This is a genomic window from Aeromonas rivipollensis, assembly GCF_037811135.1.
Taxonomy (GTDB): domain Bacteria; phylum Pseudomonadota; class Gammaproteobacteria; order Enterobacterales; family Aeromonadaceae; genus Aeromonas; species Aeromonas rivipollensis.
Window position 1 is genome coordinate 2,871,095 of sequence record NZ_CP149130.1, and the last position, 57,671, is coordinate 2,928,765.

The window sequence follows — 57,671 nt, forward strand, 5'->3', positions numbered from 1 at the left end:
GGGTGTAAGCAATCTGGCGACGAACATTGGCTTCACAACCGACCGGGTGAGTGGTGGTGCAGATAAAGCCGCGAACCTTGGGTTTGATAATCATAGGGGTCTCGGATCCGTTAAATGGATGAAATCGGGGCATAAGATACCTCATTGTGGCCCGCTATGGTGCTCTGATGTGTTGAACTGCGGGGAAAACCGGCCAAAATCCCGCCGTTTGTCACCTCAATCCACACCCCACATGCCAATCGCCAGATACCGGTGGAGGAACCAGGGCGCCCGGGGAGTGGCGACACGACAGGGGAAAGGGCCGGATCCATGCTGGCGGCGTCGATGCCGTGGCCGATTGTCTGGCCGGGGCCCATGTACTACTGTGCAAAGAGAGGATTCAAGGAGGAGTCTATGACACGCATGCTGATCATCTCGCTTGGCTGTCTGGTTGCCGTCACCGCCCCGGTCGCCCGTGCCGATGTCTATCAATGCACCCGCAACGGCCAGATCACCTTCAGCGACATCCCCTGCAGCAGTGACGCCAAGCCGCTGCCGCTCAATATCTACACCCCCTCCCCCGAGGAGGTCGAGAGGGCCACCAGACAGATCCGGGAGATCGAAGAGAACCTGGCCAGCGGCCAGAAGCAGCGCCAGATAGACGCGCTTCGCGCCGAGATGGAGGCAAAGAAGCAGCAGATGAACCGTGAGATAGCCGGTGAGCGCAATGAACAGACGGCGACGACGACCGAGACGAGCGATCTCGAGGGCAGAATACGCTCTCCCGGGGTGCAGGCCGTGACCCGCCAATACCAGAACGAGATGGAGGCGCTGAACAAGAAGATAAACACCCTCCAGCAGTCAAAATAATCCCCTCCTCCTGCCCTGTGCACAGACCCGTTTTTCACAAAATGGATCCACTGCCCGCACAGTGACACCAAAGGGTCACACAACCATCAGTGCCAATGAGGTCGCCTTCATGCCAATATCAGACTTGGCCGGCTGCGCGCCTGTATCCGGCCAGGATCAACCTCCGTTAGATACCTGATTGCAGGAGGGAAATTCATCAGGATTGAAATTAAATATTCAAAAAGTTGATTCGGAGTCGATGAAGCTTCATCAGGCAGCAATGCTATTGTTAATCCACTCAGATTACTGTCGGTCTGTCATTCAAGGGTCTCATGGAGGAGCTCCGTATGTTCTGGAATCACAAAGCAAGCAAGGAAGCGAATGAACAGGTAGCGAGGATGGCGGAGCTGGGTGCTTTCGAGCAGGCCATCCAGTCCCAGGTGCCTTTCATCCAGTTTACCCCGGCGGGCATGGTCACCTTCGTCAACGACCTCTTCCTGAAGATCGTGGGCTTCCAGCGTGAGGAGGTGATTGGCAAGCACCACAGCACGCTCTGCTTCCCGGAGGACGTCAAGACCCGTGATTACGAGAGCCTGTGGCAGGATCTGCGCAGCGGCATCTCCCGCAACGGCCGCTTCATCCGCCAGTCGAAGTCGGGCAAGGCTATCTGGCTGGAGGCCACCTATTTTCCCATCATGATCGATGGCAAGGTGGCACGCATCGCCAAGGTCGCCTCGGACGTGACCCAGCAGCAGTCCTCCCTGGAGCGCACCCAGGCCCTGCTGGCGGCGCTGGACAAGTCGCTGGCGGTGATCGATTTCCAGCCGGACGGCACCGTCATCACCGCCAACCAGAACTTCCTCCACTGCTTCGGCTACCGGCTGGAAGAGGTGGTCGGCAAACACCACCGCCAGTTCTGCGATCCGGAGTTTTATCAGAAAAACCCCAACTTCTGGCACGATCTCGGCTCGGGGGACATCAAGTCCGGGCTCTTCATGCGCCTTGGCCACCGCGGGGAGAAGATCTGGCTGGAGGCGACCTACAACCCCATCTTCAACCACGAGGGCAAGGTGGTCAAAATCATCAAGCTGGCGAGCGACATCACGGAGCGGGTGGAAAAATCCATCTCCACCCGGGAAGCGGCCCAGAAAGCCTGTGCCATCGCCAGCGAAACAGTCGCCAGTGCCGCCAAGGGGCGCGAGGTGATCGACAAGGTGCTGGAGACCTCCTCCCACATCAACACCTCGGTCAACGAGGTGAGCAAACAGATAGATCTGCTCAATCAGCAATCCAAGAGCATAGAGTCCATCATCTCCACCATCAGCGGCATCGCGGATCAGACCAACCTGCTGGCCCTCAATGCCGCCATAGAGGCGGCCAGGGCCGGCGAGCAGGGCCGGGGGTTTGCGGTGGTCGCCGACGAGGTGAGGCAGCTGGCGGCCAGAACCTCGACCTCCACCAACGAGATCGTCTCCGTCATCAAGCACAACTCCGACATCACCTCCAAGATCACCCAGACCGTTTCCGTCGTCTCAGGCAAGGCGGTGGCGGGGCAGGATCAGGCCAACATCATCGCCGACGTCATCAAGGAGATCATCGAAGACGCCAACTCCGTCTCGGACACCGTCAAGAGTCTCTCCATCTGAGCCAGGGGTGCGCCATCCAATAACAACGCGGGGCCAGGCCCCGCGTTGTTATTTGTCATCCAAGAGGCGTCAATCTTCCCCCTGCAGATAGCGCCTCGCCTCCTCGTCGGCCTGATCCAGGGCAAGATCCCACAACTCGGCAATGCACAGCCCCTCCTCCCCCACCGCCGCTTCCTCCAGGGCCTCCAGGGCCCTGGCATCGGTCAGGGTAAAAGGGTGGTGGCTCAACAAGGTCTTGGCCTCGGCCAGCAACTTCATGTCGCTCATGGTGTGGCTCCTTCATGGCCAGCATAGGTCCCTGTCCAGACTGTAGCCGATCGGGGGGAGATCAACTCTGGGCGGCGGCGCTGCGCACCCGGTTTTTGCCCCCGGGCAACTGACCGACCCCGATGCCGGCCAGCACGGCGACGCAGGCCACCCATTGCAAGGCGCCCAGCGTCTCCCCCAGCAGCAGATAGGCGAGCAGCAGGGTAAAGACAGGGATGAGGTTCACATAGGCGGCCGCCAGGGTCACCTTCACCTGAGTTACCGACCAGTTGTAGAGCAGGTAGGCGCCAAGCGTCACGAAGGCACCGAGAAAGAAGATGACCCCCATGTCCTGCCAGTTCCAGTCCGCGGGCCAGGGGGCACTGAAGGCGAAGGGGGCGAAGAAGAGGGTGCCGACGAAGGCTTGCAGGGCGGTCAGGGTCATGACGCCATAACGGCTGGAGAGCTTCTTGAACACCACTGAGTAAGTGGCGGCGCAGAGCATGGCCCCCATCTCCAGGCTGTTGCCGAGCAGGGCGTTGGGGGCAAACTCATCCGCCCCCTCGGCCAGCCCAAGCAGGGCGATGCCGCAGATGGCGATGGCGAAACCCAGCAGCTGGCGGCGGCTCACCCGCTCCCTCAACAGCACGAAGGCCACCAGGGCCACCATCAGGGGCAGCAGCGCACAGACCATGCCCGCCTGGCCGGCACTGGTGTAGCGCAGGGCGTTGACCTCCAGCAGGAAATAGAGACAGGGCTCCAGGGCGCCCATCAGGGCCAGCCAGCGCCAATCCCCCTTCTGGTAGCTGAACCGGCCAAGCTGACGATAGCAGAGCAGCCAGCAGCAGGAGGCCACCAACATCCGCATGAAGAGCACCTGGCCGAAGGACCAGACCTCCAGCACATGTTTGAGGGCGATGAAGGAGCTGGACCAAAGCAGCATGGCCAGGGTGAGGGTCAATATGGGTAGCGGGCGCACAATGCCTCCATGAATTGGGCACCCGAATAATAACCATACGGCCTTGCGGTTGTCTAAAGGCACCTAACATCAGATAATACTGCCGCCTTCACACCGGAAAACCCATCGTCAATGACTGAGTACCTGCTTTTACTGGTCAGTACCGTGCTGATCAACAACTTCGTGCTGGTGAAGTTTCTCGGCCTCTGCCCCTTCATGGGCGTCTCTGGCAAGCTGGAAACCGCCATCGGCATGGGACTGGCCACCACCTTCGTGATGACGCTCGCCAGCGCCTGCTCCTATCTGATGGAGCACTACATCCTGATCCCGCTGGACATCGCCTATCTGCGCACCCTGGGCTTCATCCTGGTGATCGCCGTGGTGGTGCAGTTCACCGAGATGGTGATCCGCAAGAGCAGCCCGACCCTCTATCGCCTGCTCGGCATCTTCCTGCCCCTCATCACCACCAACTGTGCCGTGCTGGGCGTCGCGCTGCTGAGCATCAACGAGCGCCACAACTTCATCCAGAGCATCATTTACGGCTTCGGGGCTGCCTGCGGTTTCTCGCTGGTGCTGATCCTCTTTGCCGCCATGCGTGAGCGTCTGGTGGCCGCCGATGTGCCAGCCCCCTTCCGCGGCGTCTCCATCGCCATGGTCACCGCCGGCCTGATGTCGCTGGCCTTCATGGGCTTTACCGGCCTCATCAAGATATAACCATGATCCATATACTCTTTGCCATCCTGGTGCTGGCCCTGCTGGCCCTGGCCTTCGGCATCATTCTGGGCTATGCCGCCGTCAAGTTTCATGTGCAGGCCGACCCCATCGTCGACCAGCTCGATGCCCTGTTGCCCCAGACCCAGTGCGGCCAGTGCGGCTACCCGGGCTGCAAGCCCTACGCCGAGGCGCTGGCCAACGGCGATCAGATCAACAAGTGCGTGCCCGGTGGCGACGCCACCATGCGCAAGATAGCGGATCTGATGGGAGTCGAGCCCCAGCCGCTGGACGGTGGCGACGAAGCGGCCGCCCCCGTCAAGAAGGTCGCCTTCATTCACGAGGACATGTGCATAGGTTGCACCAAGTGCATCCAGGCCTGCCCGGTCGATGCCATCCTGGGCGCCACCAAGGCGATGCACACCGTCATCGCGGCAGAGTGCACGGGGTGTGATCTCTGCGTCGACCCCTGCCCGACCGATTGTATCGAGATGATCCCGGTGCCGACCACGGTCGACAACTGGAAATGGGATCTGGCCAAGGTCGCCATTCCGGTCAAGATAGTGGAATAAACAGCGGAGTAACCATGCAGCATCTGCTAGAACGCATCAAAGCCGGCACCCTCTGGGATTTTCACGGTGGCATTCATCCTCCCGAGAACAAGCACCAGTCCAGCCTGACCCCCGTCGTGGACGCGGGTCTGCCCCCCCAACTCATCATACCGGTGCGCCAGCACGCGGGCCCGGCCGGCGAACTGCTGGTGCGGGTGGGCGACAGGGTCAAGAAAGGCCAGCCGCTCACTCGCCACGACAAGGGGCGCATAGTGCCGGTGCACGCCTCCACCTCGGGCACTGTCACCGCCATCGAACAACATACTGTGGCGCACCCCTCGGGCCTGGACGATCTCTGCGTCATTCTGACCCCGGACGGGGAAGATGCCTGGGGGACGCGCAACCCCCAACCCGACTACTGGAATCTGGAGCGGGGCGAACTGCTCGAACGCATCCAGCAGGCAGGCGTCGCGGGGCTCGGCGGCGCCGTCTTCCCGACCCACAGCAAGCTCGATGGTCGCGGCCAGCTCACCGAGATCCTGATCGTCAACGGCCTGGAGTGCGAACCCTACATCACCACAGATGATCGCCTGATGCAGGAGTATGCCGACGAGATCATGGACGGTATCCGGGTACTCAAGCACCTGCTCAAGCCGAAGCTCACCCTGATCGGGGTGGAAGACAACAAGCCGGCAGCCATCGACGCCCTGACCCGCCATGCCACAGACCCGGATGTGCTGGTCAAGTCGGTGCCGACCAAGTACCCCTCCGGCGGCGCCAAGCAGACCATAGAGCTGCTCACCGGACGCCAGGTACCCAAGGGGGGCCGGGCCGTCGACATGGGCATCATGGTGCTCAACGTCGCCACCGTCTTTGCCATCAAGCGCGCCATCATAGACGGCGAGCCGCTCATCTCCCGCATCGTCACCCTCACAGGGGATGCCTTCAAGCAGCCGGGCAATGCCTGGGTGCGCCTCGGCACGCCGGTGCGCTGGCTGCTGCAACGCTTCGAACTGCAACCGGAGGCGGATCAGCGGGTCATCATGGGGGGCCCCATGATGGGCTTCACCCTGCCCCATGCCATGGTGCCCGTGGTCAAGGCCACCAACTGCCTGCTCTCCCCCACCCGCGCCGAGCTGCCGCCCCCCGGCCCCGAACAGGCCTGCATCCGTTGCAGCGCCTGTGCCGATGCCTGCCCCGCCAACCTGCTGCCCCAGGAGCTCTACTGGTACAGCCGGGTCAAGGAGTATGACAAGGCCGAGAAGCTCAACCTGTTTGACTGCATAGAGTGCGGGGCCTGCGCCTGGGTCTGCCCGAGCGAGATCCCCCTGGTGCAGTACTACAAGATTGCCAAGGATGACATCCGCGAAGTCCGTGCCGAGGCCGAGAAAGCGGAGCGCGCCAAGCAGCGCTTCGAGGCCAAGCAGGCCCGCTTCGAGCGGGACAAGGCCGCGCGGGAGGCTCGCCACGCCGAGGCCGCAGCCCAGCGTCGCCAGGCCATGGCCGCGGCAGGGGGGGATGATCCCGTCGCCGCCGCCCTGGCTCGTCTCAAGGCCAAGCAGGACGCCGCCAGCGCAGAAACCCAGCCGGACAACGCCGCCATGATGGCCGCCCGCGAGGCGCGTAAGCAGGAGGCGCTGGCGCGCCGCGCCGCCAAGGCGGCCGAGACCGCACAGACGGATGATGCCGGCACAGCTGTCGTTGCCGAAGCCGATCCCAAGAAGGCCGCCATTGCCGCCGCTCTGGCTCGCGCCAAGGCCAAGAAAGCCGCCCAGGCTGCCGATGACGAGGCCAGCAACACGGCTGCCACTCCGGACGAGCCGGTGACTGAGCCCGCTGCCGAGATCGACCCCAAGAAGGCTGCCATCGCCGCCGCCCTGGCCCGTGCCAAGGCCAAGAAAGCCGCCCAGGCCGCCGGTGACGAGGTCACAACCGACTCGCCTAGCGCCCCGAGCGAGCCGGCGGCTGAGCCTGTCCCCGAGGTCGATCCCAAGAAGGCAGCCATTGCCGCCGCCATCGCACGCGCCAAGGCCAAGAAGGCTGCCCAGACCGCCGGTGACGAGGTCACAACCGACTCGCCTACCGCCCCGAGCGAGCCGGTGGCTGGGCCCGCCCCCGAGGTCGATCCCAAGAAGGCAGCCATCGCCGCCGCCATCGCACGCGCCAAGGCCAAGAAAGCCGCCCAGACCGCCGGTGACGAGGTCGCGCCCGACGCACCAGTCTCCTCAAGTGACGCTGTGAGCGACACGCAGGCCGCCCCGAGCGAGCCGGTGGCTGAGCCCGCCCCCGAGGTCGATCCCAAGAAAGCTGCCATCGCCGCCGCCATCGCACGTGCCAAGGCCAAGAAAGCTGCCCAGACCGCCGGTGACGAGGTTGCGTCCGACGCACCAGTCTCCTCAAGTGACGCTGGGAGCGACACGCAGGCCGCCCCGAGCGAGCCGGTGGCTGAGCCCGCCCCCGAGGTCGATCCCAAAAAGGCAGCCATTGCCGCCGCCATAGCACGCGCCAAGGCCAAGAAGCTGGCGGCCGACGCCGCGGCGCACACTCCTTCCCCTTCGACCGACAAGAGCCACTGATCCATGTTCAATCTCGCGAGTGCGCCCTTCGCCCATAACCGCAAGCAGACCCAGACCCTGATGCTGCTGGTGATCCTGGCCTGTCTGCCCGGCTTCCTGGCCCAGACCTGGTTCTTCGGCTGGGGAACCCTGATCCAGACCCTGCTGGCTCTGGTGACGGCGCTGGGCTGTGAGGCCCTGGTCCTGCGCCTGCGCGGCCGCCCCGTCAAACCGGCCCTGCTGGACGGCAGCGCGGCCCTCACCGCCGTGCTGATCGGCCTCTCCCTGCCCCCCCTGCTGCCCTGGTGGATGCTGGTACTCGGCACCGCCTTTGCCATCATCATCGCCAAGCACCTCTATGGCGGGCTCGGTCAGAACCTGTTCAACCCGGCCATGGTGGCCTATGTGCTGCTGCTGGTCTCCTTCCCGGTCCAGATGACCAGCTGGCTGCCCCCCTCCAGCATCGCCGCCTACGGGGTCGACTTTGGGGACGCCGTCTCGGTGATCTTCACCGGCTTCAGCCTGGACGGTTACAGCCTGGCGCAGCTCAAGCAGGGGGTGGATGGCCTGACCATGGCCACCCCCCTCGACACCCTGAAGACGGGCCTGACCCAGGGGCTCACCGCCAGCGAGGTGATGACCCACGCTGTGTTCGAGGGCTGGGGCGGCATCGGCTGGAGCTGGGTCAACCTCGGTTACCTGCTGGGCGGCCTCTTCCTGCTGCAACAGAAGGTGATCAACTGGCGCATTCCCACCGCCGTGCTGGGGGCCCTGCTGCTGTCGGCCACCCTGGGCTATCTGGCCACGCCGGACGCCACCGCCACCCCCATGCTGCATCTGTTCAGCGGCGCCACCATGCTGGGGGCCTTCTTCATCGCCACCGATCCGGTGAGCGCGAGCACCACGGCCAGGGGGCGCCTCATCTACGGCGTGCTGATCGGCGTGCTGGTCTATCTCATCCGCCGCTTCGGCGGCTACCCGGACGCCTTCGCCTTTGCCGTGTTGCTGGCCAACCTTTGCGTGCCGCTCATCGACAGTCTGACTCGTCCCAAGGTCTATGGAGATCGCCGCAAATGAGTCATCCTCTTGCCGACAGCCAACCTCTGCATAGCCACTGCCATCGACAGCCTGACTCGTCCCAAGGTCTATGGGGATCGCCGCAAATGATCACCGCGCACATCTCACTCTCAGGAGCCTTCCCATGTTAAAGAGCATGCGCAAAAACGGCGTCACCCTGGCCCTGTTCGCCCTGGCCTGCACCGCCATGGTGGTGCTGACCAACGAACTGACCCGGGATCGCATCGCCCACCAGCAACAGCTGGAGAAGCTGCGTACCCTGGAGGCCCTGCTGCCGGCGGGGAGCTATGACAACAATCTGGTGGCCAGTTGCAAGCTGGTCAGGAGTCGGGAATACCTGGGCAGCGATCAGCCCATGCCGCTCTACACCGCGACCCTCAAGGGAGAGCACACCGGCTATGCGCTGGAAACCGTGGCCCCCGACGGCTACAGTGGTGCCATTCGCATGGTGGTCGGCACCGATGCCAAAGGGGCCGTCAGCGCTGTGCGGGTGCTGGCCCACAAGGAAACCCCGGGTCTTGGGGACAAGATAGAGCTGAAAAAATCGAGCTGGATAGAGAGCTTCGTCGGCAAGTTCCTCACCAAGGAGAACGCGGCCAGCTGGGCGGTGAAGAAGGATGGCGGCGAATTTGACGCCTTCACCGGCGCCACCATCACCCCCCGCGCCGTGGTCAAGGCGGTGAAAAACCTGCTGCTGCTGCAACAGGAACACCCCGAGCTGCTGCAAGAGGCCCCCTCCTGTGACGCCACCCCCTAACACCGGAGCCCCGTATGGCACATACAACGGAACAAGCCATGGAACAAGTTGATGTGATTGACGGCCAGAGCCCGGCCGAGGAAGGCAACAGCCGCCGCGAAGAGCTCAAGGAGCTGATGCTCCAGGGGCTGTGGAAGAACAACCCCTCCCTGGTGCAGGTGCTGGGGCTCTGCCCGACCCTGGCGGTCTCCTCCACCTTCACCAATGCCCTGGGGCTGGGTCTTGCGACCATGGTGGTGCTGATAAGCTCCAACCTGGCCATCTCCCTGGTACGCAACTGGGTGCCCAAGGACATTCGCATCCCGGTCTACGTGATGATCATCGCGGCCCTGGTGACCAGCGTGCAGCTGTTGATGAACGCCTACACCTATGGCCTCTATCAGGCGCTCGGCATCTTCATCGCGCTGATCGTCACCAACTGCGTCATCATAGGCCGGGCCGAGGCCTATGCCTCCAAGAACCCGCCCCTGCTGGCGGCCATTGACGGCTTCATGATGGGGCTGGGCTTCACTCTGGTGCTGCTGGTGCTGGGGGGGCTTAGGGAGATCATCGGCATGGGTACCCTGTTCGACGGCGCCGATCTGCTGCTGGGGGACTGGGCCAAATCCCTGCGCATCGAGCTGTTCCATGCCGATGCCAGCCTGCTGCTGGCCATTTTGCCGCCGGGGGGCTTCATCGGCCTGGGCCTGCTCATCGCCGGCAAGAATGCCATCAACGACTGGATGGGCCGCAAACAGCGTGCCGACAAGGCGCACTGCAGCCTGCCCGCAGCCGGTGCCCGCGCCACCCAGCTCTGAGGGCTGGCACCAAGACAGACATGAGACTCGATGAATAACCAAAAACGCAGAGAGATACTGGAGCGGTTGCGGGAGAACAACCCGCATCCCACCACTGAGCTCAACTTCACCACGCCGTTCGAGCTGCTGATCGCCGTGCTGCTGTCGGCCCAGGCGACCGATGTCAGCGTCAACAAGGCCACCGACAAGCTCTATCCGGTGGCCAATACCCCAGCCGCCATGCTGGCTCTCGGGGTGGACGGCGTGAAGGAGTACATCAAGACCATAGGCCTGTTCAACACCAAGGCCGAGAACGTCATCAAGACCTGCGCCATCTTGCTGGAGCGCCACGGCGGCGAGGTGCCGGAGGACCGCGAGGCACTGGAAGCCCTGCCGGGGGTGGGACGCAAGACCGCCAACGTGGTGCTCAACACGGCGTTTGGCTGGCCCACCATCGCCGTCGATACCCATATCTTCCGGGTGTCGAATCGCACCGGTTTCGCGGTGGGCAAGAACGTGGATCAGGTGGAGGAGAAGCTGCTGAAGGTGGTGCCCGCCGAGTTCAAGCTGGATGTGCACCACTGGCTCATCCTGCACGGGCGCTACACCTGCCTGGCGCGCAAGCCACGCTGCGGCTCCTGTATCATCGAAGACCTGTGCGAGTACAAAGAAAAGGTCTACCCGGAGAGCTGATCGACCTCCTGTCCGTTCACAGCCTGATCTCAAGACCTAGATTGAAAGCAGTACCAATCACCAACCCGGAGAATTGAGCAATGAGAATTCTGCATACCATGCTGCGCGTCGGCGACCTGCAACGCTCCATCGACTTCTACACCCGCGTGCTGGGCATGACACTGCTGCGCAAGAGCGAGAACAGCGAATACAAGTACACCCTGGCCTTCGTCGGCTACGGTGACGAGAAGGATGAGGCCGTCATCGAGCTCACCTACAACTGGGGCGTGAGCGAGTACGAGCTGGGCTCTGCCTACGGTCACATCGCCCTGGAAGCGGACGACATCTATGGCACCTGCGACGCCCTGCGCGCCGCCGGCGCCAAGATCACCCGCGAGCCGGGCCCGGTCAAGGGTGGCACCACCGTCATCGCCTTCGTGGAAGATCCGGACGGTTACAAGATTGAGCTGATCGCCAAGAAAGACACAGGAACCGGCCTCGGCGTCTGAGCCAGACCGGCACCCTGGTGGTGACATAGCAAACGGGGCCCTGGGGCCCCGTTTTTGTTGGTACTCTGCCCGCCGCCCAGCATCAGGCGAGGCGGAAGCGGCCTATGGTCTGGCGCAGGCTCGCCGCCAGCTGGCTCAGCTCCAGACAGGCGCGGGCGGTGTGATCGGCGCCGGTCGCCACCTCGTTGGAGGACTCGTTGATCCGCTCCACGTTGCGGCCCAGCTCATCGGAGACCGCATCCTGCTCACCGCAGGCGCTGGCGATCTGGATCGCCATGTCGGCAATCTGGCCGACCGCCTCCTCGATCTGCTGGATCCCCGAGCTGGTCTGCTCGCTCTGGCTCACGCACTGGCGGATCATCTCGCAGCTCTGGCTGGTCACCGCCTTCGCCTGGTTGGCGCGGGCCTGCAGGGTTTCGATGATGGCGACTATCTCGCCGGTCGAGGCCTGGGTGCGGCCCGCCAGGGTGCGCACCTCATCGGCCACCACCGCAAAGCCGCGGCCCTGCTCGCCGGCGCGGGCCGCCTCTATGGCGGCATTGAGCGCCAGCAGGTTGGTCTGATCGGCGATGCCGCGAATGACGTCCACCACCAGGTTGATCTGGGCGGATTCCCGCTCCAGCTCCGCCACCAGGGTGCCCGCCTGCTCCATCTCCTCGGCAACCCGGGTGATGGCCACCAGGGCGCCCTGCACATCCTGATTGCCGCGACGGGCCAGGGCATTGGCCGAGCTGGCGGATTCCGAGGCGACCTCGGTGTTGCCCGCCACATCGGCCACCGTCGCCTTCATCTGGGCCATGGCGGTCGCCACCAGGGAGATCTCCTGCTGCTGGCTCTGGATCCCCTGGGCCGACTGCTCGGAGACGGCGCTCACCTCCTCGATGGCGGCCCCCAGCTGGGTCACGGCGGCGACCACCTCCTCGATGAGACCGCGCAGGTTGTCCTGCATCTTGAGGGAGGCACTGGCCAGCATGCCCAGTTCATCCTGCCCTATGTGCTGGCGATCCAGCCTGTGAGTCAAGTTCCCCTGCGCTATGGCGTTGGCCTGGGCGACCACGGCCTGCAGCGGCAGGCAGATCTGGCGCGTGAGGAACCAGGTCATCACCCCCATGAACAGCAGCAGGGCGCCGATGCTCAGAGTGGCGAAGGTCGTCACCATGTTGACGCTGCCAAGCAGGCTGCCGCGGTTCTCCTTGACGAAGCCGAGGTTCACCTCCACCAGGGCGTTGACCCCCTGCTCCAGCTCGGTGTAGCTACCGTTGGATTGGAACAGCGCGTCCCTGGCCTGCTCCTTGAGCCCCTGCACCAGCAGGCTGTCGACCCGGTTGACCGCGCTCAGATACTGCAGCCACTGCTGCTTGGCCCGGTTGAACACCTGGCGCTCGTGCTCGGCCCCGACGGTGGCCTCATAGGCACTCAGGGCGCGCTCCACCTTGGCCACGCTCTCCTGGATGCGGCCGCGACGGGCCTGCTGATCGGCGGCGTCCTCGACCATCAGCAGGGCAAACTGGGCGCGGCGCACATAGGAGACGTCGTAGAGCAGGGTTTCCACCGAGATCACGCTCGGCAGGGTGGAATCGGTGAAGTTGAGCACCCGATCCCGAACTCCGCGCAGCTCGCTGGCGAGAAAAAGACCGAATATCACGTTGATGGCGGCGATTACCGCAAAGACCACGGCAATCTTCTTGCCGATGGAGAGGTTCTTGTAAGACATGTTGGCTGGTGATCCTCGACTGCTGATAAGCAGGTGCACAGTGGCGATCACATCCGTGTAAGCGGTGACCCGAGACTCCTGACGGGAAAATGAAACAACGCGAACGAGCGGGGAAGAGCGTTCGCAGGCGCGCACCCTATCACAGCTGCCGCCCTCGCTCATCCCTCTCTTGTTGCACAGGGCCATGTCGTTCGGCATGGGCCCGGGATACAAGAGCGACCGGATGAGCACAAACTTGAGTCGATTGCCCCAATCGCCCCGCCATCATGGACAAACGGGAGGCCAGGTTATGTAATGGCCCTCTCGTCTCTCCCAACCACAGTCCCCCGAGGCCCCATGGATAACGCGTCGACCCTCAGCCCCTCCTGGTCAGTCCAACTGCGCGAGCAGATACAGGAACGCCCCCTCATCGCCCTGGGACTGCTGCTCGCCCTGGCAACCGTCATGCTGCTCCTGTTGCAGAGCCTCATCATGCTGGCGGCCGGTGACATCAGTCCCGGGGTGCGTTATGGCCTCATCGGCGGTGTCGCGGGGTTTGCCGCTACGGCGCTCGGCGCCCTGCCCGCCCTGTTCCTGCGATCTGTCCCCCAGCGGGTGGAAGACGCCATGCTGGGCTTTGCCGCCGGCATGATGCTGGCGGCCAGCGCCTTCTCCCTGCTGCTGCCGGGGCTGGAGGCGGCCGAGGGGATCACCGGGGACGGCTTTCTCGCCGCCGCCGTGGTGGTGGCCGGCATGACCCTGGGGGTCTTGCTGATGCTGGGGCTGGATCAGTTCACCCCCCACGAGCACGACAAGACGGGCCCCTGCGGCCCCGGCCACGAGAGCTGCTCCCGGGTCTGGCTGTTCGTGTTCGCCATAGCCCTGCACAACCTGCCGGAAGGCATGGCCATCGGGGTCAGCTTCTCCCAGGGGGACATGGCGGTGGGGTTGCCGCTCACCACCGCCATCGCCCTGCAGGACATCCCCGAGGGGCTGGCGGTGGCGCTCGCCATGTCCGCCGCCGGCTTTCGCCCCTCGGTCGCCGTGCTGGTGGCCATCGGCAGCGGCCTGCTGGAACCGCTCGGCGCCCTGCTCGGGGTCGGGCTCGCCAGCGGCATGGCCATCGCCTACCCCATAGGTCTGGGGCTCGCGGCCGGTGCCATGTTGTTCGTGGTCTCCCACGAAGTGATCCCCGAAACCCACCGCAACGGTCACCAGACCCATGCCACCCTGGGCCTGATGGCCGGCTTTGCTTTGATGATGACGCTGGATACGGCCTTGGGTTGATATGGGCGCGAGAGGCCGGGGCTGGATGCAAGCCGTCTTTTCCCACGCGGTGATCCCCGAGCCAATCGCTTCGGCCATCAGACCCATCTCCTCCCGGGGCCGATGGCCGGCTTTGCTTTGATGATGACGCTGGATACGGCCTTGGGTTGATATGGGCGCGGGAGGCGGGGGCTGGATGCAAGCCGTCTTTTCCCACCCAGAGATCCCCGGGCCTGATGGTCGGTTCGCCCTGATGATGAAGCAAGATACGGCCTTGGATTGATAACACGCTGATAAATAGCCTAATGTCTAGTTCCTTGCGTTCCTGATCCGGCTGATGATGGGTGCGCGTCGCCCCTATCGAGACCCTGCATGAGATGATCGTCCGGATGGCTCTGCTGCTTTGCCTACTTGCCCCAGCCAGTGGGGCCGTCGGTGCCACCGAGGTGTACCACACGGCGGCGCAAGCCAAGTCGGCCCCCAAGTACCTGACCCTGGCGGGAGGGAAAACAGGCGGGATCTGCGTCGATCTGTTCAGACGGATGGAAGCGCGGGAGCCGGCCCTGCGCATCGAGGGGGATCAGACCACCCTGCCCCTCAAGCGCCTGGAGAAGAAGGTGCGGCACGGCCAGCTGGATTTCATCTGCGGCGTGGGGGACAGCCCGGAGCGCCGCAGCCAGTTCGTCTATCTGCAACCCGCCATCTTCACGGTGCGCTACCACCTGGCGGTGCGCCACGACGATCCGGTCGAGATACACCGCTGGGAGGACGTCAGGGCACTCGGTCAGCAGGGGAGCATACTCATCAATCACGGCAGCGGCGCCATCGCACGGCTCCAGGCCATCGGCGGCCTCATCATCGACAGCGGCGGGATCGGCAGCAAGGCCAACTACGACAAGCTGTTGATGAAGCGGGGGCGCTTCGTCTACTACCGCTCCCCGGGGTTTGAATCCGATCTGCGCGAGCACGGGCTGGAAGAGCGGATCCGCATTCTCCCCACAGTGATGGAAGAGACCCCCTTCTACATACTGTTCCACCGCCGCAGCACCCCAGAGCGGCTGGCCCTGTTTGCCAACACCTTGCAGCAGCTGGCCTCGAGCGGCGAGCTGGCCACCCTGGTCGAGCACTACCACTGACGCAGGAGATGCCCCGGCAGCCCCACAGGAATGCTCGGCGCCATCGCCAAGTTTTGTTATCATCCCCGCCAACTTTTCCGGCCCAGCGGCCATCGAGACGAGGTAGATGATGAAAGTAGGTATTATCGGCGCCATGGAGCAGGAAGTTGCCCTGCTGCGCAGCCAGCTGAGTGAACCCACCACCCTGCAACTGGGCGGCTGCGAGTTCTATCAGGGCCGTCTGGCCGGTAAAGAGGTGATCCTGACCCGCTCCGGCATCGGCAAGGTTGCCGCCAGCGTCGCCACCAGCCTGCTGCTGGAGAAATTTGCCCCCGATTGCGTCATCAACACCGGCTCCGCCGGTGGCTTCGCCCAGGATCTGCACATCGGAGACGTGGTCATCGCCAGCGAGATGCGTTTCCACGACGTGGACGTGACCGCCTTCGGTTACGAGATGGGTCAGATGGCCCAGCAGCCCGCCGCCTTCCCCTGCGATGACAAGCTCATCGCCCTGGCCCAGGCCTGCATCGCCGAGCAAGGCAAGCACCAGACCAAGGTCGGCCTCATCTGCACCGGTGATCAGTTTATGTGCAAGCCGGACGCCATCGCCAAAGCCCGCGCCGACTTCCCGCAGATGCTGGCAGTCGAGATGGAAGGGGCCGCCATCGGCCAGGTATGTCACATGTTCAAGGTGCCCTATCTGGTGGTGCGCGCCATGTCCGACATCGCCGGCAAGGAGCAGGTGGAATCCTTCGATGCCTTCATCGAGGTGGCGGGTCAACACTCCGCCGAGGTGATCATCGCGCTGCTCGGCAAACTGTGATCGATACCCTCTCCTGGGACGCCCTGATGACCGCCCTCGCCTCGACGACGGCGGCCATCATGGTGGGTGCCGCCCTGCTGGAGGCCCTGCTGCCCTGGCCCGCCCGTTTCAGGCCCGGCGCCACAGTGCCGCTGCTGACCCGCCTCGGCCACAAGGTGTATCGCCCGGACGGTTCCCCCAGTCAGCAACGCCAGGCGGGGCTGCTGGCCCTGCTGGTGGTCTGGGTCCCCTGCGCCGCCGGCCTCTGGGCGGTGCGCAACCTCTCCCTCTCCGAACCCCTGTTCGACCTGCTGTTCCTGCTGCTGATGCTGGAATCACGCCCCCTGCGGGAGCTTGCCCAGGGGAGCCGCGCCCTGGCAACCCAGGAGACCCTGGTGGTGGCGAGGTTGCAGGCAGCAAGCTGGCTCAGGCGAGAGACGGGCGCGCTCTCGGTGATGGGATTGAACAAGGCGGTGAGCGAGACCTGCGTGCTGCGCCTGGTCGGCCAGTGGGCCGGCCCCCTGCTGGGCTTTGCCCTCGCCGGGGTGCAGGGGGCCCTGCTCTGGCGTCTCGCCCAGCTGATGAATCAGGCCTGGAGCCCGAAACAGGCGGAGTTCGTCCACTTCGGCCGCGCCGCCAGTGCGCTCTATCAGGGGCTCTGTGCCCCCGCCATATTGCTGCTGGCGCTCCCGCTTGCGCTGACCCGGTTGCGTCAGCTTGGGGGCAAGCTGCGCCTTGCCCTGCGCTGGCCCTATCCGGCCATGGGTGGCCTGCTCAGCCTGCTGGCACAGACCACGGGCTGCCGCCTCGGGGGCCCCCGCTACTACCAGGGCCAGCTGGTGCGCCTTGCGGTGTTTGACGAAGGCGCCGAACCCGATGCAGCCCTGCCCCTGCGCCTGCTCCATCGCCTGCTGCTGATCGGCTGGGGCTGGCTCGGGCTCTCGCTGCTCCTGACCCTGATGACACTGACCCATGGCTGACCGCTTTCCCCTTCGCGCCCTGTGCCTGCTGCTGTGCCTGCTCGGCTGGCCCCTGTCCGGTGCGGCGGCCACCCCGCAGCGCATCATCAGCCTCACCCCCCATCTGACCGAGCTGCTGTACGACATAGGGGCCGGGGATCGCATAGTCGCGACCGACGATGCCTCCGATTTCCCCCCCGAGGTGGCGCCCCTGCCCCGGGTCGCCAACTATCGCAGCATCAACCTGGAGGCACTTCTAGCCCAGAAGCCGGATCTGGTGGTGGCCTGGCGCTCGGCCCAGTCCCGCATGCTGGCCCCCGTCGAAAAGCTTGGTATCCCCGTCTTCTACTCGGAGCCCACCGACTTTGCCTCCCTGGCCACCGAGATGCGCAGCCTGGGGCGCCTGCTCGGCACCCGGCAGAAAGCCGACCAGCAGGCCGACGCCTATCTGGCCAGGCTCGATGCGCTGAAACAGCGCTACGGCAAGCCCAAGCCGGTCTCGGTCTTCTATCAGCTCTGGTATCCACCGCTGACCAGCGTCAACGACTCGACCTGGCCGGGCCGCGCCATCAGGCTCTGCGGCGGCCGCAATCTCATGGCGGATGCCAAGACCCCCTATCCCCAGGTCGGGCTGGAGCAGGTGATCAAGGCCAACCCCGGGCTCATCCTGGCCGGCAGCCGGGATCCCGCCGTGCTGGCCCACTGGCGCCAGTGGCCCATGCTGGATGCCGTCAAGCAGCAGCGCCTCGTCCTCATCAACCCCGATGAACTGCACCGCTTCACCCCGCGGGCCCTCAACGCGGTGGAGCAGCTGTGTGAGGCCATCGCCCGCAGCAAGCCGCCATCGACCTGAGGCCCAGGCTTCACATCGGGCGAGCCCTCCGATGGCTCGCCACAAGATATGGCATAAAATATGCTTTCTATCCTGACAGATACTCACTCCATAACGGGACTATGACATGTTCAACGGAAAAACGATCCTGATCACCGGGGGTACCGGCTCCTTTGGCAAGAAGTTCATCGAGGCGGTTCTCTCCCTGTACACGCCGAGCCGTTTGATCGTCTATTCCCGTGATGAACTCAAGCAATTCGAGATGCAGCAGCGCTTCAACCATCCCTGCATGCGCTACTTCATCGGCGATGTGCGCGATGCCGAGCGGCTCAACATGGCCATGCACGGCGTGGACTTCGTGGTTCATGCCGCCGCCCTCAAGCAGGTGCCGGCCGCCGAGTACAACCCCATGGAGTGCATCAAGACCAACGTCGGGGGCGCCGAAAACGTCATCAAGGCGGCGCTCAACAACGGGGTCGAGAAGGTGATCGCCCTCTCCACCGACAAGGCCGCCAACCCGGTCAACCTCTATGGCGCCACCAAGCTCTGCTCCGACAAGCTGTTCGTGGCCGCCAATAATATGGCGGGCAAGCACCCGACCATCTTCTCGGTGGTGCGTTACGGCAACGTGGTGGGGTCGCGCGGCTCTGTGGTGCCCTTCTTCGACCGGTTGATCAGGGAAGGGGCCAGCCGCCTGCCCATCACCCATGGCGAGATGACCCGCTTCTGGCTCACCCTGCAGCAGGGGGTGGAGTTCGTGCTGACCAACTTTGCCCGCATGAAGGGGGGGGAAGTGTTCGTTCCCAAGATCCCGTCGGTGCGCATCACGGATCTCGCCAGCGCCATGGCCCCCGAGCTGCCCCAGGAGATCATCGGCATCCGCCCGGGCGAGAAGCTGCACGAGGTGATGTGCCCAGCCGATGACTCCTACCATACCTATGAGTTCAAGGACTATTACGTCATCGCCCCCAGCATCACCTTCACGAGTCGCAACAATGACTTCGCGATCAATGCCCTGGGGGAGCAGGCGATCTTGGTCGAGCCCGGCTTCGAATACAATTCCCTCAATAATCGCCATTTCCTGTCGATAGAGGAATTGAAAGCGATGAACCAGCAGGTGCTAACCGAATGATCCCCTATGGACGCCAATCCATCACAGATGAAGATATCGATGCCGTCGTTGCCGTCCTGAAGTCGGACTATCTAACACAAGGTCAGATGGTGCCCGCCTTTGAGCAGGGACTGGCCGACTACTGCCGGGCCCCCCATGTGATCGCCTGTAACAACGGCACCACGGCCCTGCATCTTGCCTGCGCCGCGCTGGAACTGGGCGCGGACGACTGGGTCTGGGTCTCGGCCATCAGCTTCGTCGCCTCGGCCAACTGTGCCCGCTACTGCGGTGCCCAGGTGGATTTCGTCGATGTGGAGCCCGAGACCGGCAACCTCTGCGTGGCAGCGCTGCGCGCGAAGCTGCAAGGCGTCCAGGGCAGCCCTCGCCAACCCAGGGCCCTTGTCGCCGTGCATCTGGCGGGCCAACCCTGCGATCTCGCCGAGATTGGCGCCCTGTGCAGGCAGTATGGCGTTCACCTCATCGAGGATGCCTGCCATGCCCTGGGGGCCAGCTATCGGGGGGACCCCATCGGCAGCTGTGCCCACAGCGACATGACCGTCTTCAGCTTCCATCCCGTGAAACCCATCACCACGGGGGAAGGGGGCGCGGTGACCACCCGCAGTGCCGAGCTGGCGGCCAAGCTTCGCCTCTATCGCAGCCATGGCATCACCCGGGACCCCGAGCAACTGAGCGCTCCCAGTCCAGGTGGCTGGTACTACGAGCAGCAGGTGCTGGGCTTCAACTATCGGCTGACCGACATCCAGGCGGCACTGGGTTCAAGCCAGCTCCGCCGCCTGCCCCTGTTTATCGACCTTCGCCAGCAGTTGGCCGCCCGTTACGACGCCCTGCTGACCCGGCTGCCGGTGCAGCCCCTGCGTCAAAGGGATGACCGCCGCAGCGGCTACCACCTCTATGTGGTCCAGGTCGCCGACCGGGATCGGGTGTTTGCGCAGCTGAGGGAGGCTGGCATCGGCGTCAACGTCCACTACATGCCCATTCCGGCCCAGCCCTATTACCGTGATCTGGGCCATGATCCCGCCGATTATCCCGGCGCCCAGGCCTACTACCGGCAAGCCATCAGCCTTCCCCTGTTCCCGGCCCTCTCATCAGCCGAGCAGGACAAGGTCGTCGAGGCCCTGGAGCGGGTACTATGCGCCTAGCCTTGGGGACTGTGCAGTTCGGGCTCGCCTATGGCATCAGCAATAGCGCGGGCGAGGTAGCGGATGACGAACTCGACACCATACTGGCCCTGGCACGCCAGCTGGGCGTGGATACCCTGGACACGGCCCAGGCCTATGGCAATGCCGAGGCCAGACTCGGCAGCCGTCACACCGCCGATTTTCAGCTGGTCAACAAGCTGGCACCGGGCATCCAAGCCACAGAGGTCGCCACCTCGGTGACCAGCAGCCTGCAACAGCTGGGGCGCACCAGGCTGGATGGCTTGCTGCTGCACCGCAGCCAGGATGCCAGCCCTGCCCTGTTCGAGGCGTTGGCGACACTGCAGCAAGAGGGCAAGGTGGGCAAGACAGGGATCTCCGTCTACTCCCCCGAGGAGCTGGCACTGTGGCTGGAGCAGGGTTACCCCCTGGAGCTGGTGCAGTTACCTGCCAACCTGCTCGATCAGCGCTTTTTACGCTCGGGCTGGCTCGACCGATTGCAGGACTTGGGGTGTGAAATCCATGTGCGCTCCCTCTTCCTGCAAGGCCTCTTGTTGATGCAGCCGGGCCTGCGTCCCGACCATTTTCACCCCTTCAGCGAACAGTTGGCGCGGCTGGATGGGTGGCAGCCCCACCTATCCCCCCTCCACAAGGCACTCTCCCTGATCCCGGCCCTGCCCCAGGTGAGCCGCTTCGTGGTGGGGGTCTGTCATGCCCATGAGCTGGCGGCGATCGCGTCGGCCTATGCCCATCTGCATCCGTGCCATGACAACGAGCTGGCCGCCCTCGCCTGCAACGAGCCGGCCCTCATCAACCCAGCCTTGTGGAGAACATCATGATCCTCGGTATCCTGCAGGCCAGAGCCGGCTCCAGCCGACTGCCGGGCAAGGTGCTCAAGCCCCTGCTAGGCGCCCCCATGCTCGCCCGCCAGATTGAACGGCTCAAGCGCTCGGCCAGACTGGATCAGCTGGTGGTTGCCACCAGTGACCAGGCCGACGACCTGGCCATAGCGGCCCTCTGCGCAGAGCTGGATGTTCCCTGTTATCGCGGCCTCCTGGACGACGTGCTGCAGCGCTTTCATCTGGCGGCGCAACCCTTTGGCCCCAGCCAGATTGTCAGGCTCACCGGCGACTGCCCCCTCGCGGATCCCGCCCTCATCGACGAGCTCATCGAGCTTCATCTGACCGGCGGCTATGACTACAGCAGCAACTGCTGGGATCCCAGCTACCCGGACGGACTGGATGCGGAGATCCTGAGCGCAGCCACCCTCGATCTGCTGGCCGAACGCGCCCAGAGCCCGGCCCAGCGCGAGCATGTGACCTACTACATCCGCCAGCATGCGGATCAGTTCAAGATTGGGACACTGAGCCGCACCCCCAGCCTGGCCCACCTACGCTGGACGGTAGACGAGCCCGCCGACTTCGAGCTGGTCGAGCAAATCTACCGCCGCCTCTATCCGGTCCAGCCCGCCTTCACCACAGAAGACATCCTCGCCCTGCTGGCGCGGGAGCCGCAACTGGCGACCCTAAACACCCAACACCAGCGCAATGAAGGGCTGGCAACCTCACTGGCCAAGGAGAAGCATTCATGACCTCACGTTATCAGCATTCACTGGCACTCTCTGTCCGTGCAGAGCAGAGCATTCCCTTAGGGTCCCAGACCTTCTCCAAGAGCCGCCTCTGCTTCCCCTACGGCGCCGCCCCGCTCTTTATCGAGCGCGGCCAGGGCGCCAGGGTATGGGACGTGGATGGCAACGACTATCTGGACTTTGCCAGCGGTCTGCTGGCCATCAGCCTGGGTTACTGCGACCAGGATGTGAACCAGGCCGTGCTGGAGCAGCTCAATCTGGGCTCCATCTTCTCACTTCCCCATCGGCTGGAAACCGAGGTGGCCGAACAGCTGATCGAGCTTATCCCCTGTGCCGAGATGGTGCGCTTTGGCAAGAACGGCACCGATGCTACCTCCGCCTGCATCCGCCTCTCCCGCGCCGTCACCGGTCGGGAGCGGGTCGCCGTCTGCGGCTACCACGGCTGGCAGGACTGGTACATCGGCTCCACCACTCGCCACCTGGGGGTGCCCGAATGCGTACGCGAACTGACCCATCGCTTCGACTACAACGATCTGGGCTCCCTCAAGACCCAGCTGGAGGCCCATCCCGGCGAGTTTTCCGCCGTGATCCTGGAACCCATGAACGTCGCCTGGCCCACCCCCGAGTTCCTGCCCGGGCTGCGCCAGCTCTGCGACGAGCACGGCGCCCTGCTCATCTTCGATGAGACCATCACCGGCTTTCGCTTCCACCTCGGCGGTGCCCAGACCCTGTTCGGCGTCACGCCGGATCTGGCCGCCTTTGGCAAGGGCATGGCCAACGGTCTCCCCATCTCCGCCGTGGTGGGCCGCCGCCAGTACATGGGCCGCATGGAGGATATCTTCTTCTCCGGCACCTTTGGTGGCGATGCCATCGCCCTGGCGGCGGCCAACGCCGTCATCAAGAAGATGCGCCGGCTCGACGTGCCAGCACAACTGGCAGAGCGGGGCCAGCAACTGCTCGATGGGCTCAACGCACTGCTGCAACAAATAAACGCCCCGAGCTGGCTGCAAAGCGCCGGTCACCCGAGCTGGAGCTTCCTGCTGATCGGCGACTCGGCCAACCACTCCAGCTGGCTGCTGAAAAGCTACTTCATCCAGGAGCTGTGCAAGCGTGGCATTCTCAGCCTCGGCAGCCACAACCTCAACCTCGCCCACAGCGAGCAGGACGTTCACACCCTGCTGAACGTCTATGCCGAGGTGCTGCCAGCGCTTATCCGTCTGGATGCCGACAAGGCCATCCATCAATCTCTGGATGGCGAGCCGATCCAGCCGGTGTTCAAGGTGCGCTGAGTGCTGCCCCTGTGGATTTTCAGCGAAGGGGACAAGCGTCGGGGTCTGGGTCACCTCAGTCGCTGCAGCGCCTATGCCGCCGCCTGGCGGCAACAGGGCGGCACTGTCCACTGGGTGGTCGAGGGCGATGATCTTGCCAGCGCCATGCTCAAGGAGGAGTCCGTTCGCTGGGGCAACTGGCAGCAACAGTCCATCTCTCCACAGCAGGCGGTCGCCATTGTCGACTCTTATTCGGCGAGCCTGACGACACTGCAGAGCATAGCGGCAGGTTTTGTGCGGGTTATTTACCTCGATGACACCGAGCGCCTGGACTATCCAGAGGGGATGGTGATCCATGCCAGCCCCGGAACCCCAGGCAACAAGTGCGGTACCGCCACCTGGCAGTGGGGACCGGGTTGGCAGCCCCTGCGCCCTCCGTTCTGGTCCGTTCCCGCCCGAACCCGGGTTCCCGAGCGCATCGAGCGCATCCTGATCATCATGGGGGGAACCGACGTGCGCGACCTGACTCCAGGGCTGGTCACCTGGCTACGCCAGCACTGTCCGGAGGTGGAGCTGGACGTCGTCATCCGGGAACACGATCCGCGACTGTCGGGATGCAGGCAACATCACCGCCTCGATGCCAGCCAGATGGCCGCTCTCATGTGTCGCTGCGATCTGGCCATCAGCAGTGCCGGACAAGTGACCTATGAGCTGGCGCGCTGTGGTCTGCCGGGCATCCTTGTCGGCGTTGCCGACAACCAGGCCAGTCAGCTGGCTGGCTGGTGCGGCCTTGACGCCTTCCTCCCGGGCGGCTGGTGGCATGATGCCGACTTGCTCTCCCGGCTGGAACAAGGGCTGGCAAGACTGGCTGCACCGGATGAACGCACCAGACGAGCACACAGGCTGCAAGCGCTGATGGCAGGAAACGGCACCCTGGAGGCCCTCTCATGGCTCAACCAGAGATAGATCTGCAGCGGCGCTTCGAGCTGGCAGATGTCACCCTCATCCCTTTTTCCATGCTGGACGAGCAGCAGATAGTGGCTGTCTGGCAGATGCGCAACCATCCGGAGATTGCACGCTGGATGAACACAGGGGGTGACATCAGCCTGGAGGCGCATCGCGCCTTCATGGCACGCCAACAGCAGGAGACCCGCAACCTTAACTACCTCTGCCAGGATCCTCAAGGGATCCTGGGGGTACTCTCCCTGCACCGGCTGGACTGGCACAATCGCCTGGCCTGGCTCGGGATCTATCGCAATCCCTGGCGCAGCGAGAAACGGCTTGGCGCGCGCCTGCTGACCGCCGTCAACCGGCTCGCCTTCGAGGTCGCCCATCTGCACAGTCTCAAGCTGGAGGTCGCGGCGGATAATGAAAGAGCCATCCAATCCTATCTGAGAGCAGGCTTTCGCCATGAAGGCGCCTGGCGGGAGGCGGTCTATCGCCCCCAAACAACAAACCATGTCGATCTCGTGCTGATGGGGATCACTGAACAGGAGTGGACACATTCATGACCCAAGCCATGGCGAGCGCCATCAATCCGGATCGCTGCTTCATCATCGCCGAACTGTCTGCCAACCATGGCCACTCCCTGGAGACGGCGCTGGCGACGGTACGCGCGGCCAAGGCATGTGGTGCCGATGCCATCAAGATCCAGACCTACACGGCCGACACCATCACCCTGGATTGCGACAATGAGTATTTCCAGATCAATCAGGGCACCATCTGGGATGGCACCACGCTCTACAAGCTCTATCAGGAGGCCTATACCCCCTGGGAGTGGCATGCCGCCATCCAGGCCGAGGCGCAGAAAGAGGGGCTGGTCTTCTTCTCCACCCCCTTTGATGTCACAGCAGTCGATTTTCTGGAAGGTCTCGATGTCCCCCTCTACAAGATCGCCTCGTTCGAAATCACCGACATTCCCCTGATCGAATACGCTGCCAGCAAGGGCAAGCCGATGATCATCTCGACCGGCATCGCGACCCTGGCCGACATCGATGCTGCAGTGCAGGCCTGCCGCCGCATGGGCAATCAGGATATTACCCTGCTCAAGTGCACCTCCTCCTACCCCGCTCCGGTGGAGGAGGCCAACCTGCTCACCATTCCCAATATGCGACAGACATTCGGGGTGAAGGTAGGATTGTCCGACCATACCCTGGGAGAAGCCGTGGCCATGGCCGCCACCGCGCTGGGGGCTCGCGTGATTGAAAAACACTTCATTCTGGATCGCGCCCTGGGAGGGCCGGATGCCTCCTTCTCCATGACACCGGACGAGTTTTGCCATATGGTCGACGGGATCAGGCAGGTTGAAGCCGCCCTGGGCGAGGTCTGCTACAGCCTCAATGACAAGGCGATGGCAAACCGGCATTTCTCCCGCTCACTCTTCGTCTGTGAGCCGATGAAAGCAGGAGAGGTCTTTACCCCCCGCAATGTGCGCTCCGTCCGGCCTGCGGATGGATTACCCCCGGCTCACCTCCCCTCCCTGCTGGGTCGCCGTGCAAGCCAGGATATTCAGGCTGGCACACCGCTGGCATGGCCATTGATTGCCCAAGTTGCCGAGGAGCAGTAAATGCAACAGAAAAACGTCTTCATGGCCCGGGAAGGGAACGAGTGGTACGAGCGCAACAAGGCCGCCATCCTCGAGAAATCCCTGGCGAGTGACCCCATCTTCAAGGCGTTGGAATACCTGGGCAGCAAACCTGCCAGTATCCTGGAGATAGGCTGTGCCAACGGCTGGCGGCTGGCACAGCTGGCAGAGCACTACGGCGCCCGTTGCTATGGGGTGGATCCTTCGGCCAGCGCCATCCAGGATGGGCTCTCCCGCTATCCAGGGTTGCAGCTCACTGTGGGAACCGCCGACAGCCTGCCCGAAATAGAACCGGTCGATCTCATCATCTTCGGCTTCTGCCTCTATCTGTGCGATCCCCAAGATCTGTTCAGGATTGCCGCCGGCAGTGATGCCCTGCTGGCCGACCGGGGCCTCATGACCATACTGGATTTCAATCCCCCGGCCGGCCACTATCGCAACGACTATCAGCATCACGCCAATCTCTTCAGCTACAAGATGAATTACGGAGAGTTGTTTGGCTGGCACCCGGGCTACCATCGCCTGTTTGAACATGTGCAGCATCACGATGGTGGCGCCGAACTTGAGCCGGATGCGCTGATCTCGGTGCAGATCCTGCGAAAGGATGCGAGGCTACTCGCGGCGCAGAATCCTTATCCCAAGGGATAGAAAAACACCGGCCCAAGGGCCGGTGTTTTTATTTGCTTAAACTTTTTCCTTTATTTTCTGAACAGCGCCATCACTTCGTTATCTATCATATCGACGCTGTCGAGTGCCCTCGGATACATGTCTCTGACTTTCGCCAAGAACTCCAACCAGAGTTCGATGGCCGGCTTCATCAGCACCAGTGTCTCCTCCTCCCCCTCGAAGGAGTAGAGAATGGAGCTCAGCAGGGTAAATACATAGTTCATCGAACCTATCATGGTTTGTGAAATATGCTGCTGGCGTGTGGCAGAAATCTGGGCAAGATAGCCAAAGTTGCGCAGCATCAGCTGATTTATCTCATTGCGAGACGTGAAATTCTGTTGCCATTCGGCCACCATCTTGTCGATGAACATATTGAAGAATTCGACGTCAAGCAGCGAAGAGAAGTCTTGCTTGCACAAAGGGATCGGGGCACAGAGCGCCACTATCTCCCCCAGCAGGGCAGACTTGTCAACCGGCATAGAGAGGCTTATCTCGGTAATTGGCAAGGCCCTCGCCTTCTCAATCCTGGCACCATCGCTGCAATTGAAGCAGCGAACATCTTGATGGGTTGCAAGCTCTTGCTCGATAACTCGCCGCGAGGTGTCAAACATGGCGTTGCTGATAATGGTGCCGCCAAAATTCCCTTCCCGTTGCCATAGGCTATCGCCATACATCATCTCCCCCAAGGCCCCGGCACTCTCCTCGTTGTTGTAGTAGGAGCTGAGCTTGGAATGATGGTGCCCCTTGTGTTTGTAGCCGTTATCCAGACCGAACAGATACAGGTTTTTAAAACCAAGATGGATGGGGGCACTGACACCTATATTGCCCACCAGGGGGTTTACCCCACCGAGGGCCGCGATGGCGTTCAAGTGGGAAAAGTAATTATGGTATAGCCCGACACCAGGCTCACCCAACTTGAAGGCAAGCGCCGAACGGTTGAATAGCGAAGCGCAATCGGGGTGAATGACATCAGTACTCAGGAAGAGGACATCGCGCAGGTAATCAGGATCGTTCAGATTGACCAGGAAGTCATAGACTATCTTGGTCCGCTCAGTCTCAACGTGAATATCCGGCTTGATGCCAACTTTGTGCAAGGCCGAAATGGCGCTGCCACATGAGATGATGATGGCCTTGTCTTTGTTTTTCTCGATGACAGAGATGGAATCATCCAGCGAAGGGCCATTGGCAATAATAAAGACAGGTGTCCGAGAATAATCAGGCGGGATCCGCCCCCCCTTTTTCAAAAAGGGCACAGAACGTTCGATATTATTGATGGTGTGAGACAGGGCGATCAGATTGTCATCGAAAAAGCCCCACCCCATGACCAGCAGATAATATTCCTGCTGCACCTTCTCTATCAGCTTTCTTATCTTCTCGTTCTGATAGCCCCACATGACGAAAGCGTTGGCGATCAGGAAAGAGCCACGGCTGTGAATGGCCGAAGCAAAATCCTTGACGATGGTTTCTTCATCCTGCCCCAGCAGAATGTGCAACCCCAGATTCTCCTGATGCAGATAAGTCAGCAATGGCGCCCAGTCGAAGCAGAACAGGGACGCGTAGAAGAGATCCAGGTCCGGCTCAAACAGGAAGAGAGTACCGATCTTGCACCTTTCATAAAGATAACCGAGGTGATACCCCAGACCCACCCCGAAGATCAGGGCGCTCGGCACCTCATGGGGCACCTGGCCCAGCCTCTCTTCCCGCGCTGAAATGTCGTCAAGATAGGCATTGAGCTTGTTGAGGTACTCGACATGCATGAAGCCGAGGGGGTTGGCCTCCTGGCTGAAGGAGAACCTGGATAATCCCCCCTTCTCCATGAACTCCTTAACCAGCGTCTCACAGATGAGATAAGGCTCGGCACCGTACACGGCGACATCATCATCCAGCCATGCCAGATTGGGTTGACCGTTTTCACTGCAGAAGAACTTGAATGGACGAGCGGGCTGATAGTCCTCATACATGTCGGCGATATGGGGAATATATTGGCGAAACACCGCCATATTTTGTGCAAAGCGAAGGGGCAACGCCACCTTCATGGCAGCTTCCTGCTCTGCTTGCTGCTGAAGTCGCAGTGCATCCTGTTCCGCTTTTATCAGGGCTGCATCAATATTGCCTGGCATCAGAACTCCTTGCTGTTTGCACGATACGCTTGCCCGGCCCTGCTGGCTTTCCCAACATGGGTCAGCTGTTCGAAAATGGCGTGATGATGGCTGGCTGCCAAGGCTTTCGTGCTCTCTTCTTGAATTGACAGTTCGCCAGCCAGGGCTGCAACAGCCTGTTGTTGCTCAGGGTCATCTTGCGCAAGCTGCACCAGACGATCTATCAACGCCAGCCGCTCATCCATGCAGAGCAGGGCCTCATCATATTGCTGCTGCTGCAACAGTGCGTCCATCAAGCGGGTATTTTCCCGCAGTGCGTCATCGAGCTCGGTGAGAGTGGCTCTCACAGCTCACCCAGCTGCTGTCTCATCTGAAAACCTTGCTGTTTTTCAGCCTCGGGCAATTGATCCCAACCGGATTTGATGGTCAGCATCAGTCCCATGACCTCGTCGAGGGGGGCGATGTCCCGTGCCAGACTGGCATCCCAGATACGTTCATCCATATAGGCGTAAAGCCCATACAGGTCTTCTGCCATGGCGCCCTGACTCATATCCAGCGCATCCTGCAAACCATGCAGTAATCCCTGCGCCTTGGAGATGGCAACCGATTTGGCCTCCATGTCCTGGCGTTCGATGGCGCCCTTGGCTTGTGCCAGGCGTTCCAGGCACCCCTGCATCATCAATTGAATGACACGGTGAGGATCCGCCGTGGCCAGATCGGCGGCGAGGTTGCCTGCTGTATAGGCTTTGATATTGCGCTTGTACATATTTCAATACTCTCGATCTATCAAGATTTCTGATAATTCGTCTGCAGAGTGGACAATGCAGAGGCCGAGTTGTTCATCTTGACCAGCAAGGCATCCAGGCTGCCATATTGGGCACGCAGTGAGGCTTCATATTTTGCCAATTGTGCACTGGCCGTTGCGGTTTTCTGGGTAAGAGCACGCAAGTCCGAGTTCAAGACATCTTCTCGTTGTGCCAGCATGCCACCGCTCTTGGTATATTCTTTCAAGCCGGTATTCAAGGTGCCCGCCAGGCCCTTCTCTCCACCAAACAGCGCCACAACCTGATCGAAGTTCTTGTCGACGGCTTCGCCAAACTTCGTCTTGTCGAGGGACAGCTTGCCCTTGTTGTCCATCTTGATACCGACCTCGAAGATGGTGGAGTAGGTACCGCTGTTCTGGGAAGGGCTGACCAGCAGATTGCTCATGAATGATTCGATGGCTCTTGTGGTTGAGTCACCGGCCAGAGCACCGCCATCGTCCTGCTTCACACCACCCACGAAGGTGTTGCGTTTGCCCAGGGAATTCATCTTGTCTTGCAGGGTGTTGTAACCATCCACGAACTGCTGGACAAGCTCCTGGATAGAGGTCTTGTCGGTCGTGATATCGACCTTGTTTGCCTTGAGCCCCCCCGTACTGTCTTTATCCGACACCCGCAGCACCGTCACCTTGAGGTCCTGGATAGAGTCATCAAAGGTATTGGTGTCGCTCTTGAGTACGTTGCCATCAACAGAAATCTCTGCACTGCTGGCAGCCCGAGTCTGGTTCATGACACCGCCCCCCGACTCGAAGATGGCGAGCTCCGCGGTATCCCCGGTGATGTTCAGGTCCTTGCCATCGCCCGAGATGCCGGAATCGATCACCAGCTTGGCCTTGCCATCCGCCGTGTTGACTATGTTGGCGCTGAGGCCGAAGTTGTCGCCATTGCTGTTGATGCTCTTGCGAATGTCTTGCAGGGTATCGCCCGCTTTCACATCCACCTTGAATGTCTTGTCGCCAGCCTTGAAGGTCAGTTGCCCATCCTGGGTGACCAGAGAGGTGGTGGAACTATCGAAAATGCCTTCCTGACGACTCGTTTCCGCCAACTTATTGACGATGATGTTGTATTGCCCATTGGAGGCGCCAGACTTGCTCTCCACCTTCAATATGGGGTCGTCTTTGCTCTGGGTGATGTTGATGGCGCGTTTGTTGAAAGCACCGGGGGCACTCAGCTTGTCGAGGATGTCGGTGAAGGCAGAGATGGAGGATTTCAGCTGACCTATGCCAGACAAGGTGATCTGGGTGCTGTTTTGTTTGGTGACGATCGGTTGTTGCAACTGGGCTTTTTTCGCTGCCACACTCGCCGAGATCACACTTTCAAGATCGAGCCCGGATCCCGCCCCCGCAGAGGTAATTGCCATACATCCTCCTGTCTATCGACTTTAAATTGGGTCACACCTGACCATCGAACAGCAGCCCGGAGAGACCGGAGCTATTGCCATTCGTCTGATCCATGGATTGCAACCTTTTGCTTATCAAGAGCATTTCCTCGCTCGGGATCTGACGGATAACCTGCTTGGTCTCCGCATCTATCACCTTGATCACCGGCTGGTCAAATTCGGGGACCAGACTGAAATTGATGGTCCATCCCTTCAACTTGCTCAAATTGTCCAATCTTTCTTGCAATTCTTGGGCCTGTTTTTCCATGTAGGCCTTGTCCATACGCGGCTCTGACACCTTGGCCTGTGCCTGTGGCGTCTTGGCTGTCGGCTCGACACTTGTCTGTTCGGCCAGTTCCTCTCCGCTGGATGTGGATGGAGAAACAGCCATGGCGGCCTGGGGGCCGCCATGTTGAGTCAGCGTCGAAGTAACAGAAGGCATGGCTATCGATTCATTGGCCATCTGCTGCTCCTTATGTCAATTGACGGTTGAACCGACTTAACCCAGCAGCGACAGAGCCGACTGCGGACGCTGGTTGGCCTGGGCCAGTATGCTGGACGCGGCCTGCTGCAGAATGTTCTGCTTGGTCATGTTGGCGGTTTCGGTCGCAAAGTCCGCATCACGGATACGGGAGCGCGCGGCGCTGACGTTCTCGGAGATATTGGCCTGGTTGCGAATGGTCGAATCCAGACGGTTTTGCACCGCACCCAGTTCGGCACGCTTGCTATCCACCACACCCAACATTGCATCTGCCGCGGCCAATACTTCTTGAGCCTTACTCTGAGTGCTAATACTGATCCCACCCGCAGCGCCGCTACCGAAAATGTTTGTTATAGCGACCGTGGTCACTGCACTGGCAGCATTCAATACGGAAATGGTTGTTCCCGCCGCCGCCGCAATACCAGAGATACTGAAACCGGCAGACTGATTCAAACTGAAACCGATAGTCTGGTTGGCGTCAGCCCCCACTTGGAAAGAACCGGTGTAAGTACCGTCTAAAAGCTTGGTACCAGCGAAGGTGGTATCGGTAGAGATACGGTTGATTTCAGACCCCAGCTGATCCACTTCCTTCTGCAGGGCTTCGCGATCCTTGTCTGAGTTGGAACCGTTGGCAGATTGCTGGGCCAGGGTACGCATACGCTGCAGCATGCCGGTCACTTCATCCATCGCCCCTTCCGCGGTCTGCGCCAGGGAGATGCCGTCGTTGGCGTTGCGGTTGCCCTGATCCAGGCCATTGACCTGGGAGGTCAGACGGTTGGAGATCTGAAGGCCCGCCGCATCGTCCTTGGCACTGTTGATACGCAGACCGGATGCCAGGCGGGTGTATGAGGTATCCAACGACTTGGTGGTGTTCATCAAGTTACGCTGGGCGTTCAATGATGAAGTGTTGGTATTGATAAACATGGCCATAAAAGATTTCTCCTGATGAACAAGAAACTGCGGGCTCTGTTTGCATCTATGCAGCCAGGATCCCACCGTTCAGATGGACAGATTGAACGGTCTGTACCATCTGGCGGGTCCCTTGTTTGAACGGACACAGGACCCGCAGTTGCGCAAATGCTGGATTTCCGAACACCCCACAATTTGCTTCATCCTTTGTAGCGGCAGCCCCATCGGAAGCTTTAGGACATTTATTGCCGCTCTCATCAACAAAGAGGCAAATGCCTTCCGCTCAGAGGCTGATGGCTGTTAATCAGGCTATGGGTCGCTCCCGTCCAGAGCAGGCGGCTCCTGTTCATACTGAACTCAGTCAAGAAAGTTCAACTGGCATAGTTTATGCTGGATAATTCTCGTCGCCACTTTTCTGGCGCCAATAAAAAGGCCGACAAAAGTCGGCCATTGAAGAGTTTATGCTCAGGAGAACCGCTTCGAGAGTGGCAGAGTGAACGACTGCACAACACTCGAGGAGATGCACCAACAAGATAATCTCTCTTTCGATAGGACAAGGCGTAAATCCGAACACCCCATTGTTCCATCTTTTCTTACCAGGGCGGCCTGAACAACCGCCCTGTTCTTTTTGCTGATTAGCCCAGCAGTGACAGGGCAGACTGCGGACGCTGGTTGGCCTGGGCCAGTATGCTGGAAGCAGCCTGTTGCAGGATGTTCTGCTTGGTCATGTTGGCGGTTTCGGTGGCGAAGTCCGCATCGCGAATACGGGAGCGGGCGGCACTGACGTTTTCCGAGATATTGGACTGGTTGCGAATGGTCGAATCCAGTCGGTTCTGCACCGCACCCAGCTCGGCACGTTTGCCATCGACTATTCCCAACATGGAATCAACTGCGGCCAGGACATTTTGCGCATTAGTCTGAGTACTGATACTGATGCCACCTGCACTACCGCTCAAGAAGATGGTGCTTACGGCAAGGGTACCGCCACTCGCTGCCGTCACAGTTGTGTTCGCCGCGGCAGAAATACCGGAAATGCTAAATCCCCCCGCCTGGGAAAGGCTGAAGCTGATGGTCTGGTTGGCATCCGCCCCGACCTGGAAGCTGCCGTTGTAATTACCATCCAGCAACTTGGTACCAGCGAAGGTGGTATCGGTAGAGATACGGTTGATTTCAGACCCCAGCTGATCCACTTCCTTCTGCAGGGCTTCGCGATCCTTGGCGGAGTTGGAGCCGTTGGCAGATTGCTGTGCCAGGGTACGCATACGCTGCAGCATGCCGGTCACTTCATCCATCGCCCCTTCTGCGGTCTGCGCCAGGGAGATGCCGTCGTTGGCGTTGCGGTTGCCCTGATCCAGGCCGTTGACCTGGGAGGTCAGACGGTTGGAGATCTGCAGGCCCGCCGCATCGTCCTTGGCGCTGTTGATACGCAGACCGGATGCCAGGCGGGTGTATGAGGTATCCAACGACTTGGTGGTGTTCATCAAGTTACGCTGGGCGTTCAATGATGAAGTGTTGGTATTGATAAACATGGCCATAAAAGATTTCTCCTGATGAACAAGAAACTGCGGGCTCTGTTTGCATCTATGCAGCCAGGGTCCCACCGTTCAGATGGACAGATTGAACGGTCTGTACCATCTGGCGGGTCCCCTGTTTGAACGGACACAGGACCCGCAGTTGCGCAAATGTTGGTTTTCCGAACACCCCTCGATTTGCTTCACTCTCTGTAACGGCAGTCCCATCAGAAGCTTTAAGCAATTTATTCAACCTCCCCACGCAAAAAACTGGCAACAGCGCTGTTCCAGGCGACATGGCCGCATAGCCTGGCCCTCACGAGACACTCCGGCGCCACTCATGCATGTCTGCGCAATAGAAATTGGCATGTTTTATGCTGGAGTTTATGTGTCGCCAGTTTATCGGCGCCCATAAAAAAGGCCGACAATGTCGGCCAAAGAAGAGCTTACGCTCAGGAGAACAACCTCGAGGATGACAGAGTGAACGATCTGCGCAACACTCGAGGGGTAATACCAATAAGAGAAACTCTCTTTCGATAGGACAAGGCGTAAATCCGAACACCCCATTGTTCCATCTTGCTTACCAGGGCGGCCTGAACAACCGCCCTTTTCTTTTTCTTGCAGTCAGTCAGCTTAGCCTTGCAGCAGTGAGAGTGCAGACTGCGGGCGCTGGTTGGCCTGAGCCAGGATGCTGGAAGCCGCCTGTTGCAGGATATTCTGCTTGGTCATGTTGGCGGTTTCGGTGGCAAAGTCTGCATCACGGATACGGGAGCGCGCGGCGCTGACGTTCTCGGAGATATTGGACTGGTTGCGGATGGTTGAATCCAACCGGTTTTGCACCGCACCCAGTTCGGCACGCTTGCCATCTACTACGGTCAGCATGGAGTCAACGGCTGCCAGTACGTTCTGGGCATTGCTCTGACTGCTGATGCTGATGCCACCAGCACTACCGCCAACAAAGACTGTAGAAATACCGACCGCAGCTGCGGTACCAGCAATGGTGGTTGCCGCCGCTGCCGCAATCCCGGAGATGCTGAAACCATCGGCCTGACTCAGGCTGAAGCTGATGGTCTGGTTGGCATCCGCACCGACCTGGAAGGTGCCACCGAAGGAGCCGTCGAGCAGCTTGGTGCCGGCGAAGGTGGTCGCGCTGGAGATACGATTGATCTCGGCACCCAGTTGATCCACCTCTTTTTGCAGGGCTTCACGATCCTTGGCGGAGTTGGAGCCGTTGGCCGACTGCTGGGCCAGAGTACGCATGCGCTGCAGCATGCCGGTCACTTCGTCCATTGCGCCTTCAGCTGTCTGCGCCAGGGAGATACCGTCGTTGGCGTTGCGGTTGCCTTGATCCAGGCCGTTGACCTGGGAGGTCAGACGGTTGGAAATCTGCAGACCCGCCGCATCATCCTTGGCGCTGTTGATACGCAGGCCGGAGGCCAGACGAGTGTAGGAGGTATCCAGAGATTTGGTGCTGTTCATCATGTTACGCTGAGCGTTGAGCGATGAAACGTTGGTATTGATATACAGACTCATAATTTTTCTCCTAAGCTATTAAATTTTATCTTTAATTCACTCAGGCTTTATTTTGTTTTGTGCCTGATATGTTTAGTTAACGGCGCTGTTTGGTAAGACTTTAATTTCTTTTTTCTGCCTTCTTGGCAGTAATCGCCGCCTAACCTATATATCGGCCTCTATTTCCCAGCCTTGAGAAAAAAATCAGAATTTTTGTCACTGCATCCCAACCAACCCGCAGACTGGTGGTCAGATCCCGCAACCGCTGGGTCTGTGCTGCCAGTCACCCGCCCTCTTCAGTCCCCAGAAACCGGCTCTGGCTCCCACTTTTGCATACCGGCATTGCTCACGCGCGCCCCTTGCCCCTAAAATCGCCGCCCCATCATTTATTGGACGTGAGTTGTTCTCCATGCAGACACTGGTTGAGCAGATTGTTTACATCAGCGACATGTTTGGTACTGCGGTATTCGCGTTTTCGGGGGTATTGGTGGCAGGGCGCCTCAGAATGGACGGCTTCGGCGTCATGGTGCTGGCTGCGGTGACTGCCATCGGCGGTGGCACCATCCGTGACATGATCCTGGGCGCCACCCCGGTATTCTGGGTACGCGACCCCCTCTACATCTGGGTCGTCATCGCCACGGCACTCATCGGCATGTGGATGGTCAAGTTGCCCCGCCGCATGCCCTGGTATGTGCTGCCGGTGGCCGATGCCTTCGGGCTGGCGCTCTTCACCGTGATTGGCGCACAGAAGGCGCTCAACTTCGGCACCTCGGGGCTGATTGCGGTGCTCATGGGCACCATGACGGGGGTGGCTGGCGGCATGATCCGGGACGTGCTGGCCCGGGAAGTGCCCATGGTGCTGCAAAAGGAGATCTATGCCACCGCCTGCATCCTGGGGGGCATCCTCTATACCCTGGCGCTGGAGGTCAACATGGACAGGGTCACCGCCATGCTCATCTGCATGACGGCCGTTTTTGGCCTGCGGGTTGCCGCCATCTACTGGCACCTCTCCCTGCCGACCTTCTCGTTGCAGCGCAACTGAACCGGGTCTGGGTGGGCGAGATCCCACCCTTGCAGGGGCAAGATTGAACCAAGCCCGCTTTTCTGTTGTCATAGAGTGGTCGTTTCAAGCCGGATTACCTCATGCAAAAACTTGGGCTCATTACCACGCTGATTCTGATGATGGTGGCAGCGGCTCATGCGGGGGCACAGGCCCTGTTCGGGCGCCTGGCATCCACCCCGGTGCAGCAGTTCAACCAGCAGATCCGTCAGGCGAGCAGCAGTCAGCAGGGTTGGGTCAACGACTATCGCGAAGTGGCTCGCCGCTTCGTGGGTCATGAAGACGTGCCCACCCGCATCCATGCCCAGCAGCTGGACAACGATCTGGTGCTCTCGGTGGCCCTCGATGGCCAGAAGAGCGACATGCTCTACATCCTGACCCTGTTTCGCAGCGACAACCTGTGGCAGATGCGTCAGGCAGAGATGGGCTGGCGCTGCCAGGGTCAGGAGACCTTTACCCCCGTCCCCTGCCCCTGATCATCACCGAAGATGTGAAATAAAAAAATCCGGCACCTTGGCCGGATTTTTTTATGGGCGCATGCACACCGCTATCAGGGGCGGTACACCTTGACGTTGTCAAAGCCCTGCTCCTTCAGATAGAGCGCCTGCAGCTTGCTCATCACGCCACGATCGCAATAGAGCAGGTAGGTCTGCTCCTTGGGCAGATCGCCAAAGGCGGTCGCCAGCTTGAAGAAGGGGATGTGCAGGACGTCGCACCCTTCCACCACCAGCGGCTTCTCGTCGCGCTCATCACTGGAGCGGATGTCCAGGATGACTTCGTTGGCGGCCAGCACCTGGGTGGTCTCCACCTCCTGCACCTGGGCGGCGGTCTCTTCGCCGATGCGACGAATGTCGAGGTAGCGGGCTTCGCTCACGACCTTGTCCAGGATGGCGAAGTCGAAGTTGGCCTCTTCCGCCTCGATGCGGGAGAGCTCGGCCTTCACGGTCGGCTTCTTGGAGATGACGCCGCAATACTCCGGCATGGTCTCGGCAAACTCCAGGGTGCCTATGCGGCGGGCTTCGCTGATGATGTCCGGCTTGTCCCAGGTGATGAGCGGACGCAGGATCACCTTGTCAGTCACCCGATCGATGACGTTCAGGTTGGTCAGGGTCTGGCTGGAGACCTGGCCCACGCACTCGCCGGTCACCAGGGCCGGGATCTGGAAGGTTTCCGCTACCTGGCCAGCGGCACGCATCATCATCCGCTTGAGCACCACCCCCATCTGACCATTGTCGATCTTCTCGAGGATCTCGGCCACCACGGGCTCAAAGTCGATGGCGGTGAAACGCACCTTGTGGGAGGCCCCGAACTTGTTCCACAGGTAATAGGCGACCTGCTTGACCCCGATCTCGTGGGCGGCGCCCCCCAGATTGAAGAAGCAGTAGTGCACGCGGCAGCCGCGCTTGATGAACTGGTAGGAGGCCACACCGGAGTCGAAGCCGCCGGAGAGCAGGCTCAGCACGTCTTCCTGGGTCGCCATGGGGAAGCCACCCATGCCGTGGTGGACGGCACTGATGATGTAGAGCTCGTCGTTTTCCACTTCCAGATTGACCTGGATATCCGGCTTCTTGAGGCGCACACCGGCGGTTTCACAGTGCTGGTTGAGGCCACCGCCCACATAGCGCTCCAGCTCCAGGGAGCTGAAGTCGTGCTTGCCGACGCGACGGGCGCGCACGCAGAAGGTCTTGCCTTTCAGGCGATCGCCCCAGACGGCGCGGGTCTGCTCGAAGATGTCGTGCAGATCGGTAAAGTTGCTCAGTTTCACTTCGAGGAAATACTGGATGCCCGGGATACAGGCCAGGGTCTCGAGATACCGGGCATGGAACTGATCGTTGCGGGAGCTCACTACCAGCTTGTCCCAGTCCATCCGCACGCGGGCGTCTTCGTCAAAGCGGCGCAACACGTTACGGATGTTGCCCTGCAGCATCTTGGTGAAACGCTGACGCACTGACTTGCTCTTGATGGTGATTTCGGGGAACAGCTTGATAATGAACTTCATGGTGTTGACTCGGGTGGCCTTGATTTAAGGGCGCGAATTATATCAGAAGTTTGGCGCCAGCGCCTACTGGCCAGGTGACGGCAGATTTTCCCACACAATATTTGCCGCAAGACGGCAATCTTGCGTATATTCCCGAGCCTGCGCCTTGGCCACCGGCTTGAACACTGACGATCCGATGAAGACCTATATCTACTACCCCGGCATGGAAGTACGGGATGAACTCTGGCTCAAGTTTGCTCTTGTCTATCTGGAGCGGCTCGCCTTCGTCTTCACCGTCAGCGAGAAGAGCGGCCTCACCGCCCTGCTCGATACCCTGCGCCAGCAGAGCGATCTGCTTGCCGAGCGGCCAGCACCGGCCTTCTTTGCCGGCATCACCCCCCAAATCGAAAATCAGATTACCGGCCTTATCGCCCCCGACTTCGTCCGCCACAAGGTGTTTGGCAACAAGGAGCTGATCGCACGCTGGCGTTCGATCACCAACCACGACTGCTTCTGCCCCGCCCAGCCGGGTCTGGAGCGGCTGCACGGTTTTTGCCTGAGCCACGGCTTTGCAACCCAGGACGAGGGGGGGATCAGAATGGCGCGGCGCTTCGCCAACCTGCTCTCCATGCGCCTCGCCCGTGAGTGGGCGCTCGCCAATGAGGGGGCCCTCATCACGGATCACGACTATCTGGACAGGCTGCTTCACCTGCTGGAATCCCGCTACCACAACCGGGGCGGCCAGGATTGCTTCCACCTCGAGATCCCGCTGCAAGTGCCCACTCACCTCGCCGAGATCTCCTTCGATGAGCTGATTGCCCTGCGCAAGCGCAGCGGTTTTCGCCAGCAGCTGACGGCCTTCCACCAGGCTCTGGATGCCCTGCTCGCCATGCTGGGCAGCGGCTACGCCGACCCTGCCGTACTGGCCCGCTTCGAGCAAGCACAGCAGGGGCTCAACCAGCTGCTGGGCCCGGAGACCCGCAGCCTGCCACTCACCACCCTTGTCAGTAGCTCATTGCCCGCCATGGCGATGATCCACAGGCTCAAGGAGAGTCATCCGGACAGCCACCTGGTCTTCCATCCCATCAAGAAGAGCCACTTTCACCAGCGCAAGAGTCAGCACTTCTTCACCCGGCTGGGTCAGGTCAAACCCTGATCCAGCACAGGGGCTGCCGCCAAGATATTGTCGCCCCGAACGGGTGCTCCCCTGACCCGCCTCTCTCAGGAGGGGTTCTCCAGCCGAAACTCGATGCGATCACTGTTGCCCGCCTCGTCCACCACCACCAGCTGGTAGCGCCCCGCCTTGCTCAGCACCTGATCCCCGTCCCAGCGCAGCCGCTGGCCGTTGAGAAACCAGTGCGGCTTGCCCACGCCCCCCAGCACCCTGGGTTGCAAGCGGTAGCGCTGACTGCGGATGAGGTTGCCCTCCCCCAGGGCCAGGATGCGAATGGGAGCCTGCAAGTCGGCGCTTCGCCCCTCCCCCGCACAGTGGCTGGCGAGCAGCGCCTGACGGCGTTCGCCGGGCCCCCGCCAAGGCTCCAGGGAGAGCGGCCAGAGCGCCCGAAGGACGGACTGGGCCGCATCCGGGCAGCGCGCCAGGGTCGGCTTGCCCTCAGAGGTCAATGCCACTTGCCGCAGGGGTGAGGGCCAGTCCATGGGATCAGGCAGGGTCGGCGGATCCCGCTCATCCAGCAGCCAGGCACTCTGGCGCTGCAGACAGGTCTCGGGCAGGGTCGCGCTTGCCTTGCGCCCCAGCGGCCAGCAGATCTCGGCCTCGCTCACCGTGTTGGGTTGCGCCGGCAAGGGGCTGTTGTCCGAGAGCCGCGAGTAGACCGAGAGCAGCAGCGGCACAGCCGCGCTCTGGCCATAAAAGCCCGGCAAGGGGGTACCGTCGGGGCGTCCCAGCCAGACGCCGATGGTCCAGCGGCCGGAGACCCCCATGGCCCAGCTGTCCCGATAGCCGTAGCTGGTGCCGGTCTTCCAGGCGAGCCGGTTGACCCGGCCAGTCGCCTCGCTGGCGAAGGGCTGATCCGCCCGCCCCTGGGCACTCAATATCTGCCAGATGATCCAGGCGGCCCCCGGGCTCAGCAAGGGGCGGGGCACCGCCTGCTGCCCCGCCAGCCAGACCGGCATCGCCACCTGTCCCTGCCGGGTGAGGGCACTGTAGAGCGCCACCAGCTGCTCGAGCCGAATGCCCGCCGCCCCCAGCGCAATGGCCGGGTTGGGCTTGTCCGAGAGCGCCAGCCGCACCCCGGCGTTGTCGAGGCGGCTGACCAGCTTGTCGGCCCCAAGCGCCTCCAGCACCTGCACCGCCGGCACGTTGAGGGATTGCTGCAGCGCCTGGGTGAGGGTCACAGGCCCCTGAAAGGCGCCGGTAAAATTGGCGGGTCTATAATCCGAACCCAGTCTTGGGGCATCGGAGAGCAGGGAGGCCGAGTGCACCAGCCCCTCGTCCAGGGCCAGGCCATAGATGAAAGGCTTGAGGGTGGAGCCGGGGGAGCGGATCGCCTGCACCATGTCGAGGTAGCCGTGGCGGCGCAAGTTGCCATACTCGGCGCTGCCCACATAGGCGCGCACCGCCATGGTGCTGTTGTCCACCAGGAGCAAGGCGGCTGAGGTCTGCTCGGGGAAGCGGCGGATATAGCTCGCCACCCGGGCCTCCAGCCAGCGCTGCAGATCCCCGTCTATGGTGGTGTGCACCAGGGCCCCCGGCTGGCTGCCAGCCGCCAGCCGGGCAAACAGCGGCGCCTCCATCGGCGTGAAGTGACCGCGGGCCAGCACAGGCTCGATACGCCCCTCCTGCCACACCACCTCGGGCCAGACCCCCTGCGCCACCAGCCGCTGCATCACCTTGTCGCGGGCGGCGCGGGCTCGCTCGGGATGCCTGTCCGGCCGGTAACGGCTGGGGGCCTGGGGCAGCACCGCCAGCAGCGCCGCCTCGGCGTGGGTCAGCTTGGCCGCGCTCTTGCCCAGATAGGCGAAACTCGCCGCCTGCACCCCCTCCAGATTGCCGCCAAAAGGGGCCCGGTTGAGGTAGACGGTGAGCAGGGTGCGCTTGTCGTAATGCCACTCCAGTTGCAGCGCCCGCGCCATCTGGCGCAGCTTGCCGGGCACGCTCCTGTGGTAGGGCTCGATGAGGCGGGCCACCTGCATGGTGAGGGTCGAGCCCCCCGAGACGGCGCGCCCGTAACGCAGCCACTGCCAGACCCCGCGCACCATGGCCACCGGGTTGACCCCGGGATGGCGCCAGAAATGGCGATCCTCGTAGCCCAGCAGTGCCTCTATATAGCGGGGGGAGACCTGCTCCAGGGTCACGGGGTAGCGCCACACGCCGCTGGTATCGGCAAAGGCGCGCAGCGGCCTCCCCTTGATGTCGAGCACTACCCGCGCGTAGGCGGGATCCAGCGGCGGCGGCGGGAAAATGCGATCCAGCACCAGCAGCAACAGGATAAGGGAGATTGCCCCCATCCCCGAGCAGCGCAGCCAGGGTGGCAAACGGCCAAGCCAGGCACGGCAAACGCGGCCACTGCGGCAAAGCCTCAGCAAACCGCGCTGCCAGAAGGTGAGCGGGCGAAGCCGCTCGAGGGAGAAAAGATTACTCAGAGATGCTCACCTCGTGAATATCCTCCCCCAGGGCACGCAGTTCAGGCCGATACATATCCTCCACCTGGGTCGGCGGCACCTGATAACGGCCCGGCGTCACCGCTCGCATCAGATAGACCAGCTGCTGATTGCCCCCCGCACTCAGATCCAGTGCCGCCGTGTAGCGATCGTCACGAAACTCCTGATGCTTGAGGTAGTCGTTCCACTCGCTTTGCCACGCCGGTTTCCCCTCAATCGAAAGCTCTTCCAGCTTGATGCTGTTGCCAAGGGCCGGATTCTCCAGCTCGAAACCGGCCGGCACCATCTCCACCAGCAGGGCATCGGGCACCGCCTGCTCGCTGCTCACATTGAGCCGCACCACCACCAGATCGCCGACCCGTACCTTGGCAGGATCAAGCTGCTTACCGTCGCCGTTGAACCAGCTGCGGGTAACACTCATCCCCTGGCTGACGCGCACGGGCGCCTGCTCGGGGTAGCCGATCAGTGTTCGCTGCACATAGAGCGAGCCCTTGCCCTCATTGGTAACGGCGCTGGCTGTCAACGCCTCCGGGGCGCCGAGCTGCACGCTGGCCTCGCCGGCAAAGGGGCGCTCGCCATCGGCCGATAGCAACCTGGCCTGCCAGTCGGCGGCGGGGTCAAAGCGGGCGAGTCGCAGCAGGGCGAGGCGCTCCTGGGTGCTGAGCCACTGACGGTGAGCCAGGGTATCGGCCACCTTGGCGCTCAGCGCTGACCAGCGCTCCTCGGCCAGCTTGTGCTGACGAAGCAGGGATAGCTCGAGGGCCTGGTCGCGCAGGGGAGAGCCGTAATCCCCCAGATAGTCCTCACCGCGCTCGGTCGCTAGCGCCCGGACAAGGGCCTTGGCGGCGTTCTGCTCATCCCCCATGGCCGAGAGCGCCAGCGAGAGGTGGAGCAGCGGCAAACCGGAGCGGGCGTGATCCGCCTGTTGCTCCCAGATGAGGCGCAAGGTGGCGAGCGGCGCCTTGCCCACCCGCGCCAGCACATAGGCACTGTAGGCCTGATAGGCCAGGCGGCTGTGTTCGGGGGAACTGCTCCAGCGCTCCCCGTACTGGCTGTCGGTGAGATAGCTTTGCAGCCGGTTGATGGCCTGATTGAGCATGGCCTCCGGCACGGCATCACCCGCCTCCTTGCGGGCCAGCAGGTAGTCGGCTGCATAGGCGGTGAGCCACTGCTCCTCGTCGGAGCGCCCATCCCAGAGGCCGAAACCGCCGCTCGGCAGTTGCAACCGCTGCAAGCGTTGCAGCAGGGCGCGCTGCAGATCCGCCTCGCTCACCGGTTTGCTCCCCTCTGCAGGTTTGGCCCAGGCGGCACGCTCATCCGCCGTGGTCAGCAGGTAGGGCCAGGCGCGGGAGAGGGTCTGCTCCAAGCAGGCATAGGGGTAGTCGGCCAGCGCCTGCCACTGGGCGGCAGGATCCCAGGGGGGCGTACCTGAGAGGCTGAGCAGCCCCTGCAGGTTGGTGCTATCCAGTCCCGCCAGCTCGCCCGGCGCAAAGCTCATCTGCTGGCCGGGGGCCAGCATCTGGTAGCGCTGGCGAGTCTCGGCAGGCCAGGGGGAGCGCAGCGGCAGCGACCAGTCGCGGCTTACCGCAAAGCCCTTGCCGCTGGCCGCCAGTTGCAGGCGGGCCACCCCACTCGCTCCGCTGACGGTGAGCGGCAGGGTCAGCCACTGCTCCTCGCCGTTTTTGAGGGAAAGCGTCTCGGGCAGCTCGCCCCCCGCCTGCAAGCCGCCGCTCAGGGTCCATTCAAGCGAAAGATTCTGATCCTCGCCGCTCATGTTGCGCAGCTGCACCAGGGCACGGGTCTGATCCCCGCGAGCGCCAAAACGCGGCCAGCCTATCTCGGCCACCAGGGGCGCCACTACCTTGACGGCGCGCTCGGCCTGGCCCACCTGCTGCTCGTTCCAGGCCAGCGCCATCAGCGCCAGCTCGCCGTTGAAGTTGGGCAGATCCAGCGGGATCAGCACCTTGCCCTGCTCATCGAAACTCACCTCGCCACTCCAGAGCGCAGCGACCTCGACCCGGCTCTCCAGTGCGCCCCCCTTCTTCAGGGCCGGGGCATCGCCGCCGTAGTTGAGGCGAGCCAGCTTGCCGTCCTGGGGCGGGATCACCTGACCGTAGTTGTCGAACAAGTCTTGTGCGAAGCGCTTGCGACCGAAAAAGATTTCGAAGGGGTCGAGGGGCTTGTAGTCGCTGATATTGAGCACGCCCCTGTCCACCGCCGCCAGCACCACCCGCCCCTGACTGTTGGGGGTGGAGATGGCGGTCACTTCGAGCCGGGTGAGCGGCACGGCCTTATCCGGTGCGCTCAGGGTGAGCGGCAGGCGGCGAGCCTCTCTGTCCAGCGTCAGCGGCACCAGGCCGACCGAGCGCAGGCTTTGAATGCCCTTGCTGCTCGCCGGTCTCGACTCGCTGTCAGGGACGGCGATCTGGGCCGAGATATGGAGATCATGACGTTGCCACTCGGGGCTGATGGGGATCTCGAACTCGCCACGCCCTTCCCCTTGCCCGGCACCTTCGGCGTTCAGTTCGATGCGCTGCCACCAGCGCAGGCCGTCGCCATCTTCCACCAGCAGCAACCCCTTGCCCGGACGCGGCGCCACCAGGGTCACCTTGGCCTTGTCGCCAGCCTGATAGGCGCGCTTGTCGAGGGTGATGGCAATCTTGTCGGGCCGCGCCTGCTCGCCACCGCCGCCCCAGGCGTAGCTGCCGATCTCCAGCCGCAGACTGGATTGATGGCCCTGGCTGTTCTCCACCTCGAGGCGATACCAGCCGGCCGCAAGGGGCAGGCTGAGGGCAGTCGGCCCCTTGCCGTCCAGTTGCAGGGTCTGCTCCTGCTCCAGATAGGGCTGACTGTTGAACTCGTACTTCCACCCCTCGCCGTCGGCGTAGTGCCAGTAGTAGTCGCGGTACTCGTTGACCAGGCGCACCTTGACCTCGCCCGCCACCGGCTGGCCCTTGTCGTCGAGGTTGAGGATCTGGAAGGGCAGCGGTTTGCCCCCCTCTGCCCGCTCCGCCATGAAATCGGCCCTGAGGGCGGGCCACTGGCTGCCGGCGGGCCAGCCGTACTGGGTGCGGCTGCGATTGACGGCGCGGCCACCGGGCTCGGAGAGAGAGACACGGTAGGCCACCTCCAGCGGCCCGAGGGCACGCACGCCATCCAGCTCATCCACCAGGGAGAAGCTCCCCTGCCCCTGCTCATTGAGAGTGAGACTACGGGGCTCGAGATCCTTGGCCTGCTCGGCGAGCAGCACGTCCCCTAAGGTAAACTCCTGCCACTGGGTGAAGGGCATGGTGGCGCGACTTATCTTCACCTCCGCCTTCGCCTTGGTACTGCTCGCCGGGGCACCATAGAGGTAGTCCCCCTGCAGCGGCAGGGTGAGGGCCGCTTCAGGGCTCTGCAATTCCCCATCCGGCCCCTTGCCGAGCTGCAGTTTCAGCCGCTCGGGCAGGAACTCCTCCACCAGGAAGGGCCACTCGAAGCGGCTGCCTGCCGATGTCTTGAGGGTGATGGTCCAGCGTCCCAGGGGCGCATCCTGCGGCAGGCGCAGGCCGTAGTGGGCGGCGCCCAGAGGGTCAGGCAGCAGCCGTTTCTGCTCCAGCAACTGACCGTCCGGCTGTTTCACCTCCAGCTCCACCGCCATGCCGGGCAACAGTTGGCCATCCTGCCCCTTGAGCAGGATCTCGCTGTCGAGGCGCTCGCCGGGGCGGTAGAGATCCCGCCCACTGAACAGATAAAGCTGCTGTGCCTGCCAGGGCTGGGTGCCCAGATCGAAGGTGGAGAGATCAAGCGCCGCGCCATCGAGGCGCAGCACCGCCAGGTGCTTGCCCTGCTCGGCCAGCAGCAGCCGGGCCCCCTGCACCTGCTCGAAACGCCGGTGACCGCGCGGATCTGTCTGCTGCACCTGCAGCCGGTTGCCCTTCTCGTCGAGCAGGGAGAGTTGCACCTCCTTGAGGGGGTCGGCGGTTGCCAGGGAACTGACAAACACCTCCAGTCGATCCCGGTAGCGGCGGGCACTGAGCCCCATGTCGCTCACCGCGAAATAGGTGGTCTCCTTGCGCCAGTCGTAGTTGCCAAGCGGGGACATCACCGCGAAATAGACCCCGGCCTCGGCCAGTTGCGGCTCCTTCACATTGATGAGGCGGGTCTCGCGCCGGTTGGCATCGAGCGCCAGGGCATAACGACCGCTGAACACCCGCTTGGCACGCTGGGTGACCTGTTCCAGATCCCAGTTGCCCATGCCGGCGCCGGGGCGATACTCGGCCAGGAAGCGCGGCAGATAGTCGGCATCGATCCGGAAGAAATCGATGTTGACCTCGTCCACGTTGACCGCGCTGATGGGCAGGCGCAGCTCCTCGCGCAGGGGCAATACCATGCCGCTGGCGGTAAAGGAGGCCCCCGCCTCAAGCGGCCGGGTCTGGAGGGTCCAGTCCTGGGGGGCTGGACCCAGGCCAGCTGTGAGGGTCACCTCATAACGCTTGTTGGGCTGAACGTTCGGGAAATAGAGGGTGCGGCCATCTTCGGCGAGGATCCACTCCCCCTGCACCTGCTTGCTCCCTTCACTGACCGTCAGCCAACTCTGCCAGTTCGCCTTGGGCACCAGGGGGCCGGAGAAGACCAGTACCAGCGCCGGGGCATCCCGATATTGGCGGGCATTGGCCTGCACCACTGAGGTCGGAGCCCCGGCCTCCTGCTGCGCCTCGGTTGGAGAGGATGAGGGCGCCGGGGTGTCCGGGCCGCAGCCTTCCAGCAGCAGAGCCCCCAAGCCCGCCAATAACGAGGCCAATAAGCAAGGGACGCGAGACACAGGAGAGGGCTTGAGGAGACGCATAGGTTTGATCCCGGGTTGAGTCGCCGCCAGCGCAGCGCAGGAGCCAACAGGATAAAACGTCGCCCCCATTAACACAAAGCTCAGTGCTCTCCATTGCTCATTCACCGTGTACCGATATTGGTCGCGAAAAATAGCCATTCATAGGTAGAAAATAATATTTCTCATTCGAAACTCTTTTTTAGACGGCTATTTTTTATAGGCAAACTTTCCCCGTTTTCTGAACCCAAGCCAAACTGGGAACAACTGTTCGCTTGTGCGGCAGGTGGGGACTCTTTATTCTCTAGCCCCTCTGAAGAGGTTGCATCAATCAACCTAATATCAACCAGTTAAAAACTTTTTAAACATTGAATTCCTGTGCCATAAATTAAATGCAGGCAAGGTCAGAGTGACCCCCACACGCTGAACTCAGTGTTATTTATTACTGCACAACCCCTGCTTGCTGGCCCGACACCTGTGTTGGGCCAGCATGGTTGTGTGCTCATCCCCCGTCGGAGTCATACCAGAATGGAAAATAATGATCTGTCCATAGTCGAAAAAAGGTTGGTTGCCAGATTCCTGGATATGTTCATCAAGTTTGGCCTTATCCTGGCACTGGGCTCTTTCTGCTTCACCGTGTTCTCCCCCTTCATGAACATGATGTTGTGGGCCCTGATCCTGGCCGTCACCCTCTATCCCCTCCACCAGCGCTTTGCCGCGCGCCTGGGCGGGAAACAGGGCAAGGCCTCTACCCTGCTGGTCTTGCTGGGGGTGCTGCTCATCGTGGCCCCTACCGTCGTCATGGTCAGCTCCCTGGGTGACAGCGTCAGCTCCCTGGTCGACAAGGTGAACAACAACACCCTGGTGATCCCGGCGCCCTCCGCCGACATCGCCGAGATCCCGCTGGTGGGCGCCAAGCTCCATGCCGTCTGGCTGAAGGCCTCGGCGGATCTGCCCAGCCTCATCGTCAGCTACAAACCACAGCTCGGGGATCTGGCCAAGAAGGTCGTCGGCATCCTGGCCAGCATGGGGGGTGGCTTGCTCGGTTTCGTCCTCTCCTTCATCGTGGCCGGCATCATGATGGCCTGGGGCGCACCGGGTGCTGCGAGCGCCGATCGCATCGCCATGCGCATCACCGATGAACGCAAGGGGCTGGCGCTGACCAAACTGTGCACCAGCACCATACGTGCCGTCGCTCAAGGGGTCATCGGGGTCGCCTTCATCCAGGCGCTGCTGGCAGGCATCGTCATGATGCTGGCGGGGATCCCGGCCGTCGGCATCTTCTTCGTCCTGGCGCTGATCCTCGGCATCGCCCAGGTACCCGTGATCCTGGTGACGGCTCCCGCCATCGCCTACATGTGGAGCACGGGTGATCACGGCACTGCGGTGAACATCATCTACAGCGTCCTGCTGATCGTCGCAGGCATGGCCGACAACGTCCTCAAACCGCTGCTGCTGGGTCGCGGTGTCGATGCCCCCATGCCGGTGGTGCTGCTGGGCGCCCTTGGCGGCATGGCGGCCAGTGGCATCCTCGGCATGTTCATCGGCGCCACCCTGCTCTCCATCGGCTATCGCATCTTCATGGCCTGGGTCAACGAAGGTCTGGCTTCTGCGGATAAATAACCCCATGGCCGTCCAACGTCACACCATGCGCCCCCTGTTCACGGGGGGCGCATGCCTGTTATTGAGTGCCTGCACAGTGCTGGGCCCCGACTACCAGTCCCCCAGAGTCGAGGAGATGGCCGGCTGGCACAGCGCCAGCGAGGGTCAGCAGGCGAGCGCAACCGCTGACTATCGCCAATGGTGGAACCGGCTCAACGATCCCGTGCTGAGTGCCCTGGTCGAGGAAGCGCTGCGAAAGAATCCGGACGTGCGGATCGCCGGCTTGCGGATCCTCGAGGCCCAGGCCCAGCTCGGCATCGCCGAGAGCCTGCTCGGCCCCCAGGCCACCGTGGGCACGGGCGAGTTCCTGCAAGCCGGGCAGACCCGGGGGGGCCACAGCAGCGCCGGCAGCAGCTATGGCGCCGGGTTCAACCTAGGCTGGGAGCTCGACTTCTGGGGCAAGTTCGAACGCGGCATCGAAGCGGCGGATGCCAGCTACTTCGCCACCCTGGCCCAGTATGATGACATCCAGGTGCTGATGGCCGCCCAGGTGGCCCAGCTCTATGTGAGCATCCGCACCCTGGAGGCTCGCCTCTACATAGCCCGGGAGAATGCCCGCCTCCAGCAGCGCAGCCTGGAGATCACCGAACGGCTGTTCAAGAGCGGCAACAGCGCCGAGCTGGACGTGCAGCAGGCCAAGACCCAGTACCTCGGCACCCTGTCCGGCATTCCGCAACTCGAGACCAGCCTGCGCCAGAGCCAGAATGCCCTCTCAACCCTGATTGCCAGGCCCCCGGGCCCCCTGCCCGAGATGGCCACCAACACCGGCAAGATCCCCCAGGGCGAGCTGGCCCTGGTCACCGAGATGCCGGCCGATCTGCTGCGCCGACGTCCCGACGTGCGGGTCGCGGAGCGGCAACTGGCCGCCCAGTCGGCCCTGATAGGGGTGGCCGAGAGCGAGCTATACCCCTCCATCACCCTGCTTGGCACCCTGGGCGTCAACGCCACCAATGGGGAGAGCGGCACCTTCTCCTGGGCCCTCGGCCCCTCGCTCAGCTGGAACCTGCTCGATCAGGGACGGCTCGGCAACCAGATCCTGGTGCAGGACGCCCGCTTCCAGCAGCTGCACGAGCGCTATCGTGACAGCGTGTTCAAGGCGGCCCGCGAGGTGGATGACGCGGCCGTGGCCTACGCCAACGGCCAGGACGAGATCGCCCTGCTGACCCAGACCGGCGAGGCCGCCCGTCGCTCCCTAGAGATAGCCAACACCCAGTATCGCGAGGGGATGGCGGACTTCCAGCGGGTGCTCGACTCCCAGCGTGCCCTGTTCAACCAGCAGGAGCGCCTGGTCAACAGCCGTGGCGCCCGGATGCGCGATCTCATCACGCTCTACAAGGCACTGGGTGGCGGTTGGGAACAGGGGCGTGAACGCCCCCTGGTAACCCCGGAGGTGGAGGCCCAGCTGCGCACGCGCGCCGACTGGGCTCCCCTGCTCGACGCAACCCACTCCCCCCTGACACAGAAGGCAAGCTCCCATGACTGACAGCACTGCATCTCCCGGCCAGGCCAGCCGCCGCGCCACCCTAGGGCTGCTGGCTGCAATCCTCCTCCTGCTCATCTGGTATCTGCTGGCGGACCGGCTGACCCCATACAGCTCCCAGGCCCGGGTGCAGGCCTTCGTGGTCCCCGTCGCCGCCGAGGTGTCCGGCCAGATCAAGCGGGTCTATGTTCACGACAATCAGGACGTGGACGCAGGCTCCCCCCTGTTCGAGATCGACCCCGAGCCCTATGACATCGCCCTGGCCAAGGCCAGATCCGACTACCAGACGGTCCTGAGCGGCGTCAAGGCGAACACCGAAGGGGTCAAGGCGGCCGAGGCCTCCCTGATGGCCATGCGCGCCGCCTATGACAACGCGGCCAAGGATGCGGAGCGCCAGGAGCGGCTCTATCGGGAGGATCCGGGCGCCATCTCGGTGCGTCGCCTCGAGGTGGCCCAGGCCAGCCGCGAGACGGCCAAAAGCCAGGTGGCGGCAGCAGAGGCCGACGTGCGCCGCGCCATCGAGGCCGCAGGGGCGAGCGGTGATGACAACTCCCAGCTGCTCAGCGCCCGCTCGGCGGTCCACAAGGCCGAGCTGGATCGCAAGAACACCCTGGTCACGGCTCCAGGACGCGGGCTTATCACCGACTTGAACACCGATACTGGCCAGTTTATCGGGGCCGGCGCACCGGCCATGACACTGATCGCCATCCACGACGTCTGGGTGTCGGCGGATCTGACGGAGAACAACCTGGGCAACGTCCGGCCAGGGGACAAGGTCACCATCCTGCTCGACAGCTTGCCCGGACAGCTGTTCAAGGGGGAGATCCGCAGCGTCGGCTACGGGGTGGGCGATGGCAAGAGCCAGCCCGCAGGCGCCCTGCCCACTGTGGACAACAACCGCGACTGGCTGCGTCAGGCGCAGCGTTTCCCGGTCAAAGTCGCCTTCCGGAGTGACGACTTTCCACCGGCCGAGGCGCTGCGGGTCGGCGGCCAGGCCGATGTGCTGGTCTACACCGGCGAGAGCGGGGTGATGCACTTCCTGGGGGCGCTCTATATCCGGCTGATGAGCCTCTTCTCCTTCCTCTATTGAGGCGCCATATGCATAACGCCGACAGGGCTGTACTGCGCATTGGCACGGGCATCGGGCTAGCGGCGGGGATCTGTTACGGATTGGCCCTGCCCATGCCCCACCTCGGCATCATCATGGCCTGGGTGGTGCTGTGCCGACCCGGGGAGCCGCTCGGCTTGAAGAAGGGGCTGGCAGGGGGGCTACTGCTGCTGGGGATCATGGCCGCCGGGGTGCTGCTGGTCCCCCTGCTGACCCACTATGCCCTGGCGGCCGTGTTGCTCATCGGCCTGCTGCTCTACCTGCTGATGCAGCAGTCGATGGCCGGCAAGGGGGCCGCCGCCATGCTGCTCATCATGGCCATTACGGTGATCCCGGTGGCCGGGCTCATCGAGCAGTCCCTTGCCATCGCCATTGCCCAGATGATGGGACTGGGGATCCTGGTGGGCACCCTGGTCAACCGCATGGCTCACGCACTCTTCCCTCCCCTGCCGGTGGCGGGAGCGGCAGCAAGGCCCATGCCATTGCCCCCCGAACATCCCGAGCGGCTGGCGCTGCGCGCCGTCGCCATCGTACTGCCGGTGTGGCTGCTGGCCCTCGGCAACCCGGCATTCTACATACCGGCGGTGATGAAGACGGTGGCGCTGGCCCAGCAGAGCACCTCCCTCAACGCCAGACAGGCGGGCCAGGAGCTGGTGCTCTCGACCCTGATGGGCGCCCTGCTGGCCTGTGCACTCTGGCTGGGGCTCAGCCTCTGGCCTTCGCTCTTGATGCTGGTGCTGATGCTGGCCCTGATGACCCTGTGGCTGGCGCGGCGTCTGATCCGGCTGGTGGCGAGCCGCTGCTCGCCGTCATTCTGGAGCAACGCCTGGATCACGGCGCTCATCCTGTTTGGCCCGGCCATAGAGGACAGCGCCACCGGCAAGGATGTGTGGTTGGCGGCGGCCATGCGTTGCGGCCTCTATCTGGTGGTGGCCGGCTATGGCTGGCTGTGTATCTTGCTGCTCGAGCAGTGGTGGCCGGTCGGCCGCCCACTGGCAGAAGCCAAGTTAGGAGACTGACATGTTTCTCATATTTATGGTCGGCATCCCGGTGATCCTGATCAACATGCTGTTGCAATCCCTGGTATCCGTCTGGTGCATCCGCTTCTACATCAAGCGGTTCGGCAAGCGTGAGGGGGTGGTGGCCGGCATGCTGGCGCTGTTTGGCATCATCACCCTGGTGATGCTGGGCAACCTGGCACAGATCGGCGTCTGGGGCGGGCTCTTCCTGTGGCTCGGGGAGTTCGACACCCTGCAGGAGGCCGTCTACCACTCCGGTGTCAACTTCGCCACCCTGGGCTATGGCGACATCGTCATGAGCCCGCAGTGGAAGCTGCTCGGCCCCCTCGAGGCGGTCAACGGCGCCCTGATGATAGGCCTCTCCGGTGCCTCCATGCTGACGGTCTTGCAGCACCACATTCGCAAGCAGCTCAGTGACAGTGCCCCCTGATCGGGCAGTGCGCATGATGTAAGAAAGGGCCACTCCATGGAGTGGCCCATTTTCATGCAATGCAGGCGATTGGGCCAGGTCGGCCGGGCAGATCTACTCGGCGATGGCCAGCTGCCAGGTCTTGAAGCCGCCGGAGAGGTTCTTCACCTTGAAGCCGTGCTGGCTCAGCAGGCGGCAGGCCACATGGCCGCGCAGGCCCACCTGACAGCTGATGAGCAGCTCCTTGTCTCTTGGCAGCTCATCGAGGCGGCCGCGCAGCTCGTCGAGAGGAATATGCAGCGCCCCCGGTATGCGCCCCAGCTTGTCGAGCTCGGGGGCGTTGCGCACATCCAGCACTTGCTGGTGCGGGTTGCGGGCCTGCACCTCGGCCGCATGGCAGAGGATGCTGTCCCCCTTCAGGTGGTTGCTCGCCACGAAGCCCGCCATGTTGATCACATCCTTGGCCGAGCCGAACGGCGGCGCATAGGTGAGCTCCAGATCCTGCAAGTCAAAGACGGTAAGGCCGGCGCGCTGGGCCACCGCCAGCACGTCGATGCGCTTGTCGATGCCATCCTTGCCGATGGCCTGGGCGCCGTAAATCTTGCCATCGGGGGCAAACAGCAGCTTGAGGCTGACCGGGTGGGCGCCGGGGTAGTAACCGGCGTGGCTGCCCGGGTGGACATAGACCTTCTCGAACGGTAGCCCCAGCTGCACCAGTCGCTTCTCGTTGAGCCCCGTGCTGGCCACCGCCAGATCGAACAGCTTGCAGATGGCGGTGCCCTGGGTCTTCTTGTAGGTCTCGCTTCGCCCCAGCATGTTGTCGGCGGCGATGCGCCCCTGCCGGTTGGCGGGGCCCGCCAGCGGGATCAGCACGGACTCGCCGGTGACGAAGTCGGTCTCCTCCACCGCATCCCCCACCGCATAGATGAAGGGATCCGAGGTGCGCATGCCGGCATCCACCTTGATGCCGCCGCGGGGTCCCAGCTCCAGCCCCGCCTTGGCGGCGAGCAGGGTCTCGGGCTTGACGCCTATGGCCAGGATCAGCAGGCCGGTATCGAGGTGAGAGCCGTCATTGAGGGTCAGCCGCAGGCCACCAGGCACCGCCGGCCCCTTCTCTGCCGGCAGTTCCAGAGGCTCGATGGCACAGAGGCCGATGCGCAGGCGCAGATCGATCCCCTCCTCGCGGATGCGGGCGTGGAGCATGTTGGCCATCTCTTTATCCACCGGCGCCATCACCTGATCGGAGAGCTCCAGCAGGGTGACCGCCAGCTTGCGCTGGTGCAGCGCCTCCATCATCTCCAGCCCGATAAAGCCGCCGCCCACCACTGTGACGTGGCGCGGCTGCTCATGCGCCAGGGCCGCCAGGATGCGATCCATGTCGGGGATATTGCGCAGGCTGTGCACGCCCGGGCTGTCGATGCCGGGGAAGGGAGGACGGATAGGCGCCGCCCCCGGGCTCAGCAGCAGCACATCATAAGGCTCGCGCCGCTCCTCGCCGCTTTGCAGGTTGCGCACCAGCAGGCTCTTGCCCCCCTTGTCTATCTCGATCACCTCGTGGAAGACCCGCACATCGACGTTGAAACGGCGCTTGAAGCTCTGGGGCGTCTGCAGCAGCAAGGCATCCCGATTGGGGATATCCCCTCCGATGTGATAGGGCAGACCGCAGTTGGCGAAGCTGACAAACTCGCCCCGCTCGAACATCACTATCTCTGCCTCTTCGCTCACACGACGGGCGCGGGCCGCCGCCGATGCGCCCCCTGCGACACCACCCACAATCAGGATCCGTTTCATCTGCAAGACTCCACTCAACGAGAAATTGACTTTAAATTAGAATACACTAATTTAGATTTCAATGAAATTTTGTTTGCCGCGGATTTGCAGTATTCTTGCCCTCCGACAATTGCTCAACAGGATAGTGTCAGTTCATGTCGTCTACCGCGCTCAGTCATCTCCCGACAGCCAGCCAGGCCCCCCTGTTCTTTCGCCTGGATACCCGTAGTCAACGGCTGGTCGCCCTGACCGATGTGATGCAGACCCCGCTCCACTGGCTCGATGAGCCCCGCAGTGCCTGGCCGGCCCAGCTGCCCGATGCCCTGCGCCAGCCCATAGAGCAGCGGCTCGCCAGCGGCAAGGGGGGCAAGCTGCTGCTGCGCTTTGCCGCCCAGCAGTGGCATATCTCCCTCTCCCATGAGCAGGACGCCTTCTGGCTCATCTGCCTGCAGACCCAACCCCAGGAGAGTGCGGCCAGCTTGTCGCTGCAACTGCCGCGCCTGAGCCAGATGGCCAGCCAGCAGCAGTATGCCCCCATGCTGGAGAGCCTCAGGGAGTGCCTGGGGGCCGATCGCCTGATCCTCTGGCACTACCAGGCCAATGGCCCCCTCGGCAGCGAGCAGTTGACCCCTGTCTTCACCCTGAATGCGGACTCTGTCGGTGCCATTCGCGGTGACAGCCGCTACATCCGGGCCTTGCGTACCCGGGGCGCCCTGAGCTTCTCGGAGGCCGCCCATCAGCCCATGCTGAGCCAGCACTATTATCTGGCCAATGCCAATGTCAGCTCCCGCCTGGACGGCGCCCTGCTGGAGCAGGAGAAGCTCATCGGCGTGCTCAGCCTCGAATACGCCGAGACGACCCTGATTGGCGAAGAGACACTGCAACTGGTGCGCCACTGCGCCCAGTTGCTGGGCCACTGGCAGCCCGAACCCGAGGTGACCGAGGCCTCTCCCTTCACCCTGCCCCGCGGGCTCAGTTGCAAGACCGGCAATGAGTATTGCCGCGCCCTGGTGCGCTGGGCCATGACGGCGAGCGGCGCCCGCATCGGCTGGCTCGGGGAGTTTCAGCTGCGCGGCCAGGATCTCTGGCTCATTCCTCGCTGCGTGCTGGAAGGAGAGACCTTCTCCGCGGTCAAGCCCATGCGGATGGAGATAGGCCCGGGCCGGGAGATCTTCCAGCACGGCCAGAGCCTCTATGTGGAAGACCTGCCCCTGCGCTATCCCCAGGCCACCCAGTTGCTGGCCCTCAACGCCAAGGCCTACATCGGCATTCCCCTCCAGGGCCAGGGCGGCGTCCCCCTGGGTCAGATCACCCTGCTGCTCGACGGACCACTGGCCGACCCCATTCCCCTGCTCGATGCCCTCTACGAGCAGCGTGAGCGGGCCGCCATCGAGCTGCAGCGCCTCGCCAACGACGATGCCCTGCGCCTGGCCGAGGTGGCCTTCAACACCCACGACGGTCTGCTGGTGATGGATCACGGCGGCATCATCCTCAAGGTCAACGACTCCTTCAGCCGCATCACAGGGTTCGGGGACGACGAGATGCTCGGTCAGCATATCGAGGCCCTGAGACCCACCTACTATGGCGACAGCCTCAAGCAGGAGGTGATCGCCGCCGTCGATAAGCAGGGATACTGGCTTGGCGAGGAGCAGTGCCTGCACAAGGAGGGCCATCTCTTCCCGGTGCGGCTGATGGTGAGCGGTGTCAAGGATGAGGAGAACGAGATCAGCCACTTCGTCTGCAGCTTCCACGACATCACCCAGGAGAAAGAGGCGGCCCGCCACATAGAGCGGCTCGCCTATTACGACGATCTGTGCGACCTCTACAACAGGCGCAGCCTGAACGACATCATGCAGCGCACTCTGCAGAGCCCGAACGGGCAGTGGGGGGCATTGCTGCTGCTGGATCTCGACAACTTCAAGTCGATCAACGACTCCCTCGGCCACGCCTGCGGCGATCTGCTGCTCCAGGCGGTGGTGGTGCGGCTCAAGTCCCTGCCCCAGGAGAACCTGGTGCTGGCCCGCACCTCGGGAGACGAGTTCGCCCTGCTGTTCACCGCGCTGGGCCAGGGCTATGTCACCGCCAAGATACTGGCGGAGCACTTCGCCCGGGAGCTGATGGGGATTTTCCGCCTCCCCTTCGACATCGGCGATCACAAGCTGCACTGCAGCGCCTCCGTGGGGATCAGCCTGTTCAGCGACGATGACAAGGATCATCTGATCCTGATGCAGCAGGCCGACACCGCCGTCCACATGGCCAAACGGGCCGGCCAGGGCAACCACATCTTCTTCAGCGAGGCCATGGCGGAGAAGGAGAAGAGCAAGCTCTCCCTGAGCAACCAGCTGCGCGATGCCCTGCGCAACAACGAGCTGGTGCTGCACTATCAACCCCAGTACAGAGTCGACAACGGCAGCCTCTCGGGCGTGGAGGCCCTGCTGCGCTGGCAGAAGATGGACGGCACCATGATCCCCCCCGGGGACTTCATTCCCATCGCCGAAGAGACCACCCTGATCCAGGAGATAGGCTACTGGGTGATGAAGACCGCCTGCGCCCAGTACAGTTTCTGGCTCAACAACGGCCTCGCCATCCCCCATCTGTCGGTCAACGTCAGCGCCCGCCAGTTCCACACCGCCGGCTTCGTGCAGCAGGTGGAGTATGTGCTGCGCGATACCGGGGTGCCGCCGTCGCGCTTGCTGCTGGAGGTCACCGAGTCAGTGGTGCTGGAAAACCGGCTGGACAGCATCGCCAAGATCCGCCAGCTCAAGGAGTTGGGTATCCTCATCTCCATCGATGACTTCGGTACTGGTTACTCTTCTCTCGCCTATTTGCGCGATCTGCCCGCCGATGAGGTCAAACTGGATAGGAGCTTCATCCAGACACTGGTGCACAGCGAGCAGGACAAGGCCATCGTCAAGGCCATCCTGGATCTCGCCAAGGTGTTTCGCTTCACGGTAACCGCCGAAGGGGTGGAGGACGAGGAGCAGCTGGCCGTGCTCAAGGCCCTGGGATGCCAGCACTACCAAGGCTTCCTGACCAGCCGCCCGCTCCCCGTCAAGGCACTGGAGAGTCTGCTGGGTGCCACCCCGGCGGGCTAAACTGGTAGGATTTATAGGGCTTTATGTCATAAAATAACGACCGCTCGAACCCTGTCCGAACAATTGGAGTCGTCTATGTCAGTCATTAACCGGATCCCTGCCGTTGAAACCAGCGGCCCTGCCGATCAGGGCACTCAGCGGATCCCTGCCGCCACCGTTAGCGACACCAGCAATCCCGACATCATTGGCCGGATCCATTCCGTCGAGACCTGCGGCACAGTCGACGGCCCCGGCATCCGCTTCATCGTGTTCATGCAGGGCTGCCTGATGCGCTGCAAGTATTGCCACAACCGGGATACCTGGGACACCCAGGGTGGCCGCGAGGTCACAGTGCCCGAGTTGATGCAGGATCTCACCAGCTACCGCCACTTCATGAATGCCTCAGGCGGCGGCGTCACCGCCTCCGGTGGGGAAGCCATGCTGCAGCAAGAGTTCATCGCCGAGCTGTTTGCCGCCTGCAAGGCGCAAGGGATCCACACCTGCCTGGATACCAACGGCTTCGTGCGTCACTACGACGAGCTGCTCGATCGGGTGCTCGACAACACCGATCTGGTGCTGCTCGACATCAAGCAGATCAACGACGAGAAGCACATCCCCCTCACCCACGTCAGCAACAAGTACACCCTG

The 57,671-nt window shown here is 62.5% G+C and carries 50 protein-coding genes (2 of these 50 running past the window's edge); 34 read left to right on the top strand and 16 right to left on the bottom strand.

Going from position 1 to position 57,671, the window contains the following annotated elements; all coding sequences use genetic code 11:
* A protein-coding gene (gene fabV, locus WIR04_RS12880; protein ID WP_338887417.1) for an enoyl-ACP reductase FabV crosses the window boundary here: on the bottom strand, positions 1–94 show its beginning. It extends 1,100 nt beyond the left edge of the window; 94 of the gene's 1,194 nt are visible here — the first part of the coding sequence; the start codon lies at positions 92–94; its stop codon lies off the left edge, out of view.
* Positions 95–393: 299 nt separating this feature from the next.
* Between fabV and WIR04_RS12885 the strand changes: the two genes are divergently transcribed.
* Together WIR04_RS12885 and WIR04_RS12890 are read left to right on the top strand one after the other, a co-directional pair.
* On the top strand, positions 394–849 hold the full coding sequence (locus tag WIR04_RS12885; RefSeq protein WP_338887419.1) for a DUF4124 domain-containing protein: 456 nt from the start codon (positions 394–396) through the stop codon (positions 847–849).
* A 326-nt stretch (positions 850–1,175) separates the two neighbouring features.
* Positions 1,176–2,474, top strand: a complete 1,299-nt coding sequence (locus tag WIR04_RS12890) for a methyl-accepting chemotaxis protein (protein ID WP_338887421.1) — start codon at positions 1,176–1,178, stop codon at positions 2,472–2,474.
* Positions 2,475–2,543: 69 nt separating this feature from the next.
* Here the strand turns inward: WIR04_RS12890 and WIR04_RS12895 are convergent, their stop codons facing one another.
* Together WIR04_RS12895 and WIR04_RS12900 are read right to left on the bottom strand one after the other, a co-directional pair.
* Positions 2,544–2,741, bottom strand: a complete 198-nt coding sequence (locus WIR04_RS12895; RefSeq protein ID WP_338887423.1) for a hypothetical protein — start codon at positions 2,739–2,741, stop codon at positions 2,544–2,546.
* Positions 2,742–2,802: 61 nt separating this feature from the next.
* Positions 2,803–3,699, bottom strand: a complete 897-nt coding sequence (locus WIR04_RS12900) for a DMT family transporter (protein ID WP_338887425.1) — start codon at positions 3,697–3,699, stop codon at positions 2,803–2,805.
* Positions 3,700–3,810: 111 nt separating this feature from the next.
* On the opposite strand from WIR04_RS12900, the gene rsxA reads away from it, so the two are divergent.
* From rsxA to gloA, 8 genes are all read left to right on the top strand, one after another.
* The gene (rsxA, locus tag WIR04_RS12905) at positions 3,811–4,392 is read left to right on the top strand and encodes an electron transport complex subunit RsxA (RefSeq protein ID WP_005326871.1); all 582 of its coding nucleotides are present in this window, start codon (positions 3,811–3,813) and stop codon (positions 4,390–4,392) included.
* A gap of 2 nt (positions 4,393–4,394) precedes the next feature.
* Positions 4,395–4,961, top strand: a complete 567-nt coding sequence (rsxB, locus tag WIR04_RS12910) for an electron transport complex subunit RsxB (protein WP_338887427.1) — start codon at positions 4,395–4,397, stop codon at positions 4,959–4,961.
* A 14-nt stretch (positions 4,962–4,975) separates the two neighbouring features.
* A complete protein-coding gene (gene rsxC / locus WIR04_RS12915) occupies positions 4,976–7,516 on the top strand; it encodes an electron transport complex subunit RsxC (protein WP_338887429.1) in 2,541 nt (846 codons plus the stop codon).
* Between the two features lie 3 nt (positions 7,517–7,519).
* The gene (gene rsxD / locus WIR04_RS12920; protein WP_025326539.1) at positions 7,520–8,572 is read left to right on the top strand and encodes an electron transport complex subunit RsxD; all 1,053 of its coding nucleotides are present in this window, start codon (positions 7,520–7,522) and stop codon (positions 8,570–8,572) included.
* A gap of 124 nt (positions 8,573–8,696) precedes the next feature.
* Positions 8,697–9,329 (top strand): electron transport complex subunit RsxG, encoded by a 633-nt coding sequence (gene rsxG / locus WIR04_RS12925; RefSeq protein WP_338887432.1) that lies wholly within the window; start codon positions 8,697–8,699, stop codon positions 9,327–9,329.
* Between the two features lie 38 nt (positions 9,330–9,367).
* Positions 9,368–10,126 (top strand): electron transport complex subunit E, encoded by a 759-nt coding sequence (locus tag WIR04_RS12930; RefSeq protein ID WP_025326537.1) that lies wholly within the window; start codon positions 9,368–9,370, stop codon positions 10,124–10,126.
* Positions 10,127–10,156: 30 nt separating this feature from the next.
* Positions 10,157–10,798, top strand: coding sequence for an endonuclease III (gene nth / locus WIR04_RS12935; protein WP_025326536.1), 642 nt, complete (start codon positions 10,157–10,159; stop codon positions 10,796–10,798).
* A gap of 80 nt (positions 10,799–10,878) precedes the next feature.
* A complete protein-coding gene (gene gloA / locus WIR04_RS12940; protein WP_025326535.1) occupies positions 10,879–11,286 on the top strand; it encodes a lactoylglutathione lyase in 408 nt (135 codons plus the stop codon).
* 82 nt (positions 11,287–11,368) lie between these two features.
* Here gloA and WIR04_RS12945 read toward each other — a convergent pair whose 3' ends face one another.
* Positions 11,369–13,000: a methyl-accepting chemotaxis protein gene (locus tag WIR04_RS12945; RefSeq protein WP_338887438.1), complete on the bottom strand. Its 1,632-nt coding sequence runs from the start codon at positions 12,998–13,000 to the stop codon at positions 11,369–11,371.
* A gap of 336 nt (positions 13,001–13,336) precedes the next feature.
* Between WIR04_RS12945 and WIR04_RS12950 the strand changes: the two genes are divergently transcribed.
* From WIR04_RS12950 to WIR04_RS13015, 14 genes are all read left to right on the top strand, one after another.
* Complete coding sequence (locus WIR04_RS12950; RefSeq protein ID WP_025326533.1) at positions 13,337–14,266, top strand: ZIP family metal transporter; 930 nt, start codon at positions 13,337–13,339, stop codon at positions 14,264–14,266.
* A 356-nt stretch (positions 14,267–14,622) separates the two neighbouring features.
* Positions 14,623–15,381 carry an ABC transporter substrate-binding protein gene (locus WIR04_RS12955; RefSeq protein WP_338892563.1) on the top strand — a complete coding sequence of 253 codons (759 nt, stop codon included), beginning with the start codon at positions 14,623–14,625 and terminating at the stop codon, positions 15,379–15,381.
* Between the two features lie 109 nt (positions 15,382–15,490).
* Positions 15,491–16,183: a 5'-methylthioadenosine/S-adenosylhomocysteine nucleosidase gene (gene mtnN / locus WIR04_RS12960; protein WP_226173113.1), complete on the top strand. Its 693-nt coding sequence runs from the start codon at positions 15,491–15,493 to the stop codon at positions 16,181–16,183.
* Between the two features lie 26 nt (positions 16,184–16,209).
* Positions 16,210–17,142 (top strand): cobalamin biosynthesis protein, encoded by a 933-nt coding sequence (locus WIR04_RS12965; protein WP_338892564.1) that lies wholly within the window; start codon positions 16,210–16,212, stop codon positions 17,140–17,142.
* Positions 17,135–17,974, top strand: a complete 840-nt coding sequence (locus WIR04_RS12970) for a cobalamin-binding protein (RefSeq protein WP_338887443.1) — start codon at positions 17,135–17,137, stop codon at positions 17,972–17,974. The genes WIR04_RS12965 and WIR04_RS12970 overlap by 8 nt, the downstream gene beginning before the upstream one ends.
* A gap of 106 nt (positions 17,975–18,080) precedes the next feature.
* The gene (gene pseB / locus WIR04_RS12975; protein ID WP_338887445.1) at positions 18,081–19,085 is read left to right on the top strand and encodes a UDP-N-acetylglucosamine 4,6-dehydratase (inverting); all 1,005 of its coding nucleotides are present in this window, start codon (positions 18,081–18,083) and stop codon (positions 19,083–19,085) included.
* On the top strand, positions 19,082–20,224 hold the full coding sequence (pseC, locus tag WIR04_RS12980; protein WP_338887447.1) for a UDP-4-amino-4,6-dideoxy-N-acetyl-beta-L-altrosamine transaminase: 1,143 nt from the start codon (positions 19,082–19,084) through the stop codon (positions 20,222–20,224). The genes pseB and pseC overlap by 4 nt, the downstream gene beginning before the upstream one ends.
* On the top strand, positions 20,215–21,060 hold the full coding sequence (locus tag WIR04_RS12985) for an aldo/keto reductase (RefSeq protein WP_338887449.1): 846 nt from the start codon (positions 20,215–20,217) through the stop codon (positions 21,058–21,060). Before pseC ends, WIR04_RS12985 begins: the two co-directional genes overlap by 10 nt.
* Entirely contained in the window at positions 21,057–21,812 is a 756-nt protein-coding gene (locus tag WIR04_RS12990) for a glycosyltransferase family protein (RefSeq protein WP_338887451.1), read from the top strand. Before WIR04_RS12985 ends, WIR04_RS12990 begins: the two co-directional genes overlap by 4 nt.
* Complete coding sequence (locus WIR04_RS12995) at positions 21,809–23,098, top strand: aminotransferase class III-fold pyridoxal phosphate-dependent enzyme (RefSeq protein ID WP_338887452.1); 1,290 nt, start codon at positions 21,809–21,811, stop codon at positions 23,096–23,098. The genes WIR04_RS12990 and WIR04_RS12995 overlap by 4 nt, the downstream gene beginning before the upstream one ends.
* Positions 23,099–24,043 carry a hypothetical protein gene (locus WIR04_RS13000; protein WP_338887454.1) on the top strand — a complete coding sequence of 315 codons (945 nt, stop codon included), beginning with the start codon at positions 23,099–23,101 and terminating at the stop codon, positions 24,041–24,043.
* Positions 24,025–24,588 carry a UDP-4-amino-4,6-dideoxy-N-acetyl-beta-L-altrosamine N-acetyltransferase gene (gene pseH, locus WIR04_RS13005; RefSeq protein WP_338887456.1) on the top strand — a complete coding sequence of 188 codons (564 nt, stop codon included), beginning with the start codon at positions 24,025–24,027 and terminating at the stop codon, positions 24,586–24,588. The genes WIR04_RS13000 and pseH overlap by 19 nt, the downstream gene beginning before the upstream one ends.
* Positions 24,585–25,643: a pseudaminic acid synthase gene (gene pseI, locus WIR04_RS13010; protein ID WP_338887458.1), complete on the top strand. Its 1,059-nt coding sequence runs from the start codon at positions 24,585–24,587 to the stop codon at positions 25,641–25,643. The genes pseH and pseI overlap by 4 nt, the downstream gene beginning before the upstream one ends.
* The gene (locus WIR04_RS13015) at positions 25,644–26,309 is read left to right on the top strand and encodes a class I SAM-dependent methyltransferase (RefSeq protein WP_025326520.1); all 666 of its coding nucleotides are present in this window, start codon (positions 25,644–25,646) and stop codon (positions 26,307–26,309) included.
* Positions 26,310–26,359: 50 nt separating this feature from the next.
* On the opposite strand, the gene WIR04_RS13020 is transcribed toward WIR04_RS13015, so the two are convergent.
* The 8 genes from WIR04_RS13020 to WIR04_RS13055 form a co-directional block, all read right to left on the bottom strand.
* The gene (locus tag WIR04_RS13020; protein ID WP_338887461.1) at positions 26,360–28,447 is read right to left on the bottom strand and encodes a 6-hydroxymethylpterin diphosphokinase MptE-like protein; all 2,088 of its coding nucleotides are present in this window, start codon (positions 28,445–28,447) and stop codon (positions 26,360–26,362) included.
* Complete coding sequence (locus WIR04_RS13025) at positions 28,447–28,719, bottom strand: hypothetical protein (protein ID WP_041204450.1); 273 nt, start codon at positions 28,717–28,719, stop codon at positions 28,447–28,449. Before WIR04_RS13025 ends, WIR04_RS13020 begins: the two co-directional genes overlap by 1 nt.
* Positions 28,720–28,769: 50 nt before the next feature.
* Positions 28,770–29,192 (bottom strand): flagellar export chaperone FliS, encoded by a 423-nt coding sequence (fliS, locus tag WIR04_RS13030; protein WP_025326517.1) that lies wholly within the window; start codon positions 29,190–29,192, stop codon positions 28,770–28,772.
* 20 nt (positions 29,193–29,212) lie between these two features.
* The gene (fliD, locus tag WIR04_RS13035) at positions 29,213–30,607 is read right to left on the bottom strand and encodes a flagellar filament capping protein FliD (RefSeq protein ID WP_338887464.1); all 1,395 of its coding nucleotides are present in this window, start codon (positions 30,605–30,607) and stop codon (positions 29,213–29,215) included.
* Between the two features lie 31 nt (positions 30,608–30,638).
* Positions 30,639–31,088 carry a flagellar protein FlaG gene (locus WIR04_RS13040; RefSeq protein ID WP_338887466.1) on the bottom strand — a complete coding sequence of 150 codons (450 nt, stop codon included), beginning with the start codon at positions 31,086–31,088 and terminating at the stop codon, positions 30,639–30,641.
* 36 nt (positions 31,089–31,124) lie between these two features.
* A complete protein-coding gene (locus tag WIR04_RS13045; protein WP_025326514.1) occupies positions 31,125–32,036 on the bottom strand; it encodes a flagellin in 912 nt (303 codons plus the stop codon).
* 614 nt (positions 32,037–32,650) lie between these two features.
* Positions 32,651–33,550: a flagellin gene (locus WIR04_RS13050; protein ID WP_025326513.1), complete on the bottom strand. Its 900-nt coding sequence runs from the start codon at positions 33,548–33,550 to the stop codon at positions 32,651–32,653.
* 609 nt (positions 33,551–34,159) lie between these two features.
* Positions 34,160–35,059, bottom strand: coding sequence for a flagellin (locus WIR04_RS13055; RefSeq protein ID WP_025326512.1), 900 nt, complete (start codon positions 35,057–35,059; stop codon positions 34,160–34,162).
* Between the two features lie 388 nt (positions 35,060–35,447).
* Between WIR04_RS13055 and WIR04_RS13060 the strand changes: the two genes are divergently transcribed.
* Positions 35,448–36,080, top strand: coding sequence for a trimeric intracellular cation channel family protein (locus tag WIR04_RS13060; RefSeq protein ID WP_025326511.1), 633 nt, complete (start codon positions 35,448–35,450; stop codon positions 36,078–36,080).
* Positions 36,081–36,181: 101 nt separating this feature from the next.
* The gene (locus tag WIR04_RS13065; RefSeq protein WP_338887469.1) at positions 36,182–36,574 is read left to right on the top strand and encodes a hypothetical protein; all 393 of its coding nucleotides are present in this window, start codon (positions 36,182–36,184) and stop codon (positions 36,572–36,574) included.
* Positions 36,575–36,648: 74 nt separating this feature from the next.
* On the opposite strand, the gene thiI is transcribed toward WIR04_RS13065, so the two are convergent.
* On the bottom strand, positions 36,649–38,097 hold the full coding sequence (gene thiI, locus WIR04_RS13070) for a tRNA uracil 4-sulfurtransferase ThiI (RefSeq protein WP_338887471.1): 1,449 nt from the start codon (positions 38,095–38,097) through the stop codon (positions 36,649–36,651).
* A 175-nt stretch (positions 38,098–38,272) separates the two neighbouring features.
* Between thiI and WIR04_RS13075 the strand changes: the two genes are divergently transcribed.
* Complete coding sequence (locus WIR04_RS13075) at positions 38,273–39,232, top strand: hypothetical protein (protein ID WP_338887473.1); 960 nt, start codon at positions 38,273–38,275, stop codon at positions 39,230–39,232.
* Between the two features lie 65 nt (positions 39,233–39,297).
* Here the strand turns inward: WIR04_RS13075 and pbpC are convergent, their stop codons facing one another.
* Together pbpC and WIR04_RS13085 are read right to left on the bottom strand one after the other, a co-directional pair.
* Positions 39,298–41,544, bottom strand: coding sequence for a penicillin-binding protein 1C (gene pbpC, locus WIR04_RS13080; protein WP_338892567.1), 2,247 nt, complete (start codon positions 41,542–41,544; stop codon positions 39,298–39,300).
* Between the two features lie 127 nt (positions 41,545–41,671).
* Positions 41,672–46,525 (bottom strand): alpha-2-macroglobulin, encoded by a 4,854-nt coding sequence (locus tag WIR04_RS13085; RefSeq protein ID WP_338887475.1) that lies wholly within the window; start codon positions 46,523–46,525, stop codon positions 41,672–41,674.
* Positions 46,526–47,086: 561 nt separating this feature from the next.
* Here WIR04_RS13085 and WIR04_RS13090 point away from each other — a divergent pair.
* Genes WIR04_RS13090 through WIR04_RS13110 form a run of 5 tightly spaced genes read left to right on the top strand, consistent with a single transcriptional unit; the run spans position 47,087 to position 52,200 of the window.
* Positions 47,087–48,124, top strand: a complete 1,038-nt coding sequence (locus WIR04_RS13090; RefSeq protein WP_226989675.1) for an AI-2E family transporter — start codon at positions 47,087–47,089, stop codon at positions 48,122–48,124.
* A 4-nt stretch (positions 48,125–48,128) separates the two neighbouring features.
* Positions 48,129–49,646, top strand: coding sequence for a TolC family protein (locus tag WIR04_RS13095; protein WP_338887477.1), 1,518 nt, complete (start codon positions 48,129–48,131; stop codon positions 49,644–49,646).
* Entirely contained in the window at positions 49,639–50,733 is a 1,095-nt protein-coding gene (locus WIR04_RS13100) for an HlyD family secretion protein (RefSeq protein WP_025326503.1), read from the top strand. Before WIR04_RS13095 ends, WIR04_RS13100 begins: the two co-directional genes overlap by 8 nt.
* 8 nt (positions 50,734–50,741) lie before the next feature.
* Positions 50,742–51,770, top strand: a complete 1,029-nt coding sequence (locus tag WIR04_RS13105; RefSeq protein WP_338887480.1) for a hypothetical protein — start codon at positions 50,742–50,744, stop codon at positions 51,768–51,770.
* 1 nt (position 51,771) lies between these two features.
* On the top strand, positions 51,772–52,200 hold the full coding sequence (locus WIR04_RS13110) for an ion channel (RefSeq protein WP_338887482.1): 429 nt from the start codon (positions 51,772–51,774) through the stop codon (positions 52,198–52,200).
* A gap of 93 nt (positions 52,201–52,293) precedes the next feature.
* On the opposite strand, the gene WIR04_RS13115 is transcribed toward WIR04_RS13110, so the two are convergent.
* Positions 52,294–53,970, bottom strand: coding sequence for an FAD-dependent oxidoreductase (locus WIR04_RS13115; RefSeq protein ID WP_338887484.1), 1,677 nt, complete (start codon positions 53,968–53,970; stop codon positions 52,294–52,296).
* A gap of 134 nt (positions 53,971–54,104) precedes the next feature.
* Between WIR04_RS13115 and WIR04_RS13120 the strand changes: the two genes are divergently transcribed.
* Positions 54,105–57,044, top strand: a complete 2,940-nt coding sequence (locus WIR04_RS13120) for a sensor domain-containing phosphodiesterase (RefSeq protein ID WP_338887486.1) — start codon at positions 54,105–54,107, stop codon at positions 57,042–57,044.
* Positions 57,045–57,119: 75 nt separating this feature from the next.
* Positions 57,120–57,671, top strand: partial view of a pyruvate formate lyase 1-activating protein gene (gene pflA / locus WIR04_RS13125; RefSeq protein ID WP_025326498.1) — the 5' portion only. The gene runs 291 nt beyond the window's last position; 552 of the gene's 843 nt are visible here — the first part of the coding sequence; the start codon lies at positions 57,120–57,122; its stop codon lies beyond the right edge, outside the window.

Excerpts from the sequence above, each read along its gene's own strand:
- WIR04_RS12885 (WP_338887419.1), top strand. The coding sequence starts at position 394 with ATGACACGCATGCTGATCATCTCGCTTGGCTGTCTGGTTGCCGTCACC.
- WIR04_RS12890 (WP_338887421.1), top strand. The coding sequence starts at position 1,176 with ATGTTCTGGAATCACAAAGCAAGCAAGGAAGCGAATGAACAGGTAGCG.
- WIR04_RS12895 (WP_338887423.1), bottom strand. The coding sequence starts at position 2,741 with ATGAGCGACATGAAGTTGCTGGCCGAGGCCAAGACCTTGTTGAGCCAC.
- rsxA (WP_005326871.1), top strand. The coding sequence starts at position 3,811 with ATGACTGAGTACCTGCTTTTACTGGTCAGTACCGTGCTGATCAACAAC.
- rsxB (WP_338887427.1), top strand. The coding sequence starts at position 4,395 with ATGATCCATATACTCTTTGCCATCCTGGTGCTGGCCCTGCTGGCCCTG.
- rsxC (WP_338887429.1), top strand. The coding sequence starts at position 4,976 with ATGCAGCATCTGCTAGAACGCATCAAAGCCGGCACCCTCTGGGATTTT.
- rsxD (WP_025326539.1), top strand. The coding sequence starts at position 7,520 with ATGTTCAATCTCGCGAGTGCGCCCTTCGCCCATAACCGCAAGCAGACC.
- rsxG (WP_338887432.1), top strand. The coding sequence starts at position 8,697 with ATGTTAAAGAGCATGCGCAAAAACGGCGTCACCCTGGCCCTGTTCGCC.
- WIR04_RS12930 (WP_025326537.1), top strand. The coding sequence starts at position 9,368 with ATGGAACAAGTTGATGTGATTGACGGCCAGAGCCCGGCCGAGGAAGGC.
- nth (WP_025326536.1), top strand. The coding sequence starts at position 10,157 with ATGAATAACCAAAAACGCAGAGAGATACTGGAGCGGTTGCGGGAGAAC.
- gloA (WP_025326535.1), top strand. The coding sequence starts at position 10,879 with ATGAGAATTCTGCATACCATGCTGCGCGTCGGCGACCTGCAACGCTCC.
- WIR04_RS12945 (WP_338887438.1), bottom strand. The coding sequence starts at position 13,000 with ATGTCTTACAAGAACCTCTCCATCGGCAAGAAGATTGCCGTGGTCTTT.
- WIR04_RS12950 (WP_025326533.1), top strand. The coding sequence starts at position 13,337 with ATGGATAACGCGTCGACCCTCAGCCCCTCCTGGTCAGTCCAACTGCGC.
- WIR04_RS12955 (WP_338892563.1), top strand. The coding sequence starts at position 14,623 with ATGATCGTCCGGATGGCTCTGCTGCTTTGCCTACTTGCCCCAGCCAGT.
- mtnN (WP_226173113.1), top strand. The coding sequence starts at position 15,491 with ATGAAAGTAGGTATTATCGGCGCCATGGAGCAGGAAGTTGCCCTGCTG.
- WIR04_RS12965 (WP_338892564.1), top strand. The coding sequence starts at position 16,210 with ATGACCGCCCTCGCCTCGACGACGGCGGCCATCATGGTGGGTGCCGCC.
- WIR04_RS12970 (WP_338887443.1), top strand. The coding sequence starts at position 17,135 with ATGGCTGACCGCTTTCCCCTTCGCGCCCTGTGCCTGCTGCTGTGCCTG.
- pseB (WP_338887445.1), top strand. The coding sequence starts at position 18,081 with ATGTTCAACGGAAAAACGATCCTGATCACCGGGGGTACCGGCTCCTTT.
- pseC (WP_338887447.1), top strand. The coding sequence starts at position 19,082 with ATGATCCCCTATGGACGCCAATCCATCACAGATGAAGATATCGATGCC.
- WIR04_RS12985 (WP_338887449.1), top strand. The coding sequence starts at position 20,215 with ATGCGCCTAGCCTTGGGGACTGTGCAGTTCGGGCTCGCCTATGGCATC.
- WIR04_RS12990 (WP_338887451.1), top strand. The coding sequence starts at position 21,057 with ATGATCCTCGGTATCCTGCAGGCCAGAGCCGGCTCCAGCCGACTGCCG.
- WIR04_RS12995 (WP_338887452.1), top strand. The coding sequence starts at position 21,809 with ATGACCTCACGTTATCAGCATTCACTGGCACTCTCTGTCCGTGCAGAG.
- pseH (WP_338887456.1), top strand. The coding sequence starts at position 24,025 with ATGGCTCAACCAGAGATAGATCTGCAGCGGCGCTTCGAGCTGGCAGAT.
- pseI (WP_338887458.1), top strand. The coding sequence starts at position 24,585 with ATGACCCAAGCCATGGCGAGCGCCATCAATCCGGATCGCTGCTTCATC.
- WIR04_RS13015 (WP_025326520.1), top strand. The coding sequence starts at position 25,644 with ATGCAACAGAAAAACGTCTTCATGGCCCGGGAAGGGAACGAGTGGTAC.
- WIR04_RS13020 (WP_338887461.1), bottom strand. The coding sequence starts at position 28,447 with ATGCCAGGCAATATTGATGCAGCCCTGATAAAAGCGGAACAGGATGCA.
- WIR04_RS13025 (WP_041204450.1), bottom strand. The coding sequence starts at position 28,719 with ATGGACGCACTGTTGCAGCAGCAGCAATATGATGAGGCCCTGCTCTGC.
- fliS (WP_025326517.1), bottom strand. The coding sequence starts at position 29,192 with ATGTACAAGCGCAATATCAAAGCCTATACAGCAGGCAACCTCGCCGCC.
- fliD (WP_338887464.1), bottom strand. The coding sequence starts at position 30,607 with ATGGCAATTACCTCTGCGGGGGCGGGATCCGGGCTCGATCTTGAAAGT.
- WIR04_RS13040 (WP_338887466.1), bottom strand. The coding sequence starts at position 31,088 with ATGGCCAATGAATCGATAGCCATGCCTTCTGTTACTTCGACGCTGACT.
- WIR04_RS13045 (WP_025326514.1), bottom strand. The coding sequence starts at position 32,036 with ATGGCCATGTTTATCAATACCAACACTTCATCATTGAACGCCCAGCGT.
- WIR04_RS13050 (WP_025326513.1), bottom strand. The coding sequence starts at position 33,550 with ATGGCCATGTTTATCAATACCAACACTTCATCATTGAACGCCCAGCGT.
- WIR04_RS13055 (WP_025326512.1), bottom strand. The coding sequence starts at position 35,059 with ATGAGTCTGTATATCAATACCAACGTTTCATCGCTCAACGCTCAGCGT.
- WIR04_RS13060 (WP_025326511.1), top strand. The coding sequence starts at position 35,448 with ATGCAGACACTGGTTGAGCAGATTGTTTACATCAGCGACATGTTTGGT.
- WIR04_RS13065 (WP_338887469.1), top strand. The coding sequence starts at position 36,182 with ATGCAAAAACTTGGGCTCATTACCACGCTGATTCTGATGATGGTGGCA.
- thiI (WP_338887471.1), bottom strand. The coding sequence starts at position 38,097 with ATGAAGTTCATTATCAAGCTGTTCCCCGAAATCACCATCAAGAGCAAG.
- WIR04_RS13075 (WP_338887473.1), top strand. The coding sequence starts at position 38,273 with ATGAAGACCTATATCTACTACCCCGGCATGGAAGTACGGGATGAACTC.
- pbpC (WP_338892567.1), bottom strand. The coding sequence starts at position 41,544 with ATGGGGGCAATCTCCCTTATCCTGTTGCTGCTGGTGCTGGATCGCATT.
- WIR04_RS13085 (WP_338887475.1), bottom strand. The coding sequence starts at position 46,525 with ATGCGTCTCCTCAAGCCCTCTCCTGTGTCTCGCGTCCCTTGCTTATTG.
- WIR04_RS13090 (WP_226989675.1), top strand. The coding sequence starts at position 47,087 with ATGTTCATCAAGTTTGGCCTTATCCTGGCACTGGGCTCTTTCTGCTTC.
- WIR04_RS13095 (WP_338887477.1), top strand. The coding sequence starts at position 48,129 with ATGGCCGTCCAACGTCACACCATGCGCCCCCTGTTCACGGGGGGCGCA.
- WIR04_RS13100 (WP_025326503.1), top strand. The coding sequence starts at position 49,639 with ATGACTGACAGCACTGCATCTCCCGGCCAGGCCAGCCGCCGCGCCACC.
- WIR04_RS13105 (WP_338887480.1), top strand. The coding sequence starts at position 50,742 with ATGCATAACGCCGACAGGGCTGTACTGCGCATTGGCACGGGCATCGGG.
- WIR04_RS13110 (WP_338887482.1), top strand. The coding sequence starts at position 51,772 with ATGTTTCTCATATTTATGGTCGGCATCCCGGTGATCCTGATCAACATG.
- WIR04_RS13115 (WP_338887484.1), bottom strand. The coding sequence starts at position 53,970 with ATGAAACGGATCCTGATTGTGGGTGGTGTCGCAGGGGGCGCATCGGCG.
- WIR04_RS13120 (WP_338887486.1), top strand. The coding sequence starts at position 54,105 with ATGTCGTCTACCGCGCTCAGTCATCTCCCGACAGCCAGCCAGGCCCCC.